The sequence below is a fragment of the Arsenicibacter sp. R0_47 genome (genome assembly GCF_057652235.1).
Window position 1 is genome coordinate 55,350 of sequence record NZ_JBYFCJ010000023.1, and the last position, 41,166, is coordinate 96,515.

General features: G+C 55.2%; 52 protein-coding genes (1 of these 52 cut by a window edge). 18 read left to right on the forward strand and 34 right to left on the reverse strand.

Features of this window, described 5'->3' with window-relative positions; translation table 11 throughout:
- The 29 genes from AC23NW_RS26935 to AC23NW_RS27075 form a co-directional block, all read right to left on the reverse strand.
- Positions 1–383 carry the 5' portion of a hypothetical protein gene (locus AC23NW_RS26935; RefSeq protein WP_487453406.1) on the reverse strand. 94 nt of this gene lie to the left of the window's left edge, so 383 of the gene's 477 nt are visible here — the first part of the coding sequence; the start codon lies at positions 381–383; its stop codon lies off the left edge, out of view.
- 51 nt (positions 384–434) lie between these two features.
- On the reverse strand, positions 435–968 hold the full coding sequence (locus AC23NW_RS26940) for a hypothetical protein (protein WP_487453408.1): 534 nt from the start codon (positions 966–968) through the stop codon (positions 435–437).
- 2 nt (positions 969–970) lie between these two features.
- On the reverse strand, positions 971–2,557 hold the full coding sequence (locus AC23NW_RS26945; protein ID WP_487453409.1) for a DNA cytosine methyltransferase: 1,587 nt from the start codon (positions 2,555–2,557) through the stop codon (positions 971–973).
- Positions 2,558–2,579: 22 nt separating this feature from the next.
- A complete protein-coding gene (locus AC23NW_RS26950; RefSeq protein WP_487453410.1) occupies positions 2,580–3,353 on the reverse strand; it encodes a hypothetical protein in 774 nt (257 codons plus the stop codon).
- Between the two features lie 28 nt (positions 3,354–3,381).
- Complete coding sequence (locus AC23NW_RS26955; RefSeq protein ID WP_487453411.1) at positions 3,382–3,696, reverse strand: hypothetical protein; 315 nt, start codon at positions 3,694–3,696, stop codon at positions 3,382–3,384.
- Positions 3,693–3,896: a hypothetical protein gene (locus AC23NW_RS26960; RefSeq protein ID WP_487453412.1), complete on the reverse strand. Its 204-nt coding sequence runs from the start codon at positions 3,894–3,896 to the stop codon at positions 3,693–3,695. Before AC23NW_RS26960 ends, AC23NW_RS26955 begins: the two co-directional genes overlap by 4 nt.
- Position 3,897: 1 nt before the next feature.
- A complete protein-coding gene (locus tag AC23NW_RS26965; RefSeq protein ID WP_487453413.1) occupies positions 3,898–4,107 on the reverse strand; it encodes a hypothetical protein in 210 nt (69 codons plus the stop codon).
- Positions 4,097–4,537 (reverse strand): hypothetical protein, encoded by a 441-nt coding sequence (locus AC23NW_RS26970; protein WP_487453414.1) that lies wholly within the window; start codon positions 4,535–4,537, stop codon positions 4,097–4,099. Before AC23NW_RS26970 ends, AC23NW_RS26965 begins: the two co-directional genes overlap by 11 nt.
- Positions 4,509–5,522: an HNH endonuclease signature motif containing protein gene (locus AC23NW_RS26975; protein WP_487453416.1), complete on the reverse strand. Its 1,014-nt coding sequence runs from the start codon at positions 5,520–5,522 to the stop codon at positions 4,509–4,511. The genes AC23NW_RS26970 and AC23NW_RS26975 overlap by 29 nt, the downstream gene beginning before the upstream one ends.
- Positions 5,519–5,719: a hypothetical protein gene (locus AC23NW_RS26980; protein WP_487453417.1), complete on the reverse strand. Its 201-nt coding sequence runs from the start codon at positions 5,717–5,719 to the stop codon at positions 5,519–5,521. The genes AC23NW_RS26975 and AC23NW_RS26980 overlap by 4 nt, the downstream gene beginning before the upstream one ends.
- Positions 5,716–6,222: a hypothetical protein gene (locus AC23NW_RS26985; protein ID WP_487453419.1), complete on the reverse strand. Its 507-nt coding sequence runs from the start codon at positions 6,220–6,222 to the stop codon at positions 5,716–5,718. Before AC23NW_RS26985 ends, AC23NW_RS26980 begins: the two co-directional genes overlap by 4 nt.
- The gene (locus tag AC23NW_RS26990) at positions 6,219–6,764 is read right to left on the reverse strand and encodes a hypothetical protein (protein ID WP_487453421.1); all 546 of its coding nucleotides are present in this window, start codon (positions 6,762–6,764) and stop codon (positions 6,219–6,221) included. The genes AC23NW_RS26985 and AC23NW_RS26990 overlap by 4 nt, the downstream gene beginning before the upstream one ends.
- Positions 6,765–6,836: 72 nt before the next feature.
- Positions 6,837–7,145, reverse strand: a complete 309-nt coding sequence (locus AC23NW_RS26995) for a hypothetical protein (RefSeq protein WP_487453423.1) — start codon at positions 7,143–7,145, stop codon at positions 6,837–6,839.
- 12 nt (positions 7,146–7,157) lie between these two features.
- On the reverse strand, positions 7,158–7,376 hold the full coding sequence (locus AC23NW_RS27000; RefSeq protein WP_487453424.1) for a hypothetical protein: 219 nt from the start codon (positions 7,374–7,376) through the stop codon (positions 7,158–7,160).
- Between the two features lie 26 nt (positions 7,377–7,402).
- Positions 7,403–7,759: a LytR/AlgR family response regulator transcription factor gene (locus AC23NW_RS27005; RefSeq protein WP_487453426.1), complete on the reverse strand. Its 357-nt coding sequence runs from the start codon at positions 7,757–7,759 to the stop codon at positions 7,403–7,405.
- Positions 7,710–7,889: a hypothetical protein gene (locus AC23NW_RS27010; protein ID WP_487453427.1), complete on the reverse strand. Its 180-nt coding sequence runs from the start codon at positions 7,887–7,889 to the stop codon at positions 7,710–7,712. The genes AC23NW_RS27005 and AC23NW_RS27010 overlap by 50 nt, the downstream gene beginning before the upstream one ends.
- Positions 7,890–7,898: 9 nt before the next feature.
- Positions 7,899–8,417, reverse strand: coding sequence for a single-stranded DNA-binding protein (locus tag AC23NW_RS27015; RefSeq protein WP_487453429.1), 519 nt, complete (start codon positions 8,415–8,417; stop codon positions 7,899–7,901).
- 11 nt (positions 8,418–8,428) lie between these two features.
- Positions 8,429–8,716, reverse strand: a complete 288-nt coding sequence (locus AC23NW_RS27020; RefSeq protein ID WP_487453431.1) for a hypothetical protein — start codon at positions 8,714–8,716, stop codon at positions 8,429–8,431.
- Positions 8,717–8,724: 8 nt separating this feature from the next.
- Positions 8,725–9,336, reverse strand: coding sequence for a hypothetical protein (locus AC23NW_RS27025; RefSeq protein WP_487453432.1), 612 nt, complete (start codon positions 9,334–9,336; stop codon positions 8,725–8,727).
- A gap of 23 nt (positions 9,337–9,359) precedes the next feature.
- Positions 9,360–9,674 (reverse strand): hypothetical protein, encoded by a 315-nt coding sequence (locus AC23NW_RS27030; RefSeq protein ID WP_487453434.1) that lies wholly within the window; start codon positions 9,672–9,674, stop codon positions 9,360–9,362.
- Entirely contained in the window at positions 9,637–12,930 is a 3,294-nt protein-coding gene (locus tag AC23NW_RS27035) for a toprim domain-containing protein (protein ID WP_487453436.1), read from the reverse strand. Before AC23NW_RS27035 ends, AC23NW_RS27030 begins: the two co-directional genes overlap by 38 nt.
- Complete coding sequence (locus tag AC23NW_RS27040) at positions 12,881–13,216, reverse strand: CHC2 zinc finger domain-containing protein (protein ID WP_487453437.1); 336 nt, start codon at positions 13,214–13,216, stop codon at positions 12,881–12,883. Before AC23NW_RS27040 ends, AC23NW_RS27035 begins: the two co-directional genes overlap by 50 nt.
- On the reverse strand, positions 13,203–13,526 hold the full coding sequence (locus tag AC23NW_RS27045) for a hypothetical protein (RefSeq protein ID WP_487453439.1): 324 nt from the start codon (positions 13,524–13,526) through the stop codon (positions 13,203–13,205). Before AC23NW_RS27045 ends, AC23NW_RS27040 begins: the two co-directional genes overlap by 14 nt.
- 3 nt (positions 13,527–13,529) lie before the next feature.
- Positions 13,530–13,949: a hypothetical protein gene (locus tag AC23NW_RS27050; protein WP_487453441.1), complete on the reverse strand. Its 420-nt coding sequence runs from the start codon at positions 13,947–13,949 to the stop codon at positions 13,530–13,532.
- Positions 13,950–13,963: 14 nt separating this feature from the next.
- Positions 13,964–14,209, reverse strand: coding sequence for a hypothetical protein (locus AC23NW_RS27055; RefSeq protein WP_487453442.1), 246 nt, complete (start codon positions 14,207–14,209; stop codon positions 13,964–13,966).
- 1 nt (position 14,210) lies between these two features.
- On the reverse strand, positions 14,211–14,999 hold the full coding sequence (locus tag AC23NW_RS27060; protein ID WP_487453444.1) for a hypothetical protein: 789 nt from the start codon (positions 14,997–14,999) through the stop codon (positions 14,211–14,213).
- 3 nt (positions 15,000–15,002) lie between these two features.
- Entirely contained in the window at positions 15,003–15,650 is a 648-nt protein-coding gene (locus AC23NW_RS27065; RefSeq protein ID WP_487453445.1) for a helix-turn-helix transcriptional regulator, read from the reverse strand.
- Positions 15,647–15,913, reverse strand: coding sequence for a hypothetical protein (locus AC23NW_RS27070; RefSeq protein ID WP_487453446.1), 267 nt, complete (start codon positions 15,911–15,913; stop codon positions 15,647–15,649). Before AC23NW_RS27070 ends, AC23NW_RS27065 begins: the two co-directional genes overlap by 4 nt.
- A 31-nt stretch (positions 15,914–15,944) precedes the next feature.
- Positions 15,945–16,205 (reverse strand): hypothetical protein, encoded by a 261-nt coding sequence (locus AC23NW_RS27075; RefSeq protein ID WP_487453447.1) that lies wholly within the window; start codon positions 16,203–16,205, stop codon positions 15,945–15,947.
- Positions 16,206–16,452: 247 nt separating this feature from the next.
- On the opposite strand from AC23NW_RS27075, the gene AC23NW_RS27080 reads away from it, so the two are divergent.
- Together AC23NW_RS27080 and AC23NW_RS27085 are read left to right on the forward strand one after the other, a co-directional pair.
- On the forward strand, positions 16,453–16,944 hold the full coding sequence (locus AC23NW_RS27080; protein ID WP_487453449.1) for a hypothetical protein: 492 nt from the start codon (positions 16,453–16,455) through the stop codon (positions 16,942–16,944).
- A 365-nt stretch (positions 16,945–17,309) separates the two neighbouring features.
- Positions 17,310–18,611: a spinster family MFS transporter gene (locus AC23NW_RS27085; protein ID WP_487453450.1), complete on the forward strand. Its 1,302-nt coding sequence runs from the start codon at positions 17,310–17,312 to the stop codon at positions 18,609–18,611.
- Positions 18,612–18,651: 40 nt separating this feature from the next.
- On the opposite strand, the gene AC23NW_RS27090 is transcribed toward AC23NW_RS27085, so the two are convergent.
- Positions 18,652–20,238, reverse strand: coding sequence for an arylsulfatase (locus tag AC23NW_RS27090; RefSeq protein ID WP_487453452.1), 1,587 nt, complete (start codon positions 20,236–20,238; stop codon positions 18,652–18,654).
- Positions 20,239–20,409: 171 nt separating this feature from the next.
- Here AC23NW_RS27090 and AC23NW_RS27095 point away from each other — a divergent pair, with 171 nt between their 5' ends.
- Positions 20,410–20,973, forward strand: coding sequence for a dihydrofolate reductase family protein (locus AC23NW_RS27095; RefSeq protein ID WP_487453454.1), 564 nt, complete (start codon positions 20,410–20,412; stop codon positions 20,971–20,973).
- A gap of 66 nt (positions 20,974–21,039) precedes the next feature.
- Here AC23NW_RS27095 and AC23NW_RS27100 read toward each other — a convergent pair whose 3' ends face one another.
- Together AC23NW_RS27100 and AC23NW_RS27105 are read right to left on the reverse strand one after the other, a co-directional pair.
- Positions 21,040–22,353: a hypothetical protein gene (locus AC23NW_RS27100; RefSeq protein WP_487453455.1), complete on the reverse strand. Its 1,314-nt coding sequence runs from the start codon at positions 22,351–22,353 to the stop codon at positions 21,040–21,042.
- Between the two features lie 134 nt (positions 22,354–22,487).
- Positions 22,488–23,327 (reverse strand): toxin-antitoxin system YwqK family antitoxin, encoded by an 840-nt coding sequence (locus AC23NW_RS27105; RefSeq protein WP_487453456.1) that lies wholly within the window; start codon positions 23,325–23,327, stop codon positions 22,488–22,490.
- Between the two features lie 169 nt (positions 23,328–23,496).
- On the opposite strand from AC23NW_RS27105, the gene AC23NW_RS27110 reads away from it, so the two are divergent.
- From AC23NW_RS27110 to AC23NW_RS27155, 10 genes are all read left to right on the forward strand, one after another.
- A complete protein-coding gene (locus AC23NW_RS27110; protein WP_487453458.1) occupies positions 23,497–24,978 on the forward strand; it encodes an AfsR/SARP family transcriptional regulator in 1,482 nt (493 codons plus the stop codon).
- An 87-nt stretch (positions 24,979–25,065) separates the two neighbouring features.
- Complete coding sequence (locus tag AC23NW_RS27115; RefSeq protein ID WP_487453460.1) at positions 25,066–26,298, forward strand: cytochrome P450; 1,233 nt, start codon at positions 25,066–25,068, stop codon at positions 26,296–26,298.
- 82 nt (positions 26,299–26,380) lie between these two features.
- Positions 26,381–27,451 carry a PEP/pyruvate-binding domain-containing protein gene (locus AC23NW_RS27120; RefSeq protein WP_487453462.1) on the forward strand — a complete coding sequence of 357 codons (1,071 nt, stop codon included), beginning with the start codon at positions 26,381–26,383 and terminating at the stop codon, positions 27,449–27,451.
- 34 nt (positions 27,452–27,485) lie between these two features.
- Positions 27,486–29,297 (forward strand): PEP-utilizing enzyme, encoded by a 1,812-nt coding sequence (locus tag AC23NW_RS27125; protein ID WP_487453464.1) that lies wholly within the window; start codon positions 27,486–27,488, stop codon positions 29,295–29,297.
- 12 nt (positions 29,298–29,309) lie between these two features.
- Entirely contained in the window at positions 29,310–29,897 is a 588-nt protein-coding gene (locus AC23NW_RS27130; protein WP_293833824.1) for an HD domain-containing protein, read from the forward strand.
- A gap of 2 nt (positions 29,898–29,899) precedes the next feature.
- Entirely contained in the window at positions 29,900–31,327 is a 1,428-nt protein-coding gene (locus AC23NW_RS27135) for an aldehyde dehydrogenase family protein (protein WP_487453466.1), read from the forward strand.
- A gap of 100 nt (positions 31,328–31,427) precedes the next feature.
- A complete protein-coding gene (locus AC23NW_RS27140; protein WP_487453468.1) occupies positions 31,428–32,045 on the forward strand; it encodes an HD domain-containing protein in 618 nt (205 codons plus the stop codon).
- A gap of 66 nt (positions 32,046–32,111) precedes the next feature.
- Positions 32,112–32,867: an SDR family NAD(P)-dependent oxidoreductase gene (locus tag AC23NW_RS27145; protein ID WP_487453469.1), complete on the forward strand. Its 756-nt coding sequence runs from the start codon at positions 32,112–32,114 to the stop codon at positions 32,865–32,867.
- Positions 32,868–32,893: 26 nt separating this feature from the next.
- Complete coding sequence (locus AC23NW_RS27150; protein WP_487453471.1) at positions 32,894–33,214, forward strand: 2Fe-2S iron-sulfur cluster-binding protein; 321 nt, start codon at positions 32,894–32,896, stop codon at positions 33,212–33,214.
- Entirely contained in the window at positions 33,211–34,431 is a 1,221-nt protein-coding gene (locus AC23NW_RS27155; RefSeq protein WP_487453473.1) for an NAD(P)/FAD-dependent oxidoreductase, read from the forward strand. The genes AC23NW_RS27150 and AC23NW_RS27155 overlap by 4 nt, the downstream gene beginning before the upstream one ends.
- 124 nt (positions 34,432–34,555) lie before the next feature.
- Here AC23NW_RS27155 and AC23NW_RS27160 read toward each other — a convergent pair whose 3' ends face one another.
- Positions 34,556–34,711, reverse strand: a complete 156-nt coding sequence (locus AC23NW_RS27160; RefSeq protein WP_487453474.1) for a hypothetical protein — start codon at positions 34,709–34,711, stop codon at positions 34,556–34,558.
- A 32-nt stretch (positions 34,712–34,743) separates the two neighbouring features.
- A complete protein-coding gene (locus AC23NW_RS27165; protein WP_487453476.1) occupies positions 34,744–35,622 on the reverse strand; it encodes a helix-turn-helix domain-containing protein in 879 nt (292 codons plus the stop codon).
- Between the two features lie 144 nt (positions 35,623–35,766).
- Here AC23NW_RS27165 and pcaH point away from each other — a divergent pair, with 144 nt between their 5' ends.
- The 5 genes from pcaH to AC23NW_RS27190 are packed head-to-tail and all read left to right on the forward strand — an operon-like array spanning position 35,767 to position 40,737.
- Positions 35,767–36,474 carry a protocatechuate 3,4-dioxygenase subunit beta gene (gene pcaH, locus AC23NW_RS27170; RefSeq protein ID WP_293833813.1) on the forward strand — a complete coding sequence of 236 codons (708 nt, stop codon included), beginning with the start codon at positions 35,767–35,769 and terminating at the stop codon, positions 36,472–36,474.
- An 18-nt stretch (positions 36,475–36,492) separates the two neighbouring features.
- Entirely contained in the window at positions 36,493–37,011 is a 519-nt protein-coding gene (pcaG, locus tag AC23NW_RS27175; RefSeq protein ID WP_487453478.1) for a protocatechuate 3,4-dioxygenase subunit alpha, read from the forward strand.
- 33 nt (positions 37,012–37,044) lie between these two features.
- Entirely contained in the window at positions 37,045–38,358 is a 1,314-nt protein-coding gene (gene pcaB, locus AC23NW_RS27180) for a 3-carboxy-cis,cis-muconate cycloisomerase (protein ID WP_487453480.1), read from the forward strand.
- 38 nt (positions 38,359–38,396) lie between these two features.
- Entirely contained in the window at positions 38,397–39,533 is a 1,137-nt protein-coding gene (pcaDC, locus tag AC23NW_RS27185) for a bifunctional 3-oxoadipate enol-lactonase/4-carboxymuconolactone decarboxylase PcaDC (protein WP_487453482.1), read from the forward strand.
- Position 39,534: 1 nt separating this feature from the next.
- Positions 39,535–40,737 (forward strand): 4-hydroxybenzoate 3-monooxygenase, encoded by a 1,203-nt coding sequence (locus AC23NW_RS27190; RefSeq protein ID WP_487453484.1) that lies wholly within the window; start codon positions 39,535–39,537, stop codon positions 40,735–40,737.
- Positions 40,738–41,166: the final 429 nt, after the last annotated feature.

The window sequence follows — 41,166 nt, forward strand, 5'->3', positions numbered from 1 at the left end:
CAGACGCTCGGGCCATAGATGGCCGGCTCGTCGAGACAAAGCGGATATCCGGAGATAATACAGCCGTTTGTCAGGAATGCTACCCGTCCGGCCAGCTGCTCCATATCCGGCAGCCCGTGCTCCTGAATGCTGTATACCTGCATGCCGGAAGCGGACGGCGTGCAGGTTTGTGCCGGCATGGATATGGGCTGCAGCCAGATATTTACCTCGCTGACCTGTTCAGTTTTGTCATCAATTACAAATGTCCGCTGAATAACGAGGTAGGGAATGCCGCTTTCCGTTACCTGATCATTTACCTGCGGAATGCCTGGTACCGGACCTGTTTTATAGGAGCCAAGGCTGTATATAGCACCGTCTTTCCGGGTTCTTAGATTAATTTTCATTTTGAAAAGGATTAAAAAGTAAATGGTTCATAAATAATTGAGTTGCCGTCATCACTCTGCCTGCCGATCGCCGGCAGCTCCGTCATGCAACTGCTGTTGCATAATCTGATAAACCAGATCACAGGTTTTCCGGCCCAGAAAGGCAGCGTTCAGCCAGTTAGTATACAGCCGGACGCCGGCTTCTTCCTGCACCCATAAGGCAGACATCGGTATCGATAAACCGGCCAGCGTCTTTACCGGATCGCCGTCGCTGATGTTATGCGAAATGTAGAAGTAGTCAAGTGTTTTCCGGGATGTAATCGGCGTGTTATAGCCCCGCTCGAACCACCATTCAAAAATCTGCATGGCCATGGCTGCGACCTGCACGGCTTCAGTCAAAATATTAACGGTGCTGTTTTTCTCCAGCAGTTCTTTAGATAGCTCACCGATTTCCTCGTTCAGAATCAGGTACCAGTTCTCCAGCGGCATTACCTGCTTTCCGAAAAGAGTTGTCTGCCGCCGGCGCTCTGCCAGTATCAGCTCTATGGCCAATAAGGCGTTGTCTTCGTTAATCTCAGGTATCAGTAGAAAATCAGGTAGTTTCATGGCTATAGCAGGCTGTCTACACATCGTGAAATCAATAACTCCATCGTCGGCGGTGGATTGGCATTGCCGATCTGTTTCTGCTGATCAGCCTTATTTCCCAGAATTACATAGTCTGCCGGAAAACCCTGAGCCAGTTTCGTCTCCGATGGCTGCATCATCCGGAACATACAATCCTCAATCCGCGGCTTTGGATCTTCACCCGTAACCAGCGAACTGTGGCCGGTCGTCATTACCGTGTCCATACTGTCCGATACGCTGCGTGGCCGGGCCGTCCCGTGAATCGGAACTATGATGCCGAAGTTCTCGCGCAGGGTGGTTACTGTCCGTAGCGGATCGGTCAGTGCCTGTCCTTTGTCTTTCCGGGATTGCGTAAAAAGAAAGGATCCCGGCGGTGCAATCAGGATTTCCTGATTGGCCGTCGTCTGCGTGTGAATGTAGCCCGTCAGTGGCCGGCTGGGCGAGTTGTCACGATTGGCCAGTATGAACGGCTGAGGTGTTACCAGTCCCATCGTTCCCTGTGTGGTCTGGGTCGGCATTACGTCATCCATCCCATAGGTCCGGTCGGCTGCGCTGGTACCATACGACAAATTGAACATGAACGGCGAAAACAGGTAGCTGCTGTAGCCGTTGGTCTGAGCATTGACCGGATCTTCATCCGCCAGCATAATACGTGCTGATGCCGATCCGGACTGATTACGCTGATCAATAATTGTCATCCGGTTGCCGAATTTATCCAGACCGAACTGAACCCGTTTGAGCGTATTATCACTCAATGGCTTCATGCCAAGTTTTTCCCGGTCACCGATCCGGATCATTGGGATTGACAGGTCGATGGCATTCAGGGCGGCAAAGTAGAACGGTACGACCGGCGCAGCACAAACCGAACACCGGTAATTATACTGGGTCTTGTATTTGCCGGCCCGACGTCCCGGCTTCCAGGTCTGAACCGCCTCAACCGTTCCGCAGCGGGGGCATGGTGCCTTTGGCCGGATATCCAGATCCGGCTTACGGTTGCTTTTTTTCCAGAATACGATATAGATTCTGTCTCTCGACTGCGGAGCAAACGACCGGCCTGTCATGTCGTGAGCAAACATTGCGTTCAGGTAGACGCATTCATGCCGGTAACCCAGCGCCTGCATTGTCTTCAGCCACGGCTCGAAGAGCTCCCAGAACCGGACGTCAACAACGTTTTCCACGATGATGAACTCATGCCGGTGGACTTCCGCAAAGCGGGGTACGTCCCACATCGTAGCGCGTGATCTGACTGCTGACGCGTCGAATGCCTTGCTGTTGAATATTTCCTGCTGGTTCAGGTTTTTACGCCGTTGCCCCTTGGCCAGTGAATGGTTAGTGCATTCCGGCGATGCAATCAGGCCGGTAGTCCGCTGGTAGCGGGCCGGATGTGTTTCGGAAATATCCGCACAATCGTGGTGCGTATCCGGATGGTTGGTGTTATGGCTGTCAATGGCCAGTTTCCAGTGATTGAGCGCGTACTGTACGTGTACCCCCGGCACGTTGAACGCGCCGGTACTGGAGCCTCCGCAGCCGCAGAACATATCTGTTAACGTAATCTCTGATGGATGAATCATGGTTTTACGATGGTTTGAGTAGTTAGCATGGTTTTTCGGCCAGTTCAAATTCATAGACAAATACCCATTTGTCATCCTGCCACGCCTGCGCCCCGCCCGTAACCGAGTGCAGGATGAATTCGAACCCGTTGCGGTAGCTGCCTTCAGGCGGATCCGTCCGGATCAGCTGCACAATCAGCCCCTTCTCCAGCCGCAGTATCCCGCAGTCAGCGCCCTCTGCCTTTGCGTCAGCCTCGCTGATTTGTCTGACCGGCTCGCAGCGAACACCGGTGATCCGGATCCAGGCGCGTGCGGCTGATGCCGGCATGAACAGCTTTCTTTCCCATTTGACATCACGGTTATCGCCCTCCCTGACCGGCCGGTCGAACCGGTACATAACCTGATTCGTTTCCGGATCGGCCAGATACGGCTCCTTCAGATAGAGCGTTTCGCCGGGCTGATAGCGGGGAAACACAAAATGGTACGTGTAGCCACGTTCTTTGCGCCGGAACACGGCTACTTTTTTACGCCGGTCAGGACGTTTGAAGCCGTAAAAGGTAAGCTCGCTGCTATTCCCGTCCACATAGCGCTGGAAAACATCCCTATGGGTAGTACGTACTATGCATAACTGCTTTTCTCCCGGCTGTGCACCGGTGACGGTTAGCTTGCCGCTTTCGTCGACCGGTCCGCAGCCAAGATGTAGCCAGGTATCGGCTGCTTCATTAATATACTCCAGCCCGCCCGTGCGGCGGGTCTGGGTCTTGATGCCGGCCACAGTACGCTCGTACATGAGCCGGATAAAATTGATGCCTTTCATATCAGTCTTCGGTAATATCAATTTCGTCCTAATCAAATTCCCATCCGTCAATTCTCAGCAGCTCAATACCGGTTTCCTCGGTGAGGGTCATACAGTAGCCCTCCCTGTGTACGAACGACTTTTGCCGTATCCAGTCCATGGTGTTACTGAAGCTCTCTTCCATCAGCAGCGGGGCGATATTACGGACGAAGACTTCTGTGTAGTCTCCATCATGCCGCCGGACATCGGCCTTCCATCCGGTCCAGAACTCGACACTGTCCTTAATAAGCGCAGCGGCCTTGCTTTCGTCGATCAGCAGCACGGCTGACCACCAGTCGTAGCGGATTGTAAACCGTCGTTTCATTGCGCATCACCTCCTTCCGTCAGCTGCCCGGTTTCCCGCAGTTTCGCATCAAATTCAGCCTCCAGCTGCTTGCTCAGGGCCAGTACTTTCTTATCGCCCCAGCGGCTCTGTTTACGGCTGGCAAAGTAGGCCGTCTGGGCATCGCGCATCTGCCGGCCGATTGAGATTAACTCGAGTAAAAGTTGTGTATGATTATGCATATCAGTTTTCTGTTTTGGGCTGCTCTCTGAGCTTGCCGTCGGGAGTGTAATACTGATCGTGGAGTGCCTGATAGGCCTGCCACTTAACGAGCCATTCGTCACGGGAGCCGCGGTGATCGGCCGCCTCGGCGAAAGCCCGCCAGACGGCCTCCGGCATGGCCGGAGGGCATGGTCTGGCGCTGTAAGGCAGCGAAAAGATATCAGCTTTCATCCCCGGCGGTTTTGTTTGTCTGTTTTACCAGCTGCATGTACTGAATCTCGAGCTTAGCCATGGCAAAGAGCTTATCGACCTGGTTGGCAATCTCGGCCGCCTGCGGGATGTAGCTTTTATCCTGCTGCACTTTCCGGATATTCTCCATCAGGATGTTGCGGATATCACCGGCGGCCTGAAGCGAGGCCGGTTTTTCCGGCGTGACCACGGCCGGCAGTGGGGCTTCGTCAGTTTCCAGAAACTGCTCCAGAAACCGGTCGGCGTTTGCCAGCTCGACGGCCTGGAAAAACTTTTTATCCGAAACCAGGGTCAGTTTCCCGTCCTGGATCTGGTAGTTTACAATCCTGTGGGCAAACGCATTGACCATGAATGTCTTTCCGATCATGGCTTTTACTCTGGTTTCAGTCTTCTGAATGCTCTGCGTTGTCATGTCTGATAAGCCGTTTGAGTTGTAATTGTGCCCGCCGTGCTTCAATGAGTCCCGGTATTTGCTGCAGCTGCCGTCTGAGTTCCCGGTTACGCGGACTAAGCGTCGAGGCCACAAATCCGTCAGTCAGCCGCAGACTGCCCGAATTGCGGAGAACATTTTCCCTATAACTGATCAGCTGGAGGTTTTCCGGCCGGCAGTCCATCTGATCACCGTTGCGGAATACGACGATGTGTCCCGGGGGAATCGGTCCGTTTGTGCGGATCCAGATCACCTGGTGATACTGCTGCCATACGCTGTTTGCCAGTTTGATGTATTTATAGGGTATTTTTTTGCCGGATCCTGACGTCGTATACCGTATCCGGATAATTTCACCTTCGCCGGAAATCGTATTTTTCGGCAGCTGTCCTTTTTTGAAATGTGCCGGATTGGGCTGACTGAGAATACGACGGATGGCTTCGGGTGAGCGGCGCAGTTTCATCCGCCTGATTTTTGACGTAACCGACTTCTCTGAACGTCCCAGACTAGACGCTAAGGCTGCGTTGTTCATCGAGTCAATATTCTCCCTGAGAAACCGGGTGTGCTCCTCCGGCCAGATCAGATCCGTTTTTTTGTAGGGTTCCCGCTTACGGTTTCTCCACCGGGACGGGCGGATCAACTGAAGGGTTTTAAACAGGCAGGACTGAACGGCCGGAACCGACCGGCCGAGCGCAGCTGCCAGCTCACGGTTACTTTTTTGCAGGTAGTTGGTGCGCAGGTATTCCAGATCAGCGGGTTGCCAGCCGTCGGTCTGCATTCTGCTTTCCCGCCGGAACTGCATTGTTAACGCCCGCGGGCGTCTGAGTCTGAGTCTGGCGGATACCAGATCATTGACTGAATTAACCGACCGGCCCAGCTCAGCGGCCATCTGCCGGTTGCTCTTCAGCAGATAGCTGGACCGGATGTAGTCGATTTCATCCTGTTGCCACGGTTTAGCTGTTTGTTTCATTGGCTGCGAGAAATTAAAAGATTTACCAGTGTCATGTTCATCGATACCCGGGCCATCCGCGCCGGCGGGTGACCGTTCAGTCCCCTGTTGCGGTATTTCTCCACAGCCTGATCGCGGGCAGCTGCCAGCTCTTCGGCCAGCAGCTGCATCTGAAAATCCCAGGCCGTCCGGAAGGCCTGTTCCTGTTCCTCGTTCACGGCTCACCTCCCTGCTCCAGCTGCTGCTGTAGTTGTTTGTACTCAGACACGGTGATCTCGGTCATGTCGGGAAGTGGCGTGTACGTCACCCGCTCGTCGATGCTCACCAGCTGGAAGTCCTTGCCCGTAAGTAGTCCGAAGCTGAAGAAATACCGGTCATCAACGCTCTGGGCGACAAACCCGATGGTTTGGTTCAGCTGATCCTGATGTACTTTGGGCAGCTGGCGGATACGCTCCAGAATAGCCTGATTCGCCTTTACGTTCCTTGGGAAATAAGCCGACCCGTGTACCCGCTTCATCACCCGCTTATAGGGCCATGCAGGCGGCTGCTCACAGGTGATTGCTGTGAGCCCGGTATCCGCGCACAGTACTTCTCCATAATGCCCGCTGCCGCCCAGTTCCTCTGTGATCGCAATTGCTTCTTTCTGGCACCGCTTAATTTCGGCGCGTATGGCATCGATACGGGCGTAGGTTTCGGCCCCTGCCATTATCTTGAATTTCATACCGCACCCCCTTCCTGCACCATCCCCCGTTCGCGGAGCCGGGCCCTGACGGCAAACAGCCACGCCGCCCGTACGTTTTTTGGATGCCGGTAGCCCATTTCGTGGGTATCGGAAATGACCAGCCCCGCCCATTCCTCCTCCAGGGCGCGGGTATCGGCGCGTTTGATCACCTCCGCCAGCGGCCAGCTGCCCAGTAGCCCGAAGCGTTGAAAGATCACCATCGAGACGCGGTGCTCCAGATCCACGAGCTGCGGGAAGAACAGCTTCACCGGCGATGGCATATCAAACAGGTAGGCCTCGCTGGCGTCGTGCAGCAGGGCCGCCAGCTGGTGCTCGGCCGGTACCAGCTCCGCGACCCGCAGCGAGTGCTCAAGCACGGAATAGAACCGCACCGTGTGCCCGGAAAACCGGCAGCGGTGGGAGAGCCCGTGGGCGATATCTTCCAGCTGGATATCATCCTTTGTCAGGCCGGTCACGTCCACGTACCGGCCTGAATGAAGCCGGATTTTACCCGGCAAATAGAGATTTTGTGTCGTTTCCATTCAGAATTGAAATGAGTATCCCCAACCCGGCGCACCGGCCGGCTGTCAGTAGCAGAAAATCAGGGGAGTTCGTTAGGCGTTAGTATCGGCGGGGACCGGATCCGGCTCCGCTTTCGGGGTGTTCTCCTGCTGCCAGAGCACCATACACTCGTTGGCAAACAGGGTCGTATTGAGCATAAAGCCGCTTCCGTCAGGCATGATGGCCAGCAGGGACGCATCTGCCCGTGAACTGTGAATCTGGATTGGCTTGCTGTCCTCGACCGGCAGGTTGCTGACATGCACAAAGTTTGTCCGGCGGAAACTGCGGTTAGGCATTTTGTCAGCCGTCAGGCGGTTGGCCGTAACGGCAACAATCGGTGGTTTTTCGGGATTATTATTCATCGGAGAACTGGTTTAAACAAATTCGTCAAAGGGATGTGTCAGCTTGCCCTGATTGATCAGGTAGCCCAGCAGCTGCTCATCAGTACAGTCGTGCTGACCTGCGGCAGCTGCTGATTTGTCCGCCTGGCTGACGGGCAGGTATGCATGGGCTGCCGGGTCATAGATGACAGCGAAATTGTCGTACTTCTGGATCTGGAAGTCTTTTGTTTCCAGTCGGGTCTTCCACGCCATTTCGGGTTGTTTTTAGTGTTAGTGATTCATGCGGCAACCCCGTCACCTGTTTCCAGCAGCTGCTTGCCGCGGCGCCTGGCGACGGGCAGCGTCAGGCCTGAGCGCATGATGACTTCCCCCTCCCGTCCCCTGGGCACCATGCATTTGTAGATGAATGCCGGGTTGACCAGGTGGGACTTGTGAATCCGGATGAACCGGGGGAACGCCTGCTCCATCATCTTCAGACACTTGCCCTGCATGTGCCGGGTGCCGTCGGTGAGATAGACAATACTGTAATTGGCATCCCCCTGCACCCGGATGATCTGACTGAGGGGAACCAGAAAGAACTTGCCGTTACGGCCGCGTATACGAACGGCGTCGGCATTGGCTGATATAGTCTGCATAACGTTTTTTTGTACGGTTGACAGGTGACTGTTTCGGTTTGGATTCGGTGGTCCGGACCAGAAACCACCAGCTGACTGCTCCCAGCAGCACCAGCAGCGGGGGCAGTACAATCGGGAGTAGTTGCAGCATCGTTTTCATTTAGAAGGGCAGATCGTTATCGTCCGTACCGGCCTGGCCCTGCACCAGGTTCTGCTGTGTGGTTACTACCGGCGGTACCGGCGGGGCTTCCCATGTGTTGCCATGGAAGGTATTGCCGTGGGATCCGCTGCCGAAGGGTACATCCGTCACCGGATCCCGCTGCGCGATCTGGCCGGCCAGGCCCTGACTGCCGGCAGACTCGCCGGCGGGTTTGGTGAAAATCTCCAGCCGCTGGGCCTGTACCTTGATTCTGGCATGTACCAGACCGTCCTTCTGGTACTGATCGGCGACCGGACGGCGGGCCATCACCATGACGCCCGATCCTTTGGTCAGCATAGGCGCCGTTTTGACGTTGCTGTAGGTCACATCGTACCAGTCGGTACGCTCTACGCGGTTGCCGTTCCGGTCATTGTATGAATCGTCGACGGCAACTACAAAGGATACAAACGGTTCGCCGCCGGGTACATCGACGACTCTGGCATCACGGCCCAGACGGCCCGAAAAAATAAACTGTTGCATGTTGGTAAGAATTAGCGGTTACGTTTTGACTTGCACTTTCTTCGTCTGGCAGGCTTTGGCCGGGAACGCGGCGTTTTTGTTGCGGCCAGCCGTTCTTTAACCTGCGTTACCAGTTTCGGATTATAATCCCCGACCCGGATACAGGCCACCCGCTTGCCGTGCCGGTCAAACAGGTAGCGGTGCGTGCCTATCAGGGGGCTCATGGACGGAGCCGAGATCCAGATCAGTGTTCCCTTCATAAAGGCGGTGCCGTCAATCTGAAAGTTTTCTGCTGCGCGGTAAAGGAGTAATTGGTGCATAGGGTTAGTTATCTGAAAAGTTTTACGTCCTGAATCGTTACAGTCAGCACCGATTTGGCAAGGTCTCCGGTATTATCGATCAGATTGCGCAGCTGCGTGCAAAGCTGATCCTGCCTGATGCGGTCCGGACAACGCATGATTTCTTCCCAGTGACTCCGGAATAATGCCTGTAGGTCCGGTAAATTAAGCCTGTTTCCATAGACGGGATCATCAACCAGCCGGCTGATCTGGCGGCGCAGCGCGTCGGTTGTCTGGATCAGCCGGATATCGGGTGCAAAGGTTTCCTGCTCAAGGTTAACCCCTGCGCGGTTGCAGAAACCGTTGTACAGCGTTCCGTCAGGTTTGACCTGCCAGAGGTCAATGTCATGCAGCACCAGTTTAGGTTCATCGGTTGTCTGCTCCAGTGTTGCGGTGATTTCCGGCTGTGAACCGATCTGGTAGAGCTGATTAACCAGGTCGTCAATTCCGGACAATTTCTCCTCCAGGGCTTTATTATGGAGGTCTGTCCATCCCTGCGGTCTGGGACCTTCGCTCAGACGGAGCAGTAAAAGGTCATCTCTCAGCCGGTAGAGCCGGTTGCAGACACCGGTAATGGTTGGTTTTTCTGTCTGTTCTGCCATGTTGTTATTGGGGTTAAAACGGTTTACTCATCACTGCGCCACGGGGTTTCACCGTCCTTCTTCCAGCGGTTCACGGTCCGGGACCTGTTCGGCCTCGCGATCGTCAGCCTGCCTTGCGTCAGGGCGCTGCGGATCTCCTCCGGCAGGTATTCGTGTAGCAGCTGGGTTCTGCACTCCAGCAGCTCCAGATGGCTGATCACCGGCCGGCCGCTGCGGAAACCTTCAACCACCGACACCACCACCAGCCCCTCGCCGGCCTTATTTCGCAGCAGCGTGCCGAATTTGACCAGCTGAAGCGGATCAGAAGACGGGGTCGCGCTGTTCAAATCCCTGCTCATAGGCGATGGTGTTTAGCTCGGTGACTTCCGTTACGTCCAGTTTGCGCAGCATGCCCTTCTGGTAGGGCTGTTCGCTGTAGGCACCGGAGACCTGGTAGCGGCCGCCGGGTTGCAGACCGGCATGGGCCAGATCCGGCGAGTAGCATTTGATGGCGTACTGATCGGTGTCGAAAATCTCCGACTCGTGGTTTCTGACCATGGTAACCTGGAGCCAGAAAATCACCATTATACCCGATCCGGCGGGCACTTTTTCGATGGTCTTCACCAGCACGCCCGAAAAGCTCATGATCGCGCGGCCGTCAGGTGTCTCTTCCGGCGCCCGCTCCAGACTGATGCCCGAGCGTTCGGCCAGCATGTCATAGTCGAAAACCAGGGCGCTGGAGTTGGTACCCTCAGCCCCGCGTTTAAACCAGATGCTGTTATTCCAGCCGGTGTAGTAGGCCTGCTGGCGCAGGTAAACGGTCAGCGTCTGCTCCTTCATGGGCGTCTCGCCCTGCCGGCGGGCGTTTTCGGCGTAGGGTTTCCAGACGTTTTTTACCCGCAGATACAGCAGCCGTTTCGGCTTGTCAAACGTCTTTTCGTAGGCCTTCTTATCGCCCCCGTGCAGTTTCACCGACGTGACCGTGTCAATCCGGAAATCCCAGCCGCCGGTAATCTCGGCGCGGTCGAGCAGATATTCCAGCATGCTCCAGAACGAGCTCAGCGCATCGGTTTCGGTCAGCAGCGCCGACATCTGTTTGATCATCTGAATGCAGTACTCCCAGATCTCAGGCGTCTCAAAGGGCCAGACCAGATCCTCCTTCAGCGTTTCGTAGACGGCCAGCAGGCAGGTGACGTTCTCGAACGTCCGGCTCTGGTACTGCTTGACCTCCAGCTGCTCCAGCCGCTCGCGCAGCTGCTCTTTAATCCGGCGCACCACGGTCTGATACTCCGTTTCCATTTTTTTACGGAACGGCAGAATCTCGGTCAGAATCCCCGACAGGTTCGATTGCTGGAGATCCCGCAGCCGGTCGTAGTTGCGGATCTCTTCGTCGGTAAACGGATCGTCCTTGCGGTTGACAAACTCAAAAATCAGCGAGCGGCTGGTGACTGATCCGTCATCGCGGGTGGACAGGTACTGCCCCACGATCATCGGGGCGCAGTTCACGTTCTGCATTTCCGATGACTGGGAATCATCCTTTTTCTGCCGCAGACGACCCTCGTTATCCCAGGCAGATTTAAACGCATCAAAGGCCCAGTCTTCCACCCGCTGATCGTCGAACTCGTTAAACACGTACGGGCAGTTGCGGTATCTGGACATTGCTGTCCAGAAGGCCGCTTTCGTGGGCGAGCTGGTAAAGTTGAGCGGTTTGATGAGCTTACCCGACGCGTCCAGCCCGCCGAAAACCAGGTACATGATCGACTCGGCAAACGTGGATTTTCCCGAATCGCGAGGGCCGTAGCAGTAGATGATCGGGATCTTGCTGGATTTGAGCACCACGTCGCGGAACAGAGCCGTCACGGCAAAGACCGATCCGATAATCGCCCGCTCGCCGTATACTTTTTTCAGCAGGGCCGCCCACTCGCCGAAGGCGACCGGCGAGGGCTGAAACGAGAGGTACTTATCGAACTGATAGGCGTCGTCCTCCTGGCGGAAATTGGCGAAAATCGGGCTCAGCGCCGGCGAAAAGAAATGATCGCCGTTATCCATCTTCACAATACCGTGCTCATCGTAGTGCTCCAGATGTCCGTTATAGACCGCATTGCTCCAGGCAAAAAAGCCCTCCGGCTGCCAGCCCAGCGTCTTAATCGGAAACACCTCCGGGGTGAGCGCCATGATTTTGTTGGCAATCCGTTTGAGGTGATCGCGCTTAAACTTTGCGTCGGTCATAAAGTGCCCGAAGTTGGAGACCTCTTCCTCAAAGCTCTGCACGGAATTGAGCACCTTGGAGTTAATCTCAACGTAGACCCGCTTGTGGCCGTTGGTCATTTCCACCAGGCGCCGCACGTTACCCCGGTCCTTGATGTGATAGAGCGGGGTGAGCACAAAGTTGGTCACCGGCATGCGGTCGAGCGATCCCGACAGCGTGCCGAAGTAGTAGCCCGTCGGCCACTGCTTATCGCCTTTGATGCGCTCGGCAAACCCCCACTCGCGCACCTCGCGGGCTTCGACCCACTCGGGTAGCTCCCAGTAATCGTCATCATCGTCGTCACGGACTTCCTTGGCCGGGTTCTTGCGCTCCTGCACCTGTTTCCAGATGTCTTTCTGGTTCAGTCCGTATTTGCGGCGCTTGCAGAGCTCCGAGAGATACTCCTGCGCCCAGTGGCCGTCGCGCATGCTGGCCAGCATCTCCACGATGCGGCGGCTGCCCTCGACCCGCTCGTCGATCAGGTCCGTACTCAGCAGCTTTTCGGCAAGGCTGAGAAAACCATCCTCCGATTCCTGCTCCACGTAGCGGGCAATGCCCAGCGGGCGCTGGCAGTCTTCCAGCGGTGCGCCAAAGACCTTACTCACCCAGGTCAGCCAGTCGTCGGCGTCGTGGAAACCCTCCGCCAGCCGGTAGATTTTCACGCGCAGCCCCGACAGCAGCAGGCTCTCCAGATTACTCTCCAGGGCCTTCTGGCCGGCCTTGTCGTTGTCGTAGATCAGCGTCACCACGTCGCAGTGCTTCAGCAGCAGCTCTGTCTGTTTCTGCGTGAGCGCCGTGCCGGATTTGGCCACCGCGTTCTCCAGACCGGCGCGGTGCAGACTGATCACGTCGGCCTGCCCCTCGACGAGAATGGCCTTTTTGGTCCGCTTCATTTCCCGGATCGCCCGGTGAATGCCGTACATGGCCTCCGACTTTTCAAAGAGCACCGTGTTACGGATATTGAGGTATTTGGGGCTGCCTTCGGCGGGCTTGCCCACCGTGCGGCCGGTAAAGCCCGTTACCCGGCTCTGCTCATCGCGGATCGGAAAAATGATCCGGTCGTAGAAAAAATCACGGTTGCGGCCGTTTTCACTCACCACGACGCCCAGCTCCGCGGCCGGCTCAAACATGGCGTTCTCGATCAGCGAGGTCGTCAGGTGCCGCCAGTCTCTGGGGGCATAGCCGATCTGCCAGTGGCGGATGGCGTCGTCGGTGAGGCCGCGGCTGTAGAGATACGCCCGCACCGGGGCGCTTTTCTCTTCCAGCAGGGTGCGATGGTACTTCTCGGCAACCTTCTGGTTGATCGTATAATAGTCTTCATAACTGTATGTCCCGGAAACGGCTGGGTTTGTAGTCTGGGGATTCATATTCCACAACCTGGTGGCAGCGGCCGGCGATGTACTCGACGGCCTCGGTGAATGTAAAACGTTTGAAATTCATCACGAACCGGAACACGTCGCCGCTCTGTCCGCACCCGAAACACTTGTATTTCTGGGTTTTGGGGTTGATGTTAAACGACGGGGATTTCTCTTCGTGAAAGGGGCAGCAGGCCTTGTACTGGCTTCCGGCCTTGCGGACATCGATCAGCTCGCCGGTGATCTGCACGATATCGGCCTGCTGCCGGAGCCGCTCGATAAAGTCAGCACGTATCATGGCGCATAAACGGGGTGTTGTCCCACGGCTTGAGCACCGACGAGCGGCAGGTGTCCCGCAGCAGTACCGGCCGGCCGGTATCAGTGGTTGTCTTCGCGGCCGGCTTAATGTGGGCATAATCAATTTCCAGGGCCTGTTCAATCAGCGACCGGAACGTGATATCGGGCAGTGCCTGCTCATCGTTGAGCCGGCAGATCAGCTCCGCACGCTCCTGCCGGGGCAGGCTCTTGAAGTGTTCCAGATCCTCTTCCGACATCTGCAGCCGGATGACGTTGAAGAGGACAACGGGGTAGGTGATCTCGACGAGCATGGCTTAGCGGCGGGTTGTGTACAGCTGCTGACGGATGGCCAGCAGCAGATCCGAAATAAACGAGGTGCGGGCAAAACAGCCCGGCTCACCGGCCAGCAGAATCTCCCGGTCGTGAACAATGCTTTTCAGCAGCTCCAGCTCGCGGCTGGTCAGCACCAGGCGGAACTCGCGGCTATCCCAGTCCTGAATATGGCGGGTCCGGATCCGCTCCAGCTGGCGGCGGATGTCCTCCGGATTGCGGTCAAACAGCTTCAGCAGGCTGCGGTCATGGTGATCGGCCTTACAGCAGGCGCTGATGATTTCTTCCAGCGACGACTGGAGCAGGCACATGTGGGCGGTGGTGATGGTAACGGCGTGATCATCGCGGTCAAAGAGAACCGGCGTCGGCCGTACCGACTGAATTTTGCAGGGTTTGGTAAGCATATGAATCGGTGAGATTAATCGTCGCATCCGGAGCGGATGGTCAGGATGGTTTCAATGTCAAGCCGGATTTTTTCAAGGGTGGCATACTGAATGCCGTCATCGGTCGCGGTGTTGCCGGCAGTAACCAGCGCATCGAGCTGGTGGTCAATGCGGCCGGCCATCACCAGCAGTGCATCGGTCGGATGACCCCACAGGTCATCAAACAGCCATTCGGCATAGATCCGGTCCAGTGGCCAGTGGGTAGCGGCGGCGGTTTCCATATTATGCTTCGATCAGGGGAAAACCTTCGCCCGGCCGCCACGACAGCCTCGGCAGCGGCTCATCCTTACTGTATGCATTGTAGGCCAGTACCGAAAGCGCGAGTTTTTCGGTGGTCGTGAAGTTGTAGCGGCCTTCCTTGGCCTGCTCCAGTTTTCTCCGCAGCAGCAGCAGCGGAGAGCCTTCTGTCAGTCCGGCACCTGAGCTGAGCGCGTCCAGAAAGTGCAGCCCCTTCTGACTTGCGGTCAGATGAAAGCTCAGGAAACCAAACTCCGTAACGCTCAGCAGCCGTGATCTTGCGTAGAATTTATGCGCGTTCTGGCAGTGGGGGTGCAGATTATGCGCCCGGCAGAAATCCAGAATCTGCCCGTTGGTCATTGATTTGGCTTTAAAGCCGTTGTTTGACAGCCGCCCGCTCTGGTGCAGCAGCAGCACCTTAGCGAGCGCTGCCTGACTGTTGTGGAGCTTCAGGCCGGCCGTTGCCAGTACGTCGCCCGAAGTGCGGTTTCTGCCCGTATCCAGTACGGCAAAAATCTCGTCCGGACAGTTGCGTGCAATGTGCAGCTGCTGGGTTGTCTGGCTGGCCATGATTGCATGCAGCCGGTGCTGCCCGTCAAGAATCCGGCCGTCCTGACCGATTTTGATGGTGTCGGGCGTTACTTGCCACTGTCCGGCCCGCATCTGGTTAGCCAGAAATGTAACGTGTTTTTCCGTCAGCGGACGGTTGTTTTCGTTTCCTTCCAGCAGCTCCGCGGCAATCTCAGGTGTTACGGTTTCGAGAGAGATTTCCATGTCCTACAACCGGATGTGCTGTGTGACGCTGACCGTTACATCTCCTTCATAAAAGCCGCTATAGGCACCTTTGTGATGTCGGATCTGCATACCGAGGCCTAACTCCTGGGCGAGCCTGACAAGCTGATTAAACTCTCTGGCCGATTCGTTGTAGCGGGCTTTCGCTGCCTTCAGCTTCTCAATCAGTTGCACCACTTCCTGATCGGCCGGTTCGGCGACCGGCGCTGTCACTACTCCGGCCGGTTCTGACTGGTTGCGTTCCTGCATGGCCTCGTCGATTACGGCCTTTTCGTCATTCCGGCGTTTGATGTCCTCTTCAGCCTGGCTGATCCGGACGGCTTCCTGATTCATATCTGTTTTAATTACGGGTGATTGTAATGCTTCTTCGTACTGACGCTGCCGCTCCATCCAGAAACGGATGCTTTCGCCAAGGTAGATTGACAACAGACCTGCAATCCGTTGGGTGACGGGCATCTCCGCGTCAAGCAGCTTCTGAAAATCAGTGTCAGACAGTTCCAGTTTTTTTGCCAGATAACCCGGCGTGATTTCCTTCTCCAGCATTACCGACTTGATGGTGTTGCCGGGCTTAGAGGCCTGGTTGGGCTGAAATGGCTCCTGATCCGTGATGTCAGCATTTACTGTCTGGTTCATACCTCAGCGGGTTGCAGGTTGGCGTTCTTCTCAAACAGGGGTGCCGAATCCGGAATAAGCCGGACAAACGTATCGCGCAGGGGGGCGGCGGCATGGTACAGGTTATAGCCTGCCACGCTGGCCGTGCGCAGCCAGTGGTCGAACAGATCAGCCTTTTTCAGCTCCAGCTGAATTTCTTCCCGTACCAGCTGATCTGCGTCCTGGTACAGCGTCCACAGGGCATTCTTGCTGCCCTCAATTCGTTTTTTCTTACGTCCTGCCATTGTTGTTATGCGGTTTTGTTTTGCGGTGGGGTTACAGAATGCCGAGCTGGCTGAGAATCTGGGCAACTGATCCCATGATCAGCAGCAGCAGAATTACGGCAATGATCAGCATGCTCTGCGTCATGCCCCGGGTAAACCGGTGGTAGGTGCTGTGCTCCACCTTACCGGCCAGATACAGGCTTTCCATGCGCTCGATGTGGCGTTTGCCGGTAATCATAAATCCGGTGAAGCAGACGGCTGCTCCGGCGGTCAGCACCAGTGTGCCGATGAATCTGAGTAGGGGTGCATCCATGATTATAGATTTTTGCCTGATTTTGCCCCGTTGCCGTTAAATCACACTGCCTGTTTTTCTTGCCGCTTAGCCCCTCAATCTTGCCACTCGTTAATTAAAATGGCGTATTCAGGGCCGTTTGGCTTGTTTTTCATCTACTCAGTGTATTCTTTTGCATTAGGTAATTGCAATAATTACAATGCAATTCTAACATAGTGGAATAAAAGTTCAAAATATTTGACGTTATATTTTTTAAACTTTTTGTAACATGCTGGGAATCAAGCTAAAAAAGGCGGTAGAAAAGTCTGGAATAAAAGTGGAAGACTTTGCGTCAATGATGGAAGTAAGTAAGTCCCATTTGTATAATCTATACAAGAAAGACTCATTTGAGCTAGAATACGTTAAGAAGGCCGCCGCAGCACTTGAACTTCCGATGTCTTATTTTTTGGACGAAAGTTCTAATTTGTCCAATAAGTCCAAAGACAGTGGAGAGTTTGGTGGACACGTTCTGGAAGGAATTCTTGAAGAATTGGCTCAGTTAAGAGTACAGCTTGCAAAGAAAGATGAGCAAATGGAGAAAAAGGATGAGCAGATTGCTAATCTCCATGACATGCTGAAGATCGCACTGGGAAAGTATGACGACGTAACAGTGGACCGGCTCCTGACACCGAGATTTACCCCGAAAAGCAACCGGCAGCGGGCTAATGCCCAGGGCAACATGCCATACATGCCCCGCTACGTGGCTGCAAAAATTTTTTAGGGTTTACGAGGTTACGAGCGCGGTTACGTCGGGAAACCATAAAGAATAATACCTTTGTGGCACGGTCAAAGCCAAGGATTTATGAGCTTGAACAGGGGCAGACGTTTGACACCCTCTCTCTCTGCAAGCTTGCAGAAAAGCCCGATTCTACCGAGTCGGGCTTTTGTTTTTTTGCCTTAAACTAATCTGATTCCTGATTTTCGATACAGGCAGATCAGGTGATATGCCTGTAAGCAAACCAATACGATTTTATTGCTGAATAGTCCTCTTTCTCCCTGAAAATCAACCACCGACCCATAGTATACTAGCCGGAAATGCGTCTTTTTGAGTAGTCTTAAAGAAAGGAAATTTTAGACTATTCTGCTATGACCTCAGCCGACAACCCTTTGCAGGCCGCAAGTACCGTTTACCGTGATGGCGTCAGTAGCGTCTACCGGAATTATGTCCTCTTTATGCTGACGCTGGTCTACGTCTTTAACTTTATCGACCGGCAGCTCCTCGTTATTCTGCAGGAATCCATTAAAAAAGAACTGCTCCTCTCCGACACTCAGCTTGGCCTGCTGTCGGGGTTTACGTTTGCGCTGTTCTACGTGACGCTGGGTATCCCGATTGCGCGGCTGGCCGACAGAACCAACCGCCGGAATACGGTGGCCATATCGCTGGGCGTCTGGAGCCTGATGACGGCCTGCTCCGGTCTGGTCCGGAATTTTGTCCAGTTGCTGCTGGCCCGGATTGGGGTCGGGGTGGGGGAGGCCGGATGCAGCCCGCCGGCACATGCGATGATTTCGGACTATTTCCCGCCCGAAAAACGGGCTACGGCCCTGTCGATCTATTCAAGCGGTATTTCGTTCGGGATTCTGACCGGCTTTCTGCTGGGCGGTTATCTGAGTCAGCAACTCGGCTGGCGGACAGCATTCTTTACGGCCGGTATTCCGGGCATTGTGTTTTCGCTGCTGTTTTTTCTGACGGTAAAAGAACCGCGCCGGGGTGCCACAGACGCTGATCGGGTAGCCGATGAGGCACCGGCTCTGCGCGTGGTGCTGGCACGGCTCTATGCGTCCGGATCATTCGTGTATCTGGCCCTGGCCACCGGTCTGCATGTCTTTTGCCTGTATGGTATCCTGAACTGGGCTCCCTCGTTTCTGGCCAGAATTCACAAGATGCCGGGGACTGAGATCGGAGCCACACTGGGGCTGATTTTCGGCATCGGCGGTGCCGTGGGGTCATTCGCCGGTGGATTCCTGACGGATTATTTCGGCAAAACGGATAACCGGCTCTACCTCCGCATTCCGGCCTATGCCATTATCCTGTCAATTCCGTTTGCGGCGGGGGCGTTGTTCCTGCCCCATACCGGGCTGGCAGTGCTTTGTCTGGGGATAACCGCCACGCTACAGAATATGTACCTGGGGCCTTCGATTGCGGTGTCCCATAGCCTGGTGCCCGCGTCGATGCGGTCGCTGACGTCGGCCATCCTGTTTTTCGTGCTCAACTTTATCGGCCTTGGGTTCGGGCCGCTGGTGGTTGGTATGATCAGCGATCTGCTTACCCCCGCGCTGGGTACGGAATCGCTGCGGTGGGCCATGTCCATTACGCTCGTGATCAGTATCGGATCAACTGCACTTTTCCTGACCGCTGCCCGGAAGCTGACGGCAACCCCTTCTATATAAACCGAAACGCCCTGGCCATATGCATGGCCGGGACGTTTACTTATTTGCCCGTAAGCTCCCCAAACGGGATCACGCCGATGCGCTGTGCCCATTGGCTATACTTTGCTTCCAGCTGCCTGACTCGCGCGGGTTCTTTGGCTGCAAGATCAGTCAGCTCCGACCGGTCGGCCTTCAGGTTGTAGAGGTGCCACTGGTTGTCGGGGAATTCGGAGACCAGTTTCCAGTCGCCCTGCCGGATGGCGCGGTTGCCTTCGTGCTCAAAATACAGGGCGTCGTGGCCTTGCCAGGGCTTGTTCCGGAAGAGGGATACCAGGCTCAGCCCTTCGGCCGGCAGGATGGATTTGCCCTTGTAGGTCTGCGGATAGGTGGCGCCGGCCAGCTCCACGCAGGTAGTCATGACATCAACGATATGCCCGGGCCGGTGGTCGATCCGGCCGCCCTGCACCACCGACGGGCCATAGGCGACAAACGGTGTGGCGGTACCGCCCTCAAACTCCCAGTGCTTGTAGAACCGGAACGGCGTATTGCTCAGGTTCGCCCCCCGCTTGCCATAGGCCGTAAACGACGACCGGTCGCTGGCCGGTTTTTTACTGTCGTCAAGAATGGATGGCAGGAAACCGGAACCATCGATGTCTTCGTGGCTGGCACCGTTGTCCGATAAAAAAAGAATGACTGTGTTCTGGTCTTCACCCAGTTCCTTCAGCTTCTGCCGCACACGCCCGATATTCTGGTCCATGCGGTCGATCATGGCGGCATAAACGGCCATTTTGTCCTCCCAGTCTGCTTTTTCGGCCGCAGAGAGGTCGTCCCACGCCGGAATCGACGGGTCGCGGGGCGATAGCCCGGTGCTTTTCGGCAGGATGCCCATCGCTTTCATCCGCGCAAACCGTTCCTCCCGCAGCTTGTCCCAGCCTTTGCGGTACGCTGTTTTGTACTTTGCAATGTCTTCCGGCAACGCATGCAGCGGCCAGTGGGGGGCGGTATAGGCCAGGTACAGGAAAAACGGCTTGTCTTTCGGGTTTTGTTCTATGAATTCCAGCGCATGATCCGTATAGGCATTGGTGGCATAATAATCCTTGCCGGGCTGGTAAACCTTATCGTCCTGTATGATAGACAGTTTCTGGTTGGGGCGGTACGGCTGATCGCCGAAATAACTGCCCGCGCCGTCGATCAGGCCGAAATACCGGTCAAAGCCGCGCTTGACGGGCCAGTGCTGCGGTTTGGTGCCGACGTGCCATTTACCGGCCATGTAGGTCTGGTAGCCGCTTTGTTGCAGGACCTCGGCAATCGTGACACACTGGTCATTGAGGTAGCCCTGATAAGCCGGCTGCTTGCGGGCGTTGACCATATCGCCGACACCGGCCTGGTGCTGGAACAGACCGGTCAGCAGCGACGCGCGCGTCGGGCAGCACCGCGATGCGTTGTAGAACTGCGTCATCCGCAGGCCGTTTCGGGCCATGTTGTCGAGGTTAGGCGTCTTGATTTCAGACCCGAAACAACCGATGTCCGAATACCCCATGTCGTCGGCCAGAATCAGGATGATGTTAGGCTTTTTGGTAACCGGCGGTGTCCGGAACGCCCAGGCGACGGCGGCAACCAGCAAAATAAACAACAGGTTCAGTTTCATTGTGTATTGGGTTCAGCATATATAGTCTGAAGCTCCAGTCAATAAAGCGGTATGTATTTATATTTACCCGCTTCAAAGGCGTTATTTTGCCGCAAATACCCCGTTTTCTGTCGTGACTATACCGGCTGATTTACGCCGTTTTGCCGGATATTTGTAAAAAAATAAACAACAATGCGAACACTGAAATTACAGGTACAAATGACCGTCGATGGGTTTATCGGCGGCCCGAACGGCGAAATGGACTGGATGACCTTTGCCTGGGACCAACAGGTGATCGACTACATAACCAACCTGATTGCGCCGGTCGATACCATTGTGCTGGGCCGGAAACTGGCAGAAGGCTTTATTCCGCACTGGGCGGGCATTGCGGCCGATCCGGAAAGCCCTGAGCAGTCGGCCGGTGAGTTTTTTACCAACACGCCTAAAGTGGTTTTTTCGCAAACGCCGCCCGCGCCGGACTGGGCGAATACCGTCGTGGCCAGCGGTGATCTGGCGGACGAAATAACGGCGCTGAAGCGGCAGGACGGCGGCGACATCATTGCCTATGGCGGGTCGTCGTTTGTCGGGTCGCTGATACAGGCGGGGCTTGTTGATGAGTTTCACCTGTTCGTGAATCCCGTAGCCCTCGGGCAGGGGCTGCCGATTTTCAACCTGCTCGGTAGTAAACAACCCCTGACGCTGCTGAAGGCCACGCCGTTTGCGTGTGGTATTGTGGTGCTGCACTACAAAAAATAAGCAATACTTTTTGTTAGCAAACAAACGGGACTGCACGATCAACTGGTGCAGTCCCGTTTGCAAAAGTTACCGTGCAATTTTAAACCGGAACTTACCCTCGATTTCAGCAACTCCGTCGAACATAGGGTCGGTCCCGCCGCTATACTCGATGATTCCTGCCTTCTTTAAATAGAACGTTCCGTATACGTTATCACCGACATTGCCTCCGTTATAGAGAATCGTCAAATTGCCGGGGCTTGGGTGGAGCGCTTGGTTCTGTTCATAATAGAAGGTGTAAAGCGGCTGGCCCTTTGGGTTAGTAGTCAGCGTGATAAACGGTATCTGAAGTTCATTAGAACTATTTTTGAGTTGCCACGGTAAGATATAGGACGTGTTAAACCTGTTGTTAAGGTTGCCGGGCCAGCTCAGCGAAACCGTTGCCGACAAGCCCTGCATGGTTACGCCTGTCTGAACCATATGAAAAAAACCGGCACCATGCTGAATCCGGCTTAAGCCCAGCGGTGAACTGGTATAAATCCACGGACCTTTGTTGATACGGAAGATGAGTCCTTCCGGCATGATAAATATTCTTGCTTTAAGGGTAATCGTTTTCGCGCCAAATTTCAGACGCAGACTCACGATGGCCGGATTTACATCCGGAACCCGGTCCGGAGCGGTGTAGGTGATTCGGGTTCCCAAATTATTCGACAACTTGCCTTCCCCTTGAAGCGACCATTGATCGACGTATTTGCTGTCGATTTCGCCCGGTTCTCTCAATAACGCTTCTTTGTCATTCGCGCTATTATCGACATAGGCGTTAATATTGATTGACTGGCTGGGATCAATAGCGGTCTGACCCGGATCGATGTAAGCCGTTTGCAGCATGGCCCAGTCGCTGAAGTGGGTTGTCTGCACCTGGATTGTGTGCGTCGTTGTGTCGAGGCTGTTATTGGCGGTACCCATCCAGGTACGGTCATTGGTCTGGTACGCAATGCGCAGCAGTTCCGGGGCCGAGCCGTCGGTGTTGCTATCCTGATACCGGAAGGTGATGGTTGCCGGTTTCGCAAAGGTCAGGCCATGCGGCAACAGCCGGAAAGCGGTCCCCGTACCGCCGGGGCAGTTGTTTTGGTCGAGTTCCTGTACGGAAACAACCTGGTTAGCAGTCAGTGCACCGGCCGGGATCGTGATCCGTACCGTCGAATCGGCGGAGAGGATGGTTCCGCCGGCGGGTCCGATGGTAGCGTTGGCCGGTTCGCCCGATGGCGTGCCGACAGCCGTGACGGCGGGTGTATCGGGCGTTGCATCCGGTTTATCAGGATTGAGTATATCCGTAGTTGTCTGGCAGGAAAAGCTCGCGGCGGTTAATAGCGCACCAAGGGTGAGCAGGGAGAGTTTGTTCATCGGTCTGTTGTGTTGTTTACAGACCAAAATTGGGTGTCCCTTACCGGATTGCCAGTCGTCAATCCGTTGAAACGGTAAAATCTGCCTGTGAATCCGCAGACTTACTCAGTCAACATGATCTCGGAGTTGGGCGATCAATAATATTCCAGCGTCGTGTTTGTGTTGTCGGTCCGGATCTGGGTCGGATAGGCCTCGGCGTTCAGCTTATAGGTGGCCGCAGGAGCGCTTTCCTGCAAATAAGGGCTCAGGAAGAAAGCAGATATGTAATGGCTGAGGCCTGTATACGGGTTTTTTACGGCAGCATATTGATAGTTAAGAGTCTGTACCGTTTGGCCGGCAGCAGCATTGGGCCGCGTTTCTTTGATGGCCGTGATGTTGTTATTGTTGTCGTACGTTAGCTCCTGCGTTGAACTTAACTGCTTCGATCCGTCATAGATTTTTGCCGAGCTGAGCCGTTGCCGGTTGTCGTAAATATAGTCGGTAACCGAGCGTAGTTCCCACGAGTTATTTTGCAACAGATAGGTTTTCCGGCTGCTGATTTTTCCCTCACTGGTGGTTTCAATCTCATCGTAGGTGCTCCAGCGTACGGGACCGGAGCAGGTAGAGGTGCTCACGTACATACAATCGTTGGTAAACGTCTGCACATACCGCAGCCGGTTATCGGCCGTGTAGCGGTATTGGGAGGCCGTCTGCACCTCGCCGTTCCGGTACATGCGGAACTCCGCCAGCTGCCCGTTCGGGTGGTACCGCCATTCGCTGGATACCTGTCCGGCGTTGTATTCTGTCTTTAAACGCCCCGATAAAGCCGCCCCGCTCTGAATCGGTTCATAGCTGGCTGGCAGGTCGGCGAGGGTTGACACCGGATCAAAATGTTTTGCCGGGACTAATCCGGTCGTAGCCGGTTGCGGACTATTCTGACCGGTACAGCCGGCTAAAAAAATAAGGAGTACGTAAGGGAGGGTAGACAGACGCATGGGTTGAGTTTTTTAACAGGACCCGACAGGGCTGCAAGGGGTTGGAAATCAGTGGCAGAAAAACCGGAAAACCGGTGTCCGGGAAAGAGTATCCGGTAAATCCGGTCCTGAATTGTTTCATTATGATCTGTGTATCGTTACATTAATGGTCTTTTTGATCGGAGAGCGTATGGCACACAGTGATCGCTTTATTGGTTTTTTCTCATCAACCGAAGAACGGCTCTGGTATATGGTCGTCCGGATGCTGGCGGCGGAGTACTCGCTGTATATCGCCGACGAACATACCGTTCCGCAGGTGAAAAGCGCGATTTTACAGGACGATACGCCGGCGGCTACCGTCGAGGTGCTGTCATCGGCGGAGTTTCTGTTGCGGGAGCAGGTCGTCCGGGCGCAACCGGTGCTGGATGCGCTGCGCCGGAAAATGGCAGGGTTGCCACCGGTCCGGCTGACGATCTTCCTGGAAATGACCTGGGCGGTCCGGACGCCGTCGGGCGATATTTACCTGCGCGAGTTACAGGAAGCGTTTCAGAGCCTGCTGAAAGAAAACAATCAGCTGACGATTGTCTGTCTCTACAACGAGTCTGTACTGCTGGAGGAGCAGTTGCTGCTGGGCTTATTTTCGCATCCGGTCATTTTTACGACCGAGGGCGCCCGGGCAAATCCATATTACCTGCCTCCGCAGATTATCCGGAAAAACTATGCCAAACAACGCTTTGACTACTGGCTGTCGAACATTGATCCGCAGCGGATAGCGCCTGCATTACCGGCGGGGAAAGAAGGCGCCGGTGAGCGGAAAGCCCATGCCGTGGATAAGCCATTTCAGAAAATGGTGGCTCAGACGGACGAAGGCCGCTGGAAAATCCGGTGCTTCGGCGAGCTGCGTATCCGGCGCGAAAACGGCGAAAGCATCGACTGGAACACCAAAGCGGGGTCAACTAAAAAGCTGAAAACGATTTTTGCCTATCTGCTGCTGCGGGGCGAAAAAGGAGCTACCGCCGATGAACTGGCCGACCTGCTCTGGCCCGAAGCCGACAACGAAAAACAGGCCCTGAACCGCCTGTACCACGCCATCCGGTATTTGCGGGCGGTGTTGTCGGGCCGCGAACAGGATACGCGGCAGTCGTCATTTGTGGTGCAGCAAAGCTCGATCTACTACCTGCGTCTGCCGTTCGACAGCTGGATCGACCTGCCGATGTTTCAGGAACTGTGCTTTAACGGCAATCAGCACATCATGAACGGTAATCTGGAACAGGGGAAAATTTGCTACGAAGCCGCTGAACGTCTGTACAGCAGTGATCTCTTCACCGACATTCCGCTGAAGTATATTGATAACCACGAAAACGACTGGTGCTGGAGCAAACGGACATGGTACCGCGATATGTTTCACAAACTCCTCTACAGCCTGGCGCGTATCCACCGCCTGACCGGTAATCTGCCTCAGGCAATCAGTTATTGTGATAAGGCGCTCGACGAAAACCCCAACCTCGAAGAAGCGCATAAGGAAAAAATGCTGGCCCTGGCCGTATCCCAGCGGTTTGATGCCCTGCACCGGCAATACCGCATCTATACGGAATCGCTCCGGAAATTTAACCTTGGGCTTCCTTCCGAAGAAATTCGCCTGCTTTATCTGAATCTTGCTAAAAAAAGTTGAAAAACTCATAAAAAAACCAAAGATAGACCAAAGAAAGGCGGCCTATCTTTGGCATACGTTTTCGACCTCAACCAACGCACAAACAGTATGAGCGGTTGCCCTTACCATCAGACAAAAGAGGTGTTCAAGCCATTCGATCTGACCAATCCATTCCCGTTTTATAAGCAGGCGCGGGAAGAACAACCCGTCTTTTTCAGTGAAGAACTGGGGTACTATGTGGTTACGCGCTACGAAGACATCAAAGCTGTTTTCAGCAACTGGAAAGTATATACCTCCGAAAATGCCCAGTCGCCGTTCCGGCCGATTGCCCCGAAGGCAAAACAACTGATGGAAGCGCAGGGCATGATCGGGCTATCGGGCCTGTCGGGCCGGGTACCGCCTGACCATACGCGTATCCGCCGGATTGTGAGCATGGCCTTTAACCTGAGCCGTTTTAAAAAACTGGAACCGCGCATCCGCCTGCTGGCTATCGATATGATCGGCCGGTTTGAACAGGATGGTCATGCCGAACTGGTGCGGCAGCTGGCCTACGACCTGCCCGCACTGGTGATTTTTATGTTGCTGGGCGTTCCCAATGAGGATGTACAGCAGGTGAAGAGCTGGGCCGAGAGCCGGTTGCTGATGACCTGGGGCGACCTGACGGAAGAGGAACAACTGGTACATGCGCAGAACATGGTCAATTACTGGAATTACTGCCAGCAACTGGTCGCGCTCCGCAAGGAAAACCCGACCGACGATCTGCCGGGTGATCTGGTACGCTTGCAGGCCGAAGGGCACGATATCAGCGACCGCGAAATTGCCGCTATCTGTTACAGTCAGCTGTTTGCCGGTCATGAAACAACCACGTCGCTCATTGGCAACGGCATCCGGGAGTTGCTGCTTCACCGCGAGAGCTGGGAGGCTCTGTGCGCGAATCCGGCCCTGATACCGAACGCTATTGAAGAAGTGCTGCGCTATTCACCGTCGATTGTGTCGTGGCGGCGCAAAGCCCTGGAAGACGGCGAAATCGGTGGCGTGCACGTGCCGGCCGGTGCTGATATTCTGTTGATTATGGGCTCCGGAAACCGCGACGAAAACCGCTTCGAACACGGAGAGTCGTTCGACATTGAGCGGCCGAACGCAAAGGAACACCTGTCGTTTGGCTACGGCATTCACTTTTGCCTCGGGTCGCCCCTGGCCAAACTGGAGTCAAAGATTGTGCTCGAAGAGCTGACCCGCCTGCTGCCGGACCTGCGTATTAAACCGGATCAGCAGTTCCGGTTCGCGCCTAACACGTCGTTCCGCGCGCCGGTGGCCGTGGAGGTTGAGTGGAACGTGTAGGGACTGCATGCGTAGCGCTGTGTGCCAGGGATTCTGAATACCGGATGATTGTTGCTGGATTGCTTGATACTTGATAAGCCTGATGAAACCTACCTTATTTTTTGATGAAACTACGCCGGCTGAATACCCTGTTCTGGGGGGCAAAGGCGCTAGTCTGGCCAGCATGAGTGCGGCCCGGCTACCGGTTCCTGTCGGTTTTTGCGTCACGACGCATGCCTATTCAGCCTTTTTACATGCCTCTGATCTGTTCGATACCATTCTCGGCCTTGTCAACGGTATCGACTGCACGGACATCGCCGGGCTTGACCGGCAATCGGCGGCGATCCGGCAGCTGCTGCTGGATAAACCCCTGCCGGCCGACGTTGATGCCGCTATCCGTGCGTCTTACCGGAAACTGTGCAGCATGGCGGGAATGGACGCCGATCTGCCGGTGGCAGTGCGGTCGAGCGCAACGGCCGAGGATTTACCCGATGCCAGTTTTGCCGGACAACAGGACACCTACCTCTGGGTGGTGGGCGAAGACGAGGTAATTGACCACGTCCGCCGCTGCTGGGCCAGTCTGTATACATCCCGGGCCATCAACTACCGCCGGAATCAGGACATTCCTGAAGATGATGTGCTGATGTGTGTGGTGGTGCAGAAAATGGTGAATGCCCGGACGGCCGGCGTTGCCATGACCCTGAACCCGACCAACGGCGACCGCTCGAAGATTGTGATCGACGCGTCGTGGGGGCTTGGCGAGGCCGTGGTGTCAGGCGAAGTTACCCCCGACCATTTCCTGGTCGATAAGGTGATGCTCGAAATCGTGAAGGCAACGATACACGTAAAAACCATTGAACACGTGCCCGACCGCATCAACCGCCGCGTACTGACGCGCGAGGTGGAGGCTGGGCGTGCCGAAAAACCGAGCCTGACCGAGGAAGAAGTAAAGGCCGTTTGCCGGATAGCCAAAACCATTGAAAAACACTACGGCTGCCCGCAGGATATTGAATGGGCGCTGGACGCCGACCTGCCGGCCGGTCAGAATTTTACCCTGCTGCAAAGCCGCCCCGAGACGGTATGGTCGCAGAAGAAAACTACCCAAACCCCGATCAAAACGGGTATGGAAGGTATTCTGAGTACGTTGATGAATCCACTTGCCAGTAAGCGATAACCTGTACGACTACCTTTAACCAATCACAATCGACATGAGCCAGAAATTTGTAAGTCCTTACGATCACCACGCCCCGGCGGGTGCCGAAGACTGGAAAGCGTTGTATCCCTATTACATGGTTTTTCAGGACAACCTCCGGGAATCCGAAGAAGCCAAGTTCTTTTTCTGCGACTCACAGCACTGGCCGAACGTCTTTAAGCCCTTTGATGCCATTACGGTTGAGTTTGCTGTAAAATGCCTCGGGCAGTACAACACCCGGCAGTGGCAGATTCCGCCCGCCAACGGCATCGACTTCAAAATTCATAACGGCTATTGCTACATGAGTCCGGTGGGGGTAAGCCCCGAGCTGATTCCGGGTCGGGTACCGCAGTTCCTCGAACGGGCCGGGTTCTACTTTCAGAACTGGAACGACCTGCTTGATAACTGGCACCGGAAAGTTAAGGGCGTTATCGACGAGATGGAATCTGTAACGTTTGAGACGTTGCCGGAGGTTGTTGATATTGAATGGGTGAAAGGCGGTGTCGGACTGGATCCTACCTACCACCTGATTCATAACTACAACAAAATGATCGATCTGTGTTACAAGACATGGATGTACCATTTTGAGTTTCTGAATCTGGGCTATGCGGCGTACCTCGACTTTTTCGGCTTCTGCAAAGAGTCGTTTCCGGGTATTCCGGATTTGTCGATTGCGAAAATGGTGCAGGGAATTGATGTTGACCTGTTCCGCCCGGATGATGAGCTGCGTAAACTGGCTAAACTGGCGGTCGAACTAGGTGTGGCTGATACGATCCGGGAAAATGATCTGGACGGTGCCCTGACAACGCTGGCCGCAACAGATGCGGGCAGGCAGTGGGTGGCCGCGTGGGAAGCCGCGAAGTATCCGTGGTTCAACTTTACGACGGGCAACGGCTTTTATTCAAGCGATAAATACTGGATTGAACACCTGTACATTCCGTTCGGGTATGTACAGGACTATACCGCCAAGGTAGTGGCCGGAGAAAACATTGACCGCCCGACAGAGGCCATCGCGGCTGAACGCGACCGGATTACGGAAGAATACCGCGATTCGCTGCCGTCAGAAGAAGCACAGGCGGCCTTTGACGGGAAACTGGGGCTGGCCCGCGTGGTATTCCCGTATGTTGAGAACCACAATTTCTACATTGAGCACTGGGCAATGAGTGTTTTCTGGCGGAAAATGCGTCAGTTATCCGATGTACTGACCGACGCCGGTTTCTTTACCGATCCGCAGGATATGTTCTATTTCCGGCGCGAAGAAATTCTGAACCTGTTGTTTGATTACGGGCGGGGCTGGGCCATGGGCGTACCGTCGATCGGCCCGAGCTACCTGCCGGCCGAAGTAGCCCGCCGGAAAAAAATCGTTGATGCACTGGCTACCGCTCCGCCGAAACCGGCCTTTAACGAACCGCCTGCCGTTGTGACCGAACCGTTTACGATCATGCTGTGGGGCATTACCACCGAGAGCGTTCAGGGCTGGCTGAGCAGCAGCGACAACACAAATCAGCTCAAAGGCATGGCCGCATCGCCGGGAACGGTCGAAGGCGTTGCCCGGGTAATTTACAGCCCTGATGATCTGGGTTTGTTGCAGGACGGTGAAATTCTGATCACCCGTGTAACAGCACCGAGCTGGGCGCCGGTATTCGGCAAAATCAAGGCAACCGTTACCGATATCGGCGGTATGATGTCGCACGCTGCCATCGTCTGCCGCGAATACGGTCTGCCGGCAGTAACCGGTACCGGCTCGGCAACGACCACCATCAAAACCGGTGACCGGATTCGGGTAAACGGTGCTATGGGTGAGGTAACCATCCTCGAAGCTGCCTAACCGTAAAACGACATGACCTCACATTTTCAGATTCTGAAAGCGGCCGAAACGTATATGCGCGTCCGTAAAAACGATGTGCATATACCGATCTCATACCACTACGCGATGCGGCTGGCCGATGCCTGGCCGGATGCCGACCGCGATCTTGTCGCAGCAGCCATTATCCTGCACGACATTGGCTGGTACTCGATTGATGAGGACGATATTTTTAAAAAAGGATTTCAGAGTGAGAACTACCTCCAGAGCGATGTCCGCTACCTCCACGAATCAGAGGGTGTGCGGCTGTCGGGCCCGATTCTGGCCGGTCTGGGGTATAGCGATGACTTTATTGCCGGCGTGGCAACGATTATCGACGGGCACGATACCCGTACGTTTTCGCGCTCGCTGAACGACGAGATTGTCCGGGATGCTGATAAACTCTGGCGCTTCACGGTTACAGGGGTGAGCGTAGCCAGCGACTGGTTTAAACTGACTCCCGGACAATATTGTAATCGGCTGGTAACTGATGTGATTCCTCAGCTGCATTTACCCGAATCGGTAGAGATGGCAAACACGGATCTGATCCGGACGCGACAGGAGCTCTGCTGTGACGTAATCTGACAATGAAAAACTTTATAGAGGGTGCCTGGGCCGATCCGCATTCGGGCCGTTTCGATGAGGTAATCAATCCTTGCACAGGGGAGGTGATTAACACATTTGCCTGTAGCGACGGCGAGGATGTGGAACAGGCGCTGACAAGTGCCGCCCGCGCTTACCGCAGCTGGCGCCGGCTGCCGGTTGCTGATCGGGCCCGTTTGCAGCACAAAGCCGCCGCCCGGATGCGGGAACAGGCGGTTGAACTGGCCGGTTTGCTGGCCAGGGAGCTGGGCCGTCCGATGGCCGGTTGCCTGACCGAGCTAAGCCGCAGTGCCGATCTGCTTGATTTTTATGCCGAAGAAGGGCTCCGGCTCAAAGGAGAGATTCCGCTGCATAACCTCGACGGTGAAAAAGCGCTGATTGTCAGGGAGCCGGTGGGTGTGGTGGTGGCCATTACGCCGTTTAACTACCCCATTACGCTCCTGACCATGAAACTGGGTGCGGCCTTAATCGCGGGGTGTACGGTGGTTTCGAAGCCATCGGAAGATACCCCGCTGTCAACGCTGAAACTGGCGGAACTGTTTGCTGATGCCGGTTATCCGGCGGGGGCCTTTAACGTCATTACGGGGTATGGTGCAGATATCGGTAATGCGCTGATCGAACACCCGGTAACGGCAAAAATAGCCTTTACGGGCGGTACCGGCACCGGTCAGCGGATCGGGGCACTGGCAGCGGCGCACAACAAACACCTGACGCTGGAACTGGGCGGGCAGTCACCGGCCATTGTCTGTGCCGATGCGGATATATCGGTTGCCATTCCGGCCATTGTGCGGCATGCGTTTGCTAACAGCGGACAGTTCTGCTACCGCGTCAACCGCCTGTATGTACACGAAAGCATCTACGCCGGTTTTCTGGAGCAACTCGTCAGCCGGACGCAAACCCTGACCGTCGGGCATCCGGATTCCGGTGCTGATATGGGGCCGCTTGTGAACCAAAAAATCTACGCGAACAGCGAACGACAGGTGCAGGATGCCCTGGACAAAGGGGCAACCCTGCTGACCGGTGGTCGTCGCCTGACCGGTGACGTATACGACCAGGGGTGGTTTTTTCCGCCAACGGTACTGGCCGACACCAATCATTCGATGAAGATCATGACCGAAGAAACGTTCGGGCCGGTGATCGGGGTGATGCCTTTTAACACCGTTGAGGAAGCCATTGACCTGGCCAATGATTCGGTGTACGGGCTGGCAGGATATGTGTTTTCCGCCAATCTCGGTACCGGCTTACGGGTCGCTGAATCGCTGGAAGCAGGGTCGGTCTGGATCAACAATATTCACCGGTCTTACCACGACGTGCCGTTCGGGGGCTACAAGCAAAGTGGCGTCGGGCGCGAAAAAGGCCGCTACGGCATCGAAGCCTATACCGAGCTGAAAACAATTTACCTGAACTATTAAGCCTGAATCAACAGGTGGGAGTGTATGGGGTATAAAAACGAAAGAAACGTTGTGCCCCTTTTCGTCTTCCCGCCTTCCTGGTTAACCTGTAGTCACGACTATGCAAGACAGCCCGTTTTTCAATACCGCCGCCGGTAACCTGTCGGCCGTCTGGCAACAGGCCCGCCCGCACCTCGCCGTACGGAACAACGACGAGCACACGCTCTTCTCGTTCCTGCTGGCGCAAAAGCTGCTGGACTGTTATCCGGAAGCCAATCCGGCGGTAGTGCTGCCTGCCATCCTGCTGCACGATACCGGCTGGTCGAAAATACCGCAGGACAAAATCCTGCACGCATTCGGGCCGAATAACAAGTATCCCGAACTTACCCGGCAGCATGAGCTCGAAAGCCTTGGGGTGGCCCGGCCGGTTCTGGAATCGCTGGGGTATCCGGATGCGCAGATTGCAGAAATACTGGACCTTATCGACGGCCATGATACGACCAGACAGGCGCGGTCACTGAACGATGCCATTCACAAGGATGCCGACAAACTCTGGCGGTATACGCCGCATGGCAACCGCATCATTGGCGAATGGTTTGAGATCGGCCAGGCTGAAGTACTCGACATCCTGCGCGACTTTGTGCTGCCGGGCTTCCTGACGGACGAAGGGCGGCGGCTGGCGACGGTCATGCTGGAAACGGCCCGGCTGAATCTGGATGTCCGGCTATTTATTGATTAACAACCGAACGGAGTGTGATTCACTTCGAAAATGACAGCGATAAAGCGCCTTCACGGCAAAACGAATATGCTTGATTTACAGGAGAAAGTAGTCGTCATTACCGGTGCCGCCGGTGGCCTGGGACGGACGTTTGCCCATACGTTTGCGGCACAGGGGGCCATTGTCATTGCCTGCGATAAAAACAAGGCCGGGGCGGAAGAAACGGCGCAACAGGTGAACAGCCTGGGCCTTGAGGTAGATGTGGTCAGTGAGGCATCGGTTAGTGCGATGGTCGCTGCGGTGATGGAAACATACGGCCGGATTGATGTGCTGATCAATAATGCAGCCATCTATGCCACGCTGAACCGCAAACCGTTTTACGAACTGGCAGAAGCCGAGTGGGATCTGGTGATGGACGTGAATCTGAAAGGCGTCTGGCAGTGTTCAAAGGCCGTTGCAAAGCCGATGATTGACCGGTTCCGGGAAACGGGTATGGGCGGGAAAATTATCAATATTTCATCCGCAACCGTCATGAGCGGATCACCAAACTGGTCGCACTACGTAGCATCCAAAGGGGGAGTCATCGGGTTGACCCGGTCAATGGCGAAGGAGTTAGGCAACTTCCACATCAACGTCAACGCCATTGCACCGGGCTTCACCCTGACTGAAGCGAGTCTGAGCCTGATGGATAACGCCCGTGAATACGGCGTCGAGCGCGGGGCCATCAAACGGCCGTCGACCTCAGAAGACATCGCCGGTACTGCGTTGTATCTGGCCTCGTCGCTCGCTGATTTCGTCACCGGTCAAACCATCGTTGTCGATGGCGGTAAGCAGTTCATTTAAAACCAACCTCTTACAAAAATACAGCTATGCCCAAAGTAACCTACATTGAAACCAGCGGTAAAGAGCACCTTGTGGAACTGCCGTTGGGCGCGACCCTGATGGAGGGCGCGGTACAGCATGATGTTAAAGGCATTGTAGCCGAATGTGGCGGCTCGTGCATGTGCGCAACCTGCCACATGTATGTCGATGAAGCGTTTCTGGACCTGTTGCCGGTCATGGAAGAGGAAGAAGACGAAATGCTCGGAGGGGCCAGTGCCGAGCGCCGGGCCAACAGCCGGTTAGGTTGTCAGGTGCGGGTAAGCGGCGCCCTCGACGGGCTGATTGTACGCATTCCGGAAAAACAATGAAACCACAGGTAGTCATTATCGGGGCGGGGCACGGCGGGGTGCAGGTGGCGGCGTCGCTGCGGGAGGCAGGATTTGACGGCACGATTGTCCTGCTTTCCGACGAACAGACGTTGCCCTGTCAGAAGCCTCCGCTATCGAAAGGGTATTTGCAGGGGAAGCAAACCGACGAAGCCATTCTGTTCCGGTCTCTGGCCTACTACGATGCCAACGGCATTTCACTGCGGTTGGGTGTGCAGGCCGCGCGCATTCTGCCCGAAGAGAAGCAGGTAATTACCGGCACCGGCGAAAGGATTCCATATACACAGCTGGTACTGGCAACGGGGGCGGCAAACCGGTTACTGCGTGTGCCCGGAGCAGATGCAGCAGACATCGGGTACCTGCGGAATCTGACGGATGCCCGGCGGATCGGCGAACGGCTGGCACAGGCACAGCGCGTGGCGATCATCGGCGGCGGGTTTATCGGGCTGGAACTGGCGGCCCTGGCCGTTGAAAAAGGAAAGCAGGTGACGGTGATCGAAGCGCAGCAGCGGCTCATGGAACGGGTATTGCCGGCGATGCTTTCGGATGTTTTTCAGGCGGTGCATGAGCGCCAGGGCGTTTCCTTTTTTCTTAAATCCGGCGTGGAAGCCATCGAGGCAGCCGAAACCGGCGGACATCTGATCCGGGTGAGCACCGGCCAAACGGTCGCGGCTGATTGCATATTGGCCGGTATCGGGGTTATTCCGGAAACCACGCTGGCAATGAATGCCGGTATCGCCTGTGAAAACGGAATCCTGGTGAATGAATACCAGCAGACGTCGGTGTCTGACATCTACGCAATCGGCGACTGTGCGAACCACCATAATCCGTATGCGGGCTGTCGCCTGCGGCTGGAGTCGGTGCAGAACGCAGTGGACCAGGCGAAGACGGCAGTAGCCCATATGGTAGGTCATCCGGTTGCTTATCAGGCGGTTCCGTGGTTCTGGACAAATCAATACCACCTGAAGCTGCAAATGGCCGGGCTATCAGCCGGCTATGACCAGGCGGTTGTGCGGGGGGATGCGGCGACGGAGAAATTTTCGGTATATTACTATAAAAACGGCCGGCTCATCGGTGTGGACTCGCTGAACCGCCCCGCTGATCATCTGAATGCCAGAAAGCTATTGAGTGCCGGTATAACGCCGGATCCGGCTCAGCTTGCGGATACTGCGTTTAACCTGAACAATTTGCTTGCCTGAGCAGTCGGGTCGCCGGGTCAGGAACGCTTTTTCTGCAACGTTGCGACCCGCTCTACTGGCACGCCTGCCATACCGGCTATTTTTTCATCGCCGAAATCTGTTTCACGGATCAGGGCACGAATCATTAAGTCGAGGGCTTTTGCTCGCCCTTCTTTTCCTCTCTTTTTTCGCCTTCGGCAAGGCCTTGCTGATGCGCACGTGCTATGACAAATTCTTCAATTCCCATGGTTTGTGGCAGTTGATTCGTTAGTTGGTCCAGTCTTTTAAAATTGCTTTCCATAAACTGTCATCCCGTTTCATGGGATAAAAGTATCATTTTTTAGTTTGTTTGCGGTAAGCCCCCGGCGAGAGGCCGGTTTCTTTCTTAAAAAGCCGTGAGAAATAAGCCGGATCCTTGAAGTTCAGGAAGTACGAGATTTCAGACAGCGAGTACGTTGTGTGGGTTAGGTACTTACGGGCCTCGCCGATCACAAAGCCGTGGATGACCTGAAGGGCCGATTTGTGCACCAGCGCCTGGCAAATGCGGTTCAGGTGAACTGTGGTAATGTTGAGCCCGGCGGCATAGGCCTGCACCGATTGTACCTCATTAACAGATTGACGGATGGCTTTCTGAAACGCCTGAAAATAGGCCAGCGTCCGGTTATCAGATCGGGGCAGGGGTATGTCAATCGCCAGACTGATCCGGTACAGCTGCAGCCAGAACTGCTGTAGTAAGAGCTGTAACACAGTGTTTTTCTCCGCATGCTCATGCATAAGCTCGTCGCACAACTGCTCTTTCAGTAGATGTAGTTTTGTCAGTGAGGCGTCCTCCGCCGGAAAGCTGAACAACTTAAACTGATTGATTTCCAGTAGAATGTGGGGCAGGTGTTTAAATAATGCCTCCAGCATTTGCTCACGGATTGTAAACACTTCCCCGACCATGTCGGCCTGAAAGGAAAAACCATGCAGCGTATTCGACGGAATCAACACCACACACGGCGAAATAAGCTCAAGCCGGCGACGCTCCGAGAACAAAGCACCTGTTCCTGAACTAAAGACAAATACCTGTACCAGATCGGTATGCAGGTGCTCGTCAATGTCCCAGTCGTATAACCGGCTGCGAACCTCCAGTAGCTCATGATGAATAAAACCGTCGGCAAACGGGTGCTGTTTATCACCGTAAAGGCCTTCAAAGTTTTTGAGGAGTTGCACTGTATGTTTGAAAAAGATAAAAACCGGCCTTAATATCTCAGTAATGTTCGGTTTGTACAAGTTTAATTTTTGTTTATCCAGGATTTTTTATGACCCCGCTCATAGCTTTGCAAATGAACATTCCTGTTAACCTGTACATAGACAATGAGTGAGCTCGGAACTAATTTATTCGACCGGGACGTGCAGCCGCCGTACCTTTCACCCGACTATAAATCGACGGTTCTGCGGGCACCGTCTAAACCGCTGGTGGTCATCAGACAAAGTTTGTCGGAACTGACGGGGCCGGTTTTCGGCGACATTAACCTCGGGGCACTCGATCATGACCTGACCCGGAATGCCCGCAAAAACGGCGAACCAATGGGCGAGCGCATTGTGGTGCACGGGTATGTGTACGACGAAAACGGCCGGACAATTCCGAACACACTCGTGGAAATCTGGCAGGCCAATGCTGCCGGTCGTTACGTCCATAAAGTCGATCAGCACGATGCCCCGCTGGACCCGAATTTTCTGGGAACAGGGCGGGTCATGACCGACGCCAACGGCTATTATAAGTTTTACACCATCAAGCCGGGGGCTTATCCGTGGGGGAATCATTACAATGCCTGGCGGCCGAATCACATCCATTTTTCGCTGTTCGGGCCTAATATCACTACCCGCCTGGTGACGCAGATGTACTTCCCCGGCGATCCGCTGCTGCAACACGACCCGATTTTTCTGGGTGTGCCGCCCAAAGGCCGCGAGCTGCTCATTTCATGTTTTGATCTGGGCGTGACCGAACCCAACTTTGCACTTGGCTACCGGTTTGATTTTGTCCTGCGCGGCAATAAGGCAACCCCGTTTGAAACTGTTTAACCTGAACCTGATCTGATAATGTTACAAACGCCATCGCAAACGGTCGGTCCTTACTTCGCCTATGGGCTGGTACCGGAGCAATACCTGTATGACTTTAAAAGTCTGGCTGACAATCAGCTGGTTAATCCGCTGGACGAACCGGACGCCATTACCATTTCCGGACAAGTATTCGACGGCAAGGGCGAGCTGATTCCGGATGCTATGATCGAAATCTGGGATGCGTATAACCGGCGCTTCGGCCGCTTTGGTACCGGTACGGATGCACAGAACCGGTTTGTGTTTCATACCGTGAAGCCGGGGCCGGTCGACGGGCAGGCACCGCACCTGAACGTGATCGTATTCATGCGCGGGCAGTTGATTCATTCGTATACAAGGCTTTATTTCCCGGACGAAGAAGCCGCCAATGCACAGGATACCGTCCTGAACCAGGTCCCTGCCGACCGCCGGTCAACGTTGATTGCGCGGCAGACCGGCAGTGGCTATGTGTTCGACATTCACATGCAGGGCGGGCACGAAACCGTTTTTTTTGACATCTGATAACGGGAAGGCATCCTTCCCGGACATACGACCATGAGCCTGTACACCAACCTGTTTTATAGCGAAGCCGCCCGGCGCATTTTATCCGATGAGCAACAGCTAAGCCGCATGCTGGCTGTTGAAGCGGCGCTGGCACAAGCGCAGAGCCGTGCCGGACACATACCGGATTCGGCGGCGCAGACAATTGCGGCGGCTTGTTCGGTGCAGGACCTGGACATAGACAGACTGCGGCAGGATACGGCTCTTGGCGGCAATGCCGCGATTCCGCTGGTAAAACAGCTTACGGCACTCGTGCGCCAAAAAGACCCCGTGGCGGCGCAGGTTGTCCATCTCGGTGCTACCAGTCAGGATATTGTGGATACGGCGACGGTGCTGCAAATCCGTGATTACCTGCACTGGTTGCTCCCGCAACTTATCCGGATCGAACAACTGCTGGCCGACTTGACACAAACGCACCGGCAAACCGTTATGATTGGCCGGACGCTGCTGCAACAGGCCAGGCCGATCACCTTTGGCCTGAAAACTGCCTACTGGCTGATGGGTGTCCGGGAGGTCCGGCAACGGATTGAACAGGAAAGCCCCCGTTTGCTGCGGGTACAGGCAGGCGGCGCCGTCGGGGGGCGCAACGAACACATCACCACTGAGGTGGTCGCCTTTCTGGCGGAACTACTGGACCTGGCACCTGCTACCCCCTGGCATACACAGCGGGAAACGCTGGTCGGTTTCGGAGCATCGCTCGGTTTGCTGACGGGGACCCTGGGCAAAATCGGCAGAGATGTGTCCCTGCTGATGCAGACTGAAGTGGCGGAGGTGCTGGAAGGAAAAGCCGCCGGTAAGGGTGGTTCGAGTACCATGCCGCACAAACGGAACCCGGTTACGTCGGCGGCAATACTGGCCAATGCTACACGGGTGCCGGGCCTGATCAGTACGCTCTATGCGACGATGGTGCAGGAGCACGAACGGTCGGCAGGCAGCTGGCATGCCGAATGGGAAACCCTGACCGATATCATGCAGCTGACCGCCGGAGCGGTCGAGAAAACCCTCGACCTGCTTACCCATCTGGAGGTCGATGCTGACCGGATGCGGCTCAATCTGGAACTGACCAACGGCCTGATTTATGCCGAAAACGTGTCGCTGGCACTGGCCGGAAAAATCGGCAAAGCGGCTGCTCATGAGCTTGTCGAGCAGGCCTGCGTGGTGGCGGTGGCCGAAAAGCGGCACCTGAAAGACGTTCTTTCCGGTATGGCGCTACCGCTTACCGGACTGGAAACCTTATTTACACCGGACTATTCAACCGGACAATCTGCGGCAATTATTGATCAGATACTGGCCGAAAGCGGACTGTAACGCTGCGTCGCCACGGATGGCCATTTACCCTATAAACCATGAACCTCAACTATTCGCTACAGGGCACGCCCAATAGCCCGGTACTGCTTTTTTCTAATTCGCTGGGCTCGGAACAGATGATGTGGGACGAACTGGTCCCCCATTTGCTGCCGTATTTCCGTGTGCTTCAGTACGATACGCGCGGCCACGGTAAAAGTCCCGTCACGCTCGGCCCGTATACGATTGATCAGCTGGGGCAGGATGTCATCGACTTACTGGATCAACTGAACATTGACCGGGTGTATTACTGCGGCCTCTCGATGGGCGGTCTCATTGGCCAATGGCTGGGTATTCACCACCCCGAACGGCTGCAAAAGCTGGTGCTCAGCAATACCGGCGCGAAGATCGGTAACGACGAACGCTGGAACGGCCGGATCGCCACCATTACCGCACAAGGCATGCAGGCCATCGTTGACGATACGATGGAGCGCTGGTTTACCGCTGATTTCCGCGAACATAATCCGGAGCGGGTGGCGGAGACGAAAGCCATGTTTCTGCGCAGCCCGGTGGCGGGTTATGCCGCCTGTTGTGCGGCCATCCGCGATGCCGATTTCCGGTCGGAGCTGTCCCGGATTCCGGTGGAAACGCTGGTCATTACCGGCGATGAAGATCCGGTTACCAACGTTGAGCAGGCGGAGTTTCTGGTCGCGAACATCCCGAATGCCCGGTTGCGGGTATTACCGGCCCGCCATCTGGCGAGCACTGAACTGCCGGCCCGCTATGCGGAGGTGCTGATTGATTTTCTGGTCGGCAGTACGGCCTATGACCGGGGCATGCACGTTCGCCGGACGGTGCTGGGCGATGCTCACGTCGACCGCGCCAATGCCCAAATGACGGATTTAACGGCTGATTTTCAGCGATTCATTACCAACTACGCCTGGGGCGAAATCTGGACCCGTTCCGGGCTTTCGAAACATACCCGCAGCCTGATTACCCTCTCGATGCTCATTGCCCTGAACCGGAAAGCAGAATTTCAGATGCACGTGCGGGCCGCGTTACACAACGGCGTTTCGGAAGAAGAAATTAAAGAAGTGATCATGCACTCAGCCTTGTACTGCGGGTTGCCGGCGGCCAACGAGGCTTTCCATTCAGCAAAAGAAGTGCTTGATCAGGAGCGACTTAACCAATCTAACTAAGATGAAACACATACGGACACAGGTAGGAATTATCGGCGCCGGACCGGCCGGGCTGATGCTGGCCCATTGGCTGAAGCAGCACGGTATCGAGTCGGTCATTATCGAACACCGGAGCCGTGAGTACGTAGAAGCCCGCGTACGGGCCGGGTTGCTGGAACAAAATACGGTTGACATGCTCAAGGGCCTCGGGCTGGCCGGTCGCCTCGAACGGGAAGGGCACCTGCACCACGGCGTTTACCTGAGCTTCGACAGTGAGCGGGTCCGGGTGCCGTTCGGCAAGCTGACCAATGGGCGCAACATCACGATTTACGGGCAGCAGGAGGTTGTTAAAGACCTGACCGATGCCTGGCTGGCCGGTGGCGGGCAACTGTTGTTCGAGGCTCCGGCGTTGCAGATCGAAGGATTTGATACCACATCACCAAAAATCCATTTCGAGCAGCAGGGCGAAAAAGGCGTCATCGACTGCGACTTTGTTGCGGCCTGCGACGGTTTCCACGGTATCGGCCGGAAAACACTGCCGAAGCAGCTGTATAACGAGTACTCGATTACTTACCCGTTCAGCTGGCTGGGCATTCTGGCCAACGTTGCGCCGTCGACCGACGAGTTGATTTATGCGTATCATGAACGAGGGTTTGCGCTGCACAGCCTGCGTTCGTCGACCGTCAGCCGGTTGTATATTCAGGTGGATAACAACGACCACATTGACAACTGGTCTGACGATCAGATCTGGGATGAGCTGTCGGTGCGGCTGGGTACGCCGGGGTGGAGCCTGCAAACCGGCCCCATTTTCGAAAAAGGCATCACGCCGATGCGTAGCTACCTGATCGACAACATGCAGGCGGGGCGCTTGTTTCTGGCGGGGGATGCGGCTCATATCGTACCGCCAACCGGTGGTAAGGGGCTGAATCTGGCTGCTGCCGACGTGAAACACCTGGTCGACGGGCTGGTGGATTATTACAAAAACGGCTCAATGCGCGGCCTGGACCGGTATACCGAAACGGCGCTGAAACGCATCTGGCGGGCGCAGGATTTCTCAAATTTTATGACCACCTTGTTCCACAAACAAGACGAACACGGGTCGTTTCAGTACCAGCTTCAGCGGGCGAAGTTTACTTACATCGGTCAGTCGGAGGCGTATGCTACCACCATTGCTGAGAACTATGTCGGTCTGCCGTTTGAGGCGTTTGAACCACAAAGACTGTAAGAACCAAAGGGGCACAAAGTTTTCTTATTTCTTCGTGCTGCTTTATTCCTTAGCGCCTTCGTGGCAAAAAATGGAAAACCACAAAGACTGTAAGAACCAAAGGGGCACAAAGTTTTCTTACTTCTTCGTGCTGCTTCATTACTTAGCGCCTTTGTGGTAAAAATGGGAAACCACAAAGACTGTAAGAACCAAAGGGGCACAAAGTTTTCTTATTTCTTCGTGCTGCTTTATTACTTAGCGCCTTCGTGGTAAAAATGAAGAACCACAAAGACTGTAAGAACCAAAGGGGCACGAAGTTTTCTTATTTCTTCGTGCTGCTTCATTACTTAGCGCCTTCGTGGCAAAAATGAAGAACCACAAAGACTGTAAGAACCAAAGGGGCACAAAGTTTTCTTATTTCTTCGTGCTGCTTTATTACTTAGCGCCTTC

What these genes read in the sequence shown, in the direction of transcription:
- AC23NW_RS27105 (WP_487453456.1), bottom strand. Translation starts at nt 23,327, where the DNA reads ATGCGTCTGTCTACCCTCCCTTACGTACTCCTTATTTTTTTAGCCGGC.
- AC23NW_RS27020 (WP_487453431.1), bottom strand. Translation starts at nt 8,716, where the DNA reads ATGCACCAATTACTCCTTTACCGCGCAGCAGAAAACTTTCAGATTGAC.
- AC23NW_RS27015 (WP_487453429.1), bottom strand. Translation starts at nt 8,417, where the DNA reads ATGCAACAGTTTATTTTTTCGGGCCGTCTGGGCCGTGATGCCAGAGTC.
- AC23NW_RS27095 (WP_487453454.1), top strand. Translation starts at nt 20,410, where the DNA reads ATGCGAACACTGAAATTACAGGTACAAATGACCGTCGATGGGTTTATC.
- AC23NW_RS27110 (WP_487453458.1), top strand. Translation starts at nt 23,497, where the DNA reads ATGGCACACAGTGATCGCTTTATTGGTTTTTTCTCATCAACCGAAGAA.
- AC23NW_RS27045 (WP_487453439.1), bottom strand. Translation starts at nt 13,526, where the DNA reads ATGCTCGTCGAGATCACCTACCCCGTTGTCCTCTTCAACGTCATCCGG.
- AC23NW_RS27025 (WP_487453432.1), bottom strand. Translation starts at nt 9,336, where the DNA reads ATGGCAGAACAGACAGAAAAACCAACCATTACCGGTGTCTGCAACCGG.
- AC23NW_RS26990 (WP_487453421.1), bottom strand. Translation starts at nt 6,764, where the DNA reads ATGGAAACGACACAAAATCTCTATTTGCCGGGTAAAATCCGGCTTCAT.
- AC23NW_RS27000 (WP_487453424.1), bottom strand. Translation starts at nt 7,376, where the DNA reads ATGGCGTGGAAGACCCGACTGGAAACAAAAGACTTCCAGATCCAGAAG.
- AC23NW_RS27070 (WP_487453446.1), bottom strand. Translation starts at nt 15,913, where the DNA reads ATGGCAGGACGTAAGAAAAAACGAATTGAGGGCAGCAAGAATGCCCTG.
- AC23NW_RS27005 (WP_487453426.1), bottom strand. Translation starts at nt 7,759, where the DNA reads ATGCAGACTATATCAGCCAATGCCGACGCCGTTCGTATACGCGGCCGT.
- AC23NW_RS26995 (WP_487453423.1), bottom strand. Translation starts at nt 7,145, where the DNA reads ATGAATAATAATCCCGAAAAACCACCGATTGTTGCCGTTACGGCCAAC.
- pcaDC (WP_487453482.1), top strand. Translation starts at nt 38,397, where the DNA reads ATGAACCTCAACTATTCGCTACAGGGCACGCCCAATAGCCCGGTACTG.
- AC23NW_RS27155 (WP_487453473.1), top strand. Translation starts at nt 33,211, where the DNA reads ATGAAACCACAGGTAGTCATTATCGGGGCGGGGCACGGCGGGGTGCAG.
- AC23NW_RS27065 (WP_487453445.1), bottom strand. Translation starts at nt 15,650, where the DNA reads ATGAACCAGACAGTAAATGCTGACATCACGGATCAGGAGCCATTTCAG.
- AC23NW_RS27080 (WP_487453449.1), top strand. Translation starts at nt 16,453, where the DNA reads ATGCTGGGAATCAAGCTAAAAAAGGCGGTAGAAAAGTCTGGAATAAAA.
- AC23NW_RS27035 (WP_487453436.1), bottom strand. Translation starts at nt 12,930, where the DNA reads ATGAATCCCCAGACTACAAACCCAGCCGTTTCCGGGACATACAGTTAT.
- AC23NW_RS26985 (WP_487453419.1), bottom strand. Translation starts at nt 6,222, where the DNA reads ATGAAATTCAAGATAATGGCAGGGGCCGAAACCTACGCCCGTATCGAT.
- AC23NW_RS27135 (WP_487453466.1), top strand. Translation starts at nt 29,900, where the DNA reads ATGAAAAACTTTATAGAGGGTGCCTGGGCCGATCCGCATTCGGGCCGT.
- AC23NW_RS26950 (WP_487453410.1), bottom strand. Translation starts at nt 3,353, where the DNA reads ATGAAAGGCATCAATTTTATCCGGCTCATGTACGAGCGTACTGTGGCC.
- AC23NW_RS26940 (WP_487453408.1), bottom strand. Translation starts at nt 968, where the DNA reads ATGAAACTACCTGATTTTCTACTGATACCTGAGATTAACGAAGACAAC.
- AC23NW_RS27085 (WP_487453450.1), top strand. Translation starts at nt 17,310, where the DNA reads ATGACCTCAGCCGACAACCCTTTGCAGGCCGCAAGTACCGTTTACCGT.
- AC23NW_RS26975 (WP_487453416.1), bottom strand. Translation starts at nt 5,522, where the DNA reads ATGAAACAAACAGCTAAACCGTGGCAACAGGATGAAATCGACTACATC.
- AC23NW_RS27115 (WP_487453460.1), top strand. Translation starts at nt 25,066, where the DNA reads ATGAGCGGTTGCCCTTACCATCAGACAAAAGAGGTGTTCAAGCCATTC.
- AC23NW_RS26955 (WP_487453411.1), bottom strand. Translation starts at nt 3,696, where the DNA reads ATGAAACGACGGTTTACAATCCGCTACGACTGGTGGTCAGCCGTGCTG.
- AC23NW_RS27050 (WP_487453441.1), bottom strand. Translation starts at nt 13,949, where the DNA reads ATGCTTACCAAACCCTGCAAAATTCAGTCGGTACGGCCGACGCCGGTT.
- pcaH (WP_293833813.1), top strand. Translation starts at nt 35,767, where the DNA reads ATGAGTGAGCTCGGAACTAATTTATTCGACCGGGACGTGCAGCCGCCG.
- pcaG (WP_487453478.1), top strand. Translation starts at nt 36,493, where the DNA reads ATGTTACAAACGCCATCGCAAACGGTCGGTCCTTACTTCGCCTATGGG.
- AC23NW_RS26945 (WP_487453409.1), bottom strand. Translation starts at nt 2,557, where the DNA reads ATGATTCATCCATCAGAGATTACGTTAACAGATATGTTCTGCGGCTGC.
- AC23NW_RS27090 (WP_487453452.1), bottom strand. Translation starts at nt 20,238, where the DNA reads ATGAAACTGAACCTGTTGTTTATTTTGCTGGTTGCCGCCGTCGCCTGG.
- AC23NW_RS27145 (WP_487453469.1), top strand. Translation starts at nt 32,112, where the DNA reads ATGCTTGATTTACAGGAGAAAGTAGTCGTCATTACCGGTGCCGCCGGT.
- AC23NW_RS27120 (WP_487453462.1), top strand. Translation starts at nt 26,381, where the DNA reads ATGAAACCTACCTTATTTTTTGATGAAACTACGCCGGCTGAATACCCT.
- pcaB (WP_487453480.1), top strand. Translation starts at nt 37,045, where the DNA reads ATGAGCCTGTACACCAACCTGTTTTATAGCGAAGCCGCCCGGCGCATT.
- AC23NW_RS27150 (WP_487453471.1), top strand. Translation starts at nt 32,894, where the DNA reads ATGCCCAAAGTAACCTACATTGAAACCAGCGGTAAAGAGCACCTTGTG.
- AC23NW_RS26970 (WP_487453414.1), bottom strand. Translation starts at nt 4,537, where the DNA reads ATGACAACGCAGAGCATTCAGAAGACTGAAACCAGAGTAAAAGCCATG.
- AC23NW_RS27030 (WP_487453434.1), bottom strand. Translation starts at nt 9,674, where the DNA reads ATGAGCAGGGATTTGAACAGCGCGACCCCGTCTTCTGATCCGCTTCAG.
- AC23NW_RS27160 (WP_487453474.1), bottom strand. Translation starts at nt 34,711, where the DNA reads ATGGAAAGCAATTTTAAAAGACTGGACCAACTAACGAATCAACTGCCA.
- AC23NW_RS26965 (WP_487453413.1), bottom strand. Translation starts at nt 4,107, where the DNA reads ATGAAAGCTGATATCTTTTCGCTGCCTTACAGCGCCAGACCATGCCCT.
- AC23NW_RS27140 (WP_487453468.1), top strand. Translation starts at nt 31,428, where the DNA reads ATGCAAGACAGCCCGTTTTTCAATACCGCCGCCGGTAACCTGTCGGCC.
- AC23NW_RS27040 (WP_487453437.1), bottom strand. Translation starts at nt 13,216, where the DNA reads ATGATACGTGCTGACTTTATCGAGCGGCTCCGGCAGCAGGCCGATATC.
- AC23NW_RS27100 (WP_487453455.1), bottom strand. Translation starts at nt 22,353, where the DNA reads ATGAACAAACTCTCCCTGCTCACCCTTGGTGCGCTATTAACCGCCGCG.
- AC23NW_RS26960 (WP_487453412.1), bottom strand. Translation starts at nt 3,896, where the DNA reads ATGCATAATCATACACAACTTTTACTCGAGTTAATCTCAATCGGCCGG.
- AC23NW_RS27130 (WP_293833824.1), top strand. Translation starts at nt 29,310, where the DNA reads ATGACCTCACATTTTCAGATTCTGAAAGCGGCCGAAACGTATATGCGC.
- AC23NW_RS27190 (WP_487453484.1), top strand. Translation starts at nt 39,535, where the DNA reads ATGAAACACATACGGACACAGGTAGGAATTATCGGCGCCGGACCGGCC.
- AC23NW_RS27060 (WP_487453444.1), bottom strand. Translation starts at nt 14,999, where the DNA reads ATGGAAATCTCTCTCGAAACCGTAACACCTGAGATTGCCGCGGAGCTG.
- AC23NW_RS27125 (WP_487453464.1), top strand. Translation starts at nt 27,486, where the DNA reads ATGAGCCAGAAATTTGTAAGTCCTTACGATCACCACGCCCCGGCGGGT.
- AC23NW_RS27010 (WP_487453427.1), bottom strand. Translation starts at nt 7,889, where the DNA reads ATGCTGCAACTACTCCCGATTGTACTGCCCCCGCTGCTGGTGCTGCTG.
- AC23NW_RS27075 (WP_487453447.1), bottom strand. Translation starts at nt 16,205, where the DNA reads ATGGATGCACCCCTACTCAGATTCATCGGCACACTGGTGCTGACCGCC.
- AC23NW_RS27055 (WP_487453442.1), bottom strand. Translation starts at nt 14,209, where the DNA reads ATGGAAACCGCCGCCGCTACCCACTGGCCACTGGACCGGATCTATGCC.